The following is a 48,012-nucleotide window of genomic DNA, read 5'->3' on the forward strand; positions in this document are numbered from 1 at the left end:
TAAAATTTGTAAAGATGACTTGATTAAATTTATAAATTCCTTTTTATTCAAAAGAGAGACAATGGGGCTTGAATTACGAGGCCATCCTCTTGTTTTTCTTTTTAAATCTGCTAAATCACTCACGTTCAAGGTGCATTCAATGGCGCTAAAGCACTGCATACGTTTCAAATACTCTGATAAATTTTTAGCTATTTATGCTTTGCTTCATGCTCTAAAAGCCAGATTTTAGTTGGCAAGCCATCTCCACCTGAGTAGCCGCCAAGCCCACTGCTAGCTAGCACTCTGTGACAAGGAACGATGATAGGCACTGGATTTTTAGCATTGGCTGATCCTGCTGCTCGGTAGGCATTTTTGTGACCTACGGCAAGTGCAAGGGCTGCGTATGTGGTCGTTTCCCCGTATGGTACTTTTTGTAAAGCCTCGTAAATTTTTGCTCTAAAATTAGTTGTTTTTATATCAAGCTTCACGCTAAATTTTTTAAGCTTGCCATTAAAATAAGCCTCTAGCTCATCCAAACAAAGCTTTAAATTTTCATCTTTTACTGCAATTTTTTCAAATTTATCTACAAAATTTATCTCACAAATTCCATTTTCACTAGCGATGATCTCCAAAATTCCGATAGGCGATTTTAGGTAAGCTTTTGACACATTTGCTCCTTGAAATTTGAAATTTTAGGCAAATTTTACTTTAGTTTGTTTTGCTTTTTGATAAAATGCAAGCAAAACTAGCGATTTTAGACTAAAAATAACGAGCAAAAACCACAAAGGAATTTCATGAGCTTTTTTACCGACTACGAAAAACACGTAAGTGAGCGAGAAAAAGAGGGCGTGCCACCGCTTGCGCTAAATGCCAAGCAAACAAGTGAAGTTTGCGAGCTAATAAAACTTGCCAGCAAATCTAGTAGCGACGAAAAGGCACAAAGCGAGCTAAAATTTCTTATAAATTTGCTTGAAACTCGTATCAATCCTGGCGTTGATGACGCAGCGAAGATAAAGGCAGAATTTCTTGGTGAAGTGATTGATGGGCTTGCTGTTAACGGTCTTGACGCGATGCGTGCCATTAAAATTTTAGGCAAGATGCTTGGCGGATACAATGTAGAAATTTTAGTGCGAGCTCTAAAAAATAGTGATGAAAATATTGCGCGTGCCGCGGCAAATGAGCTAAAAAATATCATCCTAGTGCATGAATATTTTGACGAGATCGCAAAGCTAAGTAGCAACAATAAATTTGCAAAAGAGGTGCTTGCTTCTTGGGCGAACGCAGAGTGGTTTACGCATAAAAAGCCAATCGAAACCTGTATAAACGCAGGCGTTTTTAAAGTACCTGGTGAGACAAATACTGACGACCTAAGTCCAGCGAGTGAGGCCTATACAAGGGCCGACATACCACTTCACGCAAAAGCAATGCTTGTTAAAAAGATGCCTGAGGGTCTAGAAATTTTAAAAGAACTTAAAACTCGTGGTAAAAAAGTTGCGTATGTTGGCGATGTGGTCGGTACTGGCAGCAGCAGAAAGAGTGGCATAAACTCTATCCAGTGGCACCTTGGCGATGAGATAGAGGGCGTGCCAAACAAAAAAACGGGCGGCATCGTGATAGGCACTACTATAGCTCCGATATTTTTTAACACCGCGGAAGATAGCGGTGCAATGCCAATAGTTGCAAACGTAAACGAGCTTGAGATGGGCGATGAGATAGAAATTTATCCATTTAAAGGCGAAATTTATAAGCTTATTGGCACTGAGAAAAAGCTCGTGGCAAATTTTAAACTTAGCCCAAACACCCTAAGTGACGAGATAAGAGCAGGTGGCAGGATACCACTTATGATAGGACGCCAAGTTACCAAAAAGGCCAGAGAGGCTCTAGGGCTTGGCGAGGAGCAAATTTTTATAAAGCCGGATCAGCCAAAAGAGCAGAGTGGTGGCTATACGCTGGCTCAAAAGATGGTTGGCAAGGCTTGTGGTGTAGCTGGCGTTAGAGCCGGGGCTTATGTGGAGCCAGAAATTTTAACTGTTGGCTCGCAAGATACGACTGGGCCGATGACTAGAGATGAGATAAAAGAGCTTGCAAGCCTTAGTTTTGGCGCGGATTTTGTTTTGCAAAGCTTTTGCCATACGGCCGCTTACCCAAAGCCAAGTGATCTTGTGATGCATGAGAGCTTGCCAAAATTTATAAATTTACGTGGCGGTGTGAGTCTAAAGCCAGGCGATGGCGTCATCCACTCGTGGCTAAACCGCATGGTACTACCTGATACGGTGGGTACTGGCGGCGATAGTCATACAAGATTTCCTATCGGTATCAGCTTTCCAGCGGGAAGTGGTCTAGTGGCTTTTGCAGCGGTACTTGGCATGATGCCGCTAAATATGCCAGAGTCGGTTTTGATCAAATTTAAAGGCGAGCTAAAAGAGGGCGTGACACTTCGCGATCTTGTAAATGCGATACCATATTTTGCAATCAAAAAAAGGCTTTTAAGTGTTGAAAAAAAAGATAAAAAGAATATTTTTGCGGGTAAAATTTTAGAGATAGAAGGGCTAGAGAGCCTAAAAGTGGAGCAGGCGTTTGAACTAAGTGACGCTTCGGCTGAACGCTCAGCGGCTGCTTGCGTGGTAAATTTAAGCGTTGATAGTGTCGTGGAGTATGTTCGCTCAAATGTTGCGCTGATTGATGCGATGATAAAAGCTGGTTATGAGAGCCGTGAAACGCTTGCTAGACGAAAAGAAAAAATGCAAAAATGGCTTGAAAATCCAACGCTTTTAAGAGCCGATAAAGATGCAAAATACGCTGAAATTTTGGAGATCGATCTGGCTCAGATAGATGAGCCGATTTTGGCGTGTCCAAATGACCCAGACGATGTGGCAACGCTAAGTGAAATTTTAGCTGATGACAAAAGAGTGCATAAAATCGATGAAGTTTTTGTGGGAAGCTGTATGACAAATATCGGCCATTACAGGGCGCTTGCTAGAATTTTGGAGCATGAGAGCAAGCTTACAACTAGGCTTTGGATCGCACCACCAACAAAGATGGATAAAAGCACACTTGAAAATGAAGGCGTTTATGAAATTTTTAAAAGATTAAACGCAAGGATGGAGGTGCCAGGCTGCTCGCTTTGTATGGGTAATCAAGCAAGAGTTAATGACAATGCCGTTGTTTTTTCTACATCAACCAGAAATTTTGATAACAGAATGGGCATGGGCGCAAAGGTCTATCTAGGAAGTGCCGAGCTAGCCGCTGTATGTGCGCTGCTAGGGCGTTTGCCAAGCGTTAGTGAGTATAAAAAAATAGTAAGAGATAGCCTTAGTTTAAACAAAGATCAAATTTATAAATACCTAAATTTTAATGAAATAAGCGAGTTTAGTATATAAATTTGTTACAATATCGCGAAATTTTAAGGAGCTTTGATGAAAAAAGTAGTTTTTTTTCTCTTTTTTAGCGTTTGTTTTTTGATAAATTTACACGCTTTAGAGTGCAGTGATCTTGCCGAAAAAGAGAGCTTTAAAACTACTCCAAACGAGCTTGCTTACGCGAATGAGGGGCTATTTTACTGTGATGGCTCGCTTTTAAATTTAAAAGAGGTAAAAGAGCTTTTTGATGCGAGTGTAGCTGTGAGAAGTGAGTCTCAAAGTTGCGTTGGTGATAGAGTTTATAAAGAAAATTTAAACAAGCTTAGATGGCTTTTGCTAAAAGCGTCATTCGCACCTGAGCTTTATCAAAAAGAACTTGCAAAGCCAGAGGTTGCTGAGAGCGAAAAAGATGCCAGAATGGAGTATCTTAGATACTGGGCAAACGAGAGCTTATTTAATTTTTTAAAATATAAAAAATTTATTGAAGCTTACAAAAATGCTCAAACTCCGCTTGTAAAATTTTATGAAAGCCTTGGACTTGATACGGCAAGTGCTGCTTACTACGCAACTAGCGTGGTAAATGAGTTTTTGACTTTTGGTGTCGGTAAAAGTGTAAATAAAGCTAAAATTTTAACACCTGAGCAAAATATAATGGCTCAAAGGATAAATTCCGATGAGCTGGCAAATTTGCTCTACTCGAAAAATTTCAGTACCGCTGAGCTTACAAATTTGCTTAATATCGCACTTTTAAACGAAAAAAGTAGCGATATGATAAAAGAGATAATAAGACGTGGGGCCGATGTGAATTTGGGCGATGAGACGCCTCTATTTTTTGCTTTAAAAAATATAGAAAATGTAAAAATTTTACTTGCAAATAAAGCCGATGTAAATCACAAAAATTTCTTTGGAAAAAGTGTGCTTTTTTATGCTGTGCAGTTTAGCGATAAGCCACTTTGTGAGCTTTTGCTAAAAAATGGCGCCAATGCAAACGAGAGCTACATAGACGAAAATGCCAAGATGAATATGATAAATTTGGGTATGACGCAAATTGAAGATACATGCGGTCTAGAGCATACAAACAGAAGCGTTTTTATGCATGCAGCAGCTCATGCAACGCCAGAAATTTTAAATCTTTTGATGGATAATGGCGCTGATATCAATGCCACTGATGACGCTGGATTTAACGCGCTTGACTATGCCATGAAAGAACAAAACGAAAAGACGATCAAATTTTTAGAAAATTTGGGTTTAAAACCAAATTTCAATTAGGAAAAATAATGAAAAAGACAGCTTTTGTAACTGGTGCAACATCTGGATTTGGCGAGGCGATCGCCAGAAGACTCTCAAAAGAGGGCTACAAGATAGTCGCTCTTGCAAGGCGAGAAGATAGGCTAAAAAAGCTTGCAAGTGAGCTTGGTGATACGCATATCATCTTAGCTGACATACGTGATAAAGAAGCTGTTTTTAAGGCGGCTGAGAGCCTGCCTGATAAATTTAAGGATATCGAAGTGCTTGTAAACAACGCTGGCATGGCACTTGGACTTGAAAAGACGATAGATGCTAAGGTAGAGGATTTTGAGGCGATGATAGACACCAACGTCAAGGGCCTTATCTACTCGACAAAGGCGGTTTTGCCGCTACTTTACAAACAAGAAAAGGGCTATATCTTTAACATAGGCTCGACAGCTGGCTCGTGGCCATATCCTGGTAGCAACGTTTATGGTGCTACAAAGGCCTTTGTGAAGCAGTTTAGTTTAAATTTAAGAAATGATCTAGTTGGCACAAATATCAGAGTGACAAACATCGAGCCAGGGCTTTGCAAGACTGAATTTAGCGAGGTTAGATTTAGGGGAGATAAGGCAAAGGCGGATAGTTTTTATGAAAATACAAATTTTATCACATCTGAGGATATCGCGACGATTTTGGTAAATTGTCTAAATATGCCTGGAAGTGTCAACATAAACAGGGTCGAAGTCATGGCAAATACGCAGACTTGGGCTGGGCTTGCGATAGAAAAATTTTAAGGAGTTCTTGTGAGACAAATTTTATTATTACTTTTTTTTAGCGTTGCGCTTTTTGGTGTCGATCCAGAAGTGGCAAAGAGAAACGCTGAAATTTATGGCGTATTTACGCTTATACCACCTGTTGTGGCAATAGCACTTGCTTTTATCACAAAAGACGTTATATTGTCGCTGTTTATAGGTGTTTTTAGCGGAACGTTTCTCATAAACATCATCAATGAAAACATCTTTATGGGTATCGTAAAAGGCTTTACCGGCATCGTTTCAAGGGTCGTTGAATCAATGGCTGATAAGACTGATTCAGGTATTTTGCTTCAAGTGCTTTGTATTGGTGGTGTGGTCGCACTCATCACAAAGATGGGTGGCACAAAGGCGGTTGCTCTTTGGCTTAGCAAAAAGGCAAAAAGCGGTATTTCAGCTCAAATTTCAACATGGCTCATGGGTATCTTTGTATTTTTCGATGACTACGCAAATGCCCTAATAGTAGGTCCAATCATGAGACCAATAAGCGATAAATTTAAAATAAGCCGCGAAAAGCTAGCTTTTATCATCGATGCTACTGCAGCACCGATTGCTGGTATTGCTATCATCTCGACATGGGTTGGGCTTGAAGTTTCACTCATTGAAAAGGGCTATGAACTAGTTGGAGAGACTGGTATTAACGCTTATTCTATATTTATCGAGACAATTCCATATAGATTTTACAACCTCTTCATCTTATTTTTTATAGTCTGTACGGCCTTGATGCAACGTGAATATGGCCCAATGCTATTAGCTGAAAGACGTGCTAGAAGAGGCGAACTTCACTCAGGTAAAACTCAAATCCAAGATCTTGAAGATAAAACACTTGAGCCAAAAGAGGGTGTAAAACTAAGTGCTGCAAATGCTGTTGTGCCACTTCTTGTGCTGGTCATTGGTGCATTTACTAGTTTTTATTTTAGTGGTCTTGCTGCACTTGAGGGTGATACTCTTAAAAATGCACTCGCTAATCCGCTTGCTTTTTCTACTTTTAAAGATACTTTTGGCGCGGCAGACTCGGCTACATCGCTATTTCAAGCAGCACTACTTGCTAGTATCGTAGCTATCACAATGGGTGTTTGGCGTAAAATTTTTGACGTAAAAGAGGCTATCAGCACATGGGTAAAGGGCTGGAAGACTATGATAATTACGGTTGTCATTTTGCTTCTTGCGTGGAGCCTTAGTGCTGTTATCAAAGAGCTTGGCACGTCAAGATATTTGGTTGATTTATTAAGCTCTTCTACACCTAAATTTATCCTGCCAGTTGCTGTTTTTATCCTTGGTTCGTTTATTAGCTTCTCAACTGGAACAAGCTACGGCACTATGGGTATTTTAATGCCTCTAGCTATCCCACTAGCTTATGCTGTCGGCAAAAACTACGGCCTAGAGGGTGATGCGATGCATGCATATATGATTGTAAATATTTCAGGCGTACTTACAGGCGCGATCTTTGGTGATCACTGCTCACCGATCTCGGATACTACGATCCTTTCATCAATGGGCGCAGGATGTAACCATATTGATCACGTATCGACTCAAATGGTCTATGCACTTAGCGTTTGTGCAGTTTGTGTGCTAGTTGGTTACTTGCCAGTTGCACTTGGTCTTAGCGTTTGGATTGCACTTCCTTGCGGATTTTTAGCGATTTGGGCACTAGTTAGATTTGTTGGAAAGAAAGTAGAAGCATAAATTTGGATTGCAATTATTTAAAAGAGTGTGGCTCTTGCACTCTTTTTACTCCTTACGATGAGCAAATTTTATTTAAAACTGACCTTGTAAAACAAAATTTTTCAGAGCTTTATGATGGTGAGTTTGATGTTTTTAGCTCAACACCAAAACACTACCGCACGAGAGCTGAGTTTGGCATCTGGCACGAAGGCAGCAAGCTTTGCTATACGATGCATGCAAGCGAAAAGGGCAAAAAGGTCTTTATAGATGATTGTCCAAAAGTTTGCGAGCAAATTTCTACTCTCATGCCAAGCTTGCTTTGCAGCTTACAAGAGAGTGAAATACTGCGTGCAAAGCTTTTTGGAGTGGAATTTATCTCTTGCAAAAACGGTATTTTGGTTACACTTCTTTATCATAAAAGGCTTGATGGCGAGTTTGAAACGGCTATGAAAATTCTAGCCAGTAAGCTTAATGTCACCATACTTGCTAGATCTCGTGGGCAAAAGCTGCTAAGTGGTGAGCTAAATTTGATAGACGAGCTAAATATTGGAGGTCAAATTTATAAATTTAGCCTAAGTGAAAATGCCTTTATCCAGCCAAATAGAGCCGTAAATGAAAAGATGATAGCTTGGGCAAAAGAGTGCGTGCAAGGCGGTGCTGACCTTCTTGAGCTCTACTGTGGACATGGAAATTTTACTATTCCGCTTTCGTTTAAATTTAAAAACGTTCTTGCCACTGAAATTTCAAAGAGCTCGATCGCAAATGCCCTTAAAAACTGCGAGCTAAATAAGGCTAAAAACATCAAATTTTTACGAATGGATGCTGATGAGCTTATGAGTGCATTTGCTGGCGTTAGGGAATTTAATAGACTAAAGGATATAAATTTAAGCGATTTTAACTTCTCGCATGTCCTTGTCGATCCTCCTCGTGCAGGACTTAGTGAAAGTGTCGTAAATTTCATCAAAAATTTCAAAAATATCATCTACATCTCGTGCAACCCAGAGACTCTAAAAGAAAATTTAAATGAGCTTTGTAAAAGCCATAAAGTGATAAAATTTGCCATTTTTGATCAGTTTGCAAACACTCATCACATCGAGTGTGGCGTGCTACTAAGGGCAAAAGAATAATTTTAAAAAGGAAAATTTGAAAAAATGGTTTCACTAAATAAAATCATCCAAGCAAAGATCACGATCGGTCATTTTGTGACTAAGACTCCATTTGCGCTAAGTGCAAAGCTTAGTAAAATTTTAGGCGCAAGTGTTTACCTGAAAGAAGAAAATTTACAAAGAACCGGCGCATATAAGATAAGAGGCGCATACAATAAAATAGCTAGCCTAAGTGATGAGGAGAGAAAACGTGGCGTCGTGGCTGCAAGCGCTGGCAACCACGCTCAAGGTGTTGCTATAAGTGCAAAAGAATTTGGCGTGCATGCTTGCATCATCATGCCAGAATCAACCCCACTCCTAAAGGTTGCTGGCACAAAGGACCTTGGCGCAGAGGTCATTTTAAAGGGTGATAACTTTGACGAGGCGTACGCTTTTGCGGTGAACTATGCTAAAGAAAAGGGTATGACCTTTGTTCATCCATTTAACGACGAGTACGTCATGGCAGGGCAGGGCACTGTGGGGCTTGAGATGCTTGATGAGATAAGTGATCTTGATATGGTCATCGTTCCAGTTGGCGGCGGCGGATTAGCTAGCGGTGTGGCAAGCTGTATAAAACAAGTTAATCCAAAGACAAAAGTGGTCTGCGTTGGTGCAAAGGGTGCTCCAGCTATGTTTAATAGCTATGGCGCTAAAAAAAGCATAAACTCAAAATCAGTCCGCACGATCGCAGATGGCATCGCTGTGCGTGACGCGAGCGAGATCACGTTAGCAAATATTATTGAGTGCGTTGATGAGTTTGTGCAGGTCGATGACGAGGAGATAGCAACTGCGATTTTATTTTTGCTAGAGACGCAAAAGATTGTTGTAGAAGGAGCTGGCGCAGCTGGTGTGGCAGCACTTATGCATGATAAGATCAAATTTAAAAAAGGTGCGAAGATAGGCGTGGTGCTAAGTGGTGGAAATATCGACGTACAGGTACTTTCTATCATCATTGAAAAGGGTCTTATCAAGTCTCACCGAAAGATGACACTACAAATAACGCTTGTGGATAAGCCAGGAGCGCTCATGAGTCTAACAGATAGCCTCAAATCAGCAAACGCAAACATCGTAAAGATCGATTACGATCGCTTCTCAACAAGGCTTGATTATGGCGATGCAAGTATTACGATCACGCTTGAGACAAAGGGTCTTGAGCATCAAGAAAAGATCAAAGAAGTGCTTGAAAAAAGTGGTTTTTCATTTTCTCAATTGTTTTAAAAATTTTTTGCTATTTTGTGGATTTCAAGATAGCAAAAAAACAAGCTAAAATTCCTTTTGCTTTACAAAATTAAGCTAAAATAGCAAGCTTTAAAGGAGAAAGAATGAGTGAATATATAAATTTGATATTAGCTCTCTTGCTAGCAGTCCTTGCATTTGCATTTTATAGGGCGAGCAGGGCTTTAAAAAAGGCTAAAGATGAGAGTCAAAATGTATCTGTCAGCACGGAAATTTCGCAGCTAAAAAGTATAGGCGAGCTATCTGTCTTTCAAGTATATAGCAAAGAGATCGTCACTAAGACAGATCATGCGTTTGGAAATTTTGGCAAAGAGTATCTAAGGTGGCTGGTAAGCGAAAAGAAGCTTTCGATGATATTTGAGTTTGAGATAAATTTCATCTACGATCTAACTAGCCCAAAACTTGAGATCATGCAGATCGCAAACTCTAGCTATAAGATAAAAATGCCACCATGCAAGTATAAATTTTCAATCGCCGATATGAAATTTTATGACGAGAAAAATGGCAAATTTATACCATTTTTACTGCCTGATTCGCTAAATGGTTTTTTTGGAAGCACATTTACAGAAGAGGACAAAAACAGACTTATAGAAGAGGCTAGAAGTGAAGTGAAAAAGATGAGTGTTCGTCTTATCTCACAGCTTCAAAGCAAGATACATAAATCGGCTCGCGACACGCTTGAAGCGATCGCAAAGAGCTTTGGGGCAAACAAGGTCGAATTTGTTTTTGATGATAACGATGAGCAGATAAATTCACAGCTAAATTTAGAAAATATCGCATAAATTTAAAGGAGAAAAAATGAGTTTTAATTCACAAGAGGTTACACAAACTCCAGGAAATAACACCGTCTTTCAAACTTGGGTTTTAAAAGATGATAAAAAGGCGTACAAAGAGGGTTTTGCTAGGCTTTGTGCTTTGGTTATAAATTTAAACAAAACTGCAAAGGTTAGATTTGGTGCGAGCGAAAATGTAAACTGCGTCCTTGGCGTCGGACACGATGCATGGAAAAAGCTGGCCATCACAAAAACCTTGCCAAAAGAGCTTGTAAATTTTAAAGCGATTAAGGGCGACAAACACGAGGCTGTTAGCACAAAAGGTGATTTGCACATTCATATCCGTGCGTTAAATGCGGCTGACTGCTTTGATATGGCGCAAAGTGTAAAGGGTGTGCTATATAAATTTGCTGATCTTGTAGACGAGGTGCAAGGCTTTAAATACCACGACGGCAGGGCGATCATAGGCTTTGTTGATGGCACTGAAAATCCTGAGGGCGAGGATAGAGACCACTTTGCAAAAGTTGGCGACGAGGATGCTAAATTTAAGGGTGGAAGCTACGTTTTTGTGCAAAAATACTTTCATAAAATGCAAGAGTGGAACGCCACAAGTGTGAGCGAGCAAGAAAAGGTGATAGGCCGCTCAAAGCAGCTTGATATCGAGATGAGCGAGGATGAAAAACCTAGTAACTCACACTCAGCTGCAGCAAATGTCGGAGACGATAAAAAGGTCGTGCGCGGCAATATGCCATTTACTGAAGGCAGCAAGAGCGGCACCTACTTTATCGCCTATGCGAGCACATTTTCGACCGTTGAGGAGATGCTAAAAAAGATGTTCATAGGCGAGCCAAAGGGTAATTCAGATAGACTACTTGACTTTAGCACTCCAGTAACTGGTGCACTCTTTTTTGCGCCGACTATCGATATGCTAAGCGAGTACGAGGGTTAAATTTATAGTGGGGCGAAGCAAATTTGCCCCTTTAAATTTATAAGGAAAAAAGATGCCAGAGTGGTTTATCTACGCAGCTCTTTCAGCTATATTTGCTGCACTTACTGCGCTCTTTGCCAAACTTGGCGTAAAAGATATTGACAGCGATTTTGCAACATTTATAAGAACGATCGTTGTCGTTTTTATGCTTGTTTTACTTCTAAGCGTGACCAAAAAATGGCAGCCACTAAGCTCTCTAAGCCCAAAAAACTGGCTCTTTCTCATACTTAGTGGCATAGCTACTGGACTATCTTGGCTCATGTATTTTAAAGCGATGCAAGTTGGCAAGGTTTATCAAGTGGCTTTGGTTGATAAATTTAGCGTTGTGCTTGCTATCATTTTAGCTGTCATCTTTCTTGGTGAGAGGCTAAATTTAAAAGAAATTTTAGCCGTCTGTCTTATCGTGTCTGGCGTATTTTTACTCATTTTTAAATAAAATTTTCTACATTATTCTTAAAATATATCTTTAATTTTAATTTATAATTAATCAAAAAGCTCCTAAAATTTGAACGATTTCATTTTGAAGGGAGAAATATGAAAAAAATCATTTTTTCAGCCATCGTGGCTTGTGCGGCATTTGGTGCTAGTGTAAACTACACAGATGTTGTAAAAGATGTTTACGGTGATGCTAGCTCAACAAAAAGTATAGGCAGACTGCTACCAACCAACGCAGTTGAAATTTTACAAACAAGCGGTGACAGAGTACAAATTAAAGTAAAAGGCTATCAAAACCCAGCTGTTAGCAACGTAGTTTATTTTGCTGATGGCGCGAGGATTATCTCGGTGGCATTTGCAAAAACTGCACCTTTTGATATTAAAGTGATCAAAGAGGGCAAAAACGGCAAATGGAACGAGGTAGAAACAACAGTTTTTGTTCAAAAAGATGGCTTTAGCACTGACGTAAACGCGATGTTTGCAAAAGCTGATAAGATGTATAAAGAGAGCTGTGGCGTTTGCCATGCGTTGCCTCAAACCACACATTTCAACGCAAACCAATGGCCGTCACTTCTAAAATCAATGATCGGCAGAACCGCAATAGAGAAAAAAGACGAGTGGTTGGTTGTTGAATACCTTCAAAAACACTCATCTGACGTAAACCTAGGTAAATAAGCAAAACTTTTGTAGCGGCGAGTAAAAACAAATATTAAAGTTTAGCTTATTCAAAAGAAAACTTAAAAATGAAAGGGAGATAAGATGAACGAGAACAGACGAGAATTTCTAAAAAAAGGTGCTACAGCAATTGCAGCGACACCTTTGCTTTCAAGCGTAACAGCATCAAATTTATTTGCTGATGGCGTAAAAAAGAGTGTTTTAAGAGATAGCGAGGTCATCACAGCTGCCCACTGGGGTATGTTAAAAGTGACAACCAAAAACGGCGTTGCAGTAAAGTCAGAGCCTATCCAAAAAACAAGTGAAATTTACAACCCACTTCAGCACTACACACCAGATATGATCTACAAATGTCGTATCAAGCGCCCAGCAGTAAGAAAGAGCTACCTTGAAAATCCAGATAGTCCAAAGCCAGAGCTTCGCGGCAAGGATGAGTGGGTTGAGGTGCCTTACGAAGAGGCGATCAAGCTAGTTGCAAGAGAGCTGAAAAAAACAAGAGCACAAAAAGGCTTACAAAGTGTATTTGCGGGCAGCTATGGCTGGAAATCAAGCGGTAACGTACATAACTCAAGAATTTTACTTCATAGATTTATGAACCTTAGTGGTGGCTTTGTTGGCTCACTAGGAGATTACTCAACAGGTGCTAGCCAAATTATCATGCCTCACGTCGTGGGTAGTATCGAGGTCTATGAGCAGCAAACCAGCTGGCCAGTCGTACTTGAGAACTCAAAAGTCGTAGTCATCTGGGGTGCAAACCCACTTGCGACACTTCGCATAGCTTGGACTAGCACCGACGAGCAGGGCTTTAAATACTTTGAAGAGCTCAAAAATAAAAAAGATATCAAAGTGATCATCATCGATCCTATCAAGAGTGACACAGCGCAATACTTTGATAATGCTCAGTGGATCGCTCCGGTGCCAAACACCGACACAGCTATGATGCTTGGTATGATGCACTACCTATATGAGAGCGGCAAGTATGATAAAAATTTCATTGAAACCTACACAACTGGCTTTGATAAATTCCTCCCATATCTACTTGGCAAAACAGACAACACACCTAAAAATTTAGAGTGGGCGAGCAAAATTTGTGGCATCGATAAAGATACTTTAAAAGAGCTAGCTGATACATTTATCGCAAACCGCACTATGATAATGAGCGGCTGGGGCATGCAGCGCGCTCACCACGGCGAGCAACCACACTGGGCGATGGTGACTTTGGCGGCGATGCTAGGACAGATCGGCCTTCCTGGTGGGGGATTTGGCCTTAGCTATCACTACTCAAACGGCGGCGCTCCGACTTGCAAGGGTGCAGTCATCGGCGGCATAAATAGCGCAAGTGTGGGTAAATTTAACGAAAAAGGTGAGTTTATCGGCACAGACACAGGCGAGTTTGATAAACGAGGTCGCTTCGTCGCAAAGGCAGCTGCAGCAGCAGGCACAGGCCAAAGTTGGCTACAAAAAGCAACCAACTATGCCTTCCCGGTCGCAAGGATTGCAGATGCATTGCTACATCCTGGTAAAGTGATCGACCACGACGGCAAAAAGATCACCTATCCAGATATCGACTTTATCTACTGGGTCGGCGGTAACCCACTTGTGCACCACCAAGATACAAATACAAATTTAAAAGCGTGGAGAAAGCCAAGAACGGTTGTCGTACATGAATCATACTGGACACCAACAGCAAAAATGGCTGATATTGTCTTCCCAGTCACTACAGAGTATGAGAGAAACGATATCACCATGACTGGTGACTACTCAAATATGAACATCGTGCCAATGAAGCAAGTCGTTGAAAAATACCACGAGGCAAGAGACGACTACCAAATTTTCATCGATCTTTGCAAGGCTTATGCTAAAAATTTGGTCATTGCCTACACAGATAACGGCAAGGATGAGTTTGACTGGATCAAAGAGTACTATGACGCAGCCTACGCTCAGGTCAAGGCTGTGCCAGAGCTAACTACTGATATGAAGCCATTTGAAGAGTTTTGGAATGAAAATAAGCCAGTTACATTTGCCTCATCTCAAGATAGCGATAGCTGGGTGAGATTTGGCGAATTTAGAGAAGATCCTGTACTAAATGCTCTTGGAACCCCAAGCGGTCTTATAGAAATTTACTCAGAGACTATCGAGAAAATGGGCTATGACGACTGCAAGGCGCACCCAATGTGGTTTGAGCCGATCGAGTGGCTAGGCATGAAAGATAAGCCAGCTAAATTCCACATGATAAGTGCTCACCCAACTGACCGCTTGCACTCACAACTAAGTCAAACTTCACTTCGTGACAAATACGCTATCGCAAATCGCGAGCCTATCTGGATCAACGAAAAAGACGCAAAAGAGCTTGGCGTACAAAGTGGCGACTTGGTGCGTGTATTTAATGCACGTGGTGAGGTTTTAGCAGGTGCTCACGTGACTAAAAACATCAAAGAGGGCGTTGTAAAACTAGCTGAGGGCGCTTGGTATGACGGCTTTGATAGTGGAATTTGCAAAAACGGCGGTGCAAACGTGCTAACCATAGATATCCCAACAAGTAAGCTAGCAAACGGCAACATCAGCCACACAGCTCTTGTAAATATCGAAAAATATAAAGGCGACGAGGCATTAAAGCTTACAGCTTTTGCTGAGCCAAAAATTTCTAAATAACATTAAAAGCAGGGGAGTCTTCTCCTGCTTTTGAACTTAAAGTTTAAAATAAATCTACTACTCACAAAAAGCTTAAATTTATATTAAAGCCTATAGCTTTATAAATTTTTTATTTTGCAATTATATTTGTAAAACTTGACGTAAAGGATATCACCACTGTGTTATTTTGTCCTGTGTGTTTTAAAGAGATACAAACAGGCAAGGTCTATCAAGTGGCGCTGGTTGATAAATTTAGCGTTGTGCTGGCTATCATTTTGGCTGTCATCTTTCTTGGTGAGAGGTTAAATTTAAAAGAAATTTTAGCCATTTGCCTTATTATTTCAGGCGCTATTTTATTGATTTTCAAGTAAAAATTTATACTCTATATCTGGCTAAAGACCAAAAAGCAAAACTAGCTTATTTAATGATATTTTGTGATCTAAAATTTATTCAAAAATTTTTAATTGTCAAGATATCTTTATTAATTTTTAAAAAGCATTAAATAGAGGGTAAATTTAATACTAGTTTTAATTCTTTTTCGATAAATTAAAGCGATTTTAACTTTTTAAAGGAGGAAAGATGAAGTCCATAACTTCAAAGATAGCGATGATTATCATCTCATTGCTAGTTATTTCGTTTGCTGCTATTTCAGCAGTCAGCTACTATACAGCGGAAAGTAAGGTAGTAGAGTTGGTCAGCCAGACCCAGGATCAGATTCTAAGTGATATCAAAGCAACCACGGATTCTTTTTTTGAAGATTATTTAGAAGTTGCCAAAAAGTCTGCTTCAGATATAGCACAAATACCAAATAATGATGACTCGTACATGGAAAAAACAAAAATGCAAAAAGAAAGCGTTAGTCATCTAGTTACTGATATTTTTTATGGTCGCGAGAGTGATGGACATTTTTTCCAGTCTGACGGCACTAGAACAACTCCAGCCGATAACTACGATCCTAGAACTAGAGGCTGGTATAAAGCAGCAAAGAGTGCAAATGGTGCTATATATACCGAACCTTACAAAGCTGCCTTGTCTAATGCTTTAGTAATTAGCTTTGCCGCTCCAGTAAATAAAAATGGAAATTTTGATGGTGTTTTGGGGCTTGATTTAAATATAGATGCTTTAAGTAAAAAAATCCTTGAAATGGGTAAAACAAAATACGGCTATGTTTATCTAATGAATAAAGACGGCCTAATACTAATGCATAACGACCCAAACAACGTCGGTAAAACCGTTCCCGCAAGCAAATATCTAGCCGAGGCGTTTGCAGCTAAAAAATTTGACGAAAACGGGCTAATCCCTTACACCAACTATAAGGGCGAAAACGTAACAGCAAAAGTAATGGCCATAAACGATCAAGGCTGGCTAGCCGTAGCCGCTATCGGAGCAGATACTTTTTCGTCTAATACATTGCCTTTATTAAAAGCTCAAATAATCCTAGCCGTAGCTTTTATAGTCATACTTTCGGCTATCGTATTTGTTCTTCTTAAAAAATCTCTTAGTCCTATTAGAACTATTCAAACTAAGCTTGAAGACGCGTTTAAATTCATCACCTACGAAACCCCTAACGCTCCGGAAAAGCTAGTAGTAACTACGCAGGACGAATTCGGCAGAATGAGCGAATCTATTAACGAAAATATAGAAAAAGTCCTTAACGGCGTTAAAAAAGACAGCGCCTTAATAGAGGAGATGAACGGTATAGCAAATCTCATGATAAAAGGACACATGGGGGCTAAGATTAACTCCGTCCCTAATAATCCGGCTTTAGTTCAGTTAAAAGATCTACTAAATAAATTCTTCGCTTCTATTTCTGAAAATTTAAAAGGAATAGCCGTAGTTTTAGCTTCTTACAACAAAAACGACTACACTCCTAGACTAGAGTTAAAACCCGAGCTTGAAAGCGATCTAAAAGATATGATAGTAGGCCTTCAAAGCGCGGGCGACGCAGTAAGCAATATGCTAAGGGAAAATTTAAAAGAAGCTCAGGTCCTAGAAGAAAAAGCTAAAATCCTAGCAGAATCTATGAGAACTCTAACCGACGGAGCTCATAAGCAAGCCGACTCCATCCAAGAAAGCGCGGCTGCTATAGAAGAGATGAGCAGTTCTATGAACGCCATTAGCCAAAAAGCTAGCGACGTAACAAGACAAAGCGAAGAGATTAAAAATATCATCGTTATTATTAGAGATATAGCTGATCAAACCAACCTACTTGCTCTAAATGCGGCTATCGAGGCAGCACGTGCTGGTGAACACGGCAGAGGATTTGCCGTAGTCGCCGACGAGGTTAGAAAACTAGCAGAGCGAACTCAAAAATCACTTGGCGAGATCGAAGCTAACGCAAATGTTTTAGCTCAAAGCATTAATGAGATGAGTGAAAGCATCAGAGAGCAAAGCGAAGGCATAAATATGATAAATCAAAGCGTAAGTCAGATCGACAGTATTACAAAACAAAATATTAATATTGTTGGTACAACAAATGAAATTACTGACCAAATAGATGAAATGGCTAAGACGATAGTAGCCGACGTTAGAAAGAATAAATTTTAATCTTAGAGCCGAATTTATGGGTTTGCCTCCCCTAAATTCTAATTTTATTTAGCTGATTTTAACTACCTAAAATGAAAAAATAATTCAAAATTATTATTTAATGTATACATCACTATTTTGTAATTAATATTATTTAAGACTATTTAATATAAAAAAATATAAAATCGTATCTTAATTTTTTGTAAAAGGAAAGTAAATGCGCTCGATTGCAAACAAAATATCTTTAATGCTCATACTGGCATTATTCATATCATTCTCACTAATATCTTTAGCCAGCTACAATACAGCTCATGATAAAGCCATTGAGTTAGTAATACAAACTCAAAAGCAAATTTTAAAAGATGTGAAAATCACACTAAATAGCTTTTTTACCAATAATCAGTATGCTATAGAGAAAATGGCTGAGACTCTTAGTAAGATAAGCGAGAAAAGTGATGGCTCGATGAATGCTGATGGTATAAATTTAGCTTTATCTCAAGCAAAAGCTATATCTGGAAAAGAGATCACTCTTGTTTATGCTGGATATGAGGATGGGGCTATGTTTAGATCAAATGGGCAAAATAAAGCTGGATATGATCCAAGAGTTAGAGTATGGTATAAACAAGCTAAAGCCGAGAATAAACCAATATATACTGATCCATATATGGCAGCTTCATTAAATGCGATGGTTATAACTTTTGCTGCACCTATTAAAAATATTGGAGTTACGGGTATAGATGCGTCTATTGAGGAGTTGAGCAATAATATATCGCAAATTAGTAAAACTGAATACAGCTATGCTTTTGTTACAGATCAAAATGGCAACGTTATAATGCACCCAAATAAAGAATTAGTTGGCAAACCTCATGAGATCGCAAAGAGTCTAATAAAACAATATAATGAAAAGAAATTTGATGAAAATGGATTAATAGCATATAAAAATACAAAAGGCGAAGATGTCTATGCTTATATGTTAGAGATAAATGACAAAGGTTGGTTGGCAATAACAGCAATGGATCAAAATATCTTTAGCTCGCATACTTTGCCTATTTTAAAAGTTCAGATTATTTTAGCCTTTATATTTATAGTTGTTTTATCTTTGATCGTATATTTCTTGCTAAAAAGATCGCTTAATCCTATTAAAACTATTACAGATGCTTTGGTTAGTTTCTTTAGATTTTTAAATTTTGAGATAAAAGAGCCAGTTGTTTCAAAGGTAGCAACAAAAGATGAATTTGGCGTAATGAGCAAACTAATAAATGATAATATTGCTAAAATTTTTGACAATGCCGATCAAGACTCTAGGGTGGTATCTCAATCTGTTGAGACTGCAAAGGCGATAGAAAATGGAAATCTAAAAGCAAGGATAGTAGATGTTCCGGCTAATCCAAAACTAATCGAATTAAAAGATGTCTTAAATAAAATGCTAGATGTTTTGGAGAAAAGAGTCGGTAGCGATTTAAATATGATCCAAAAAACTTTTAATGATTTTAGAAATTCTGATTTTACTTCAAGAATTTTGGATGCCAAAGGCAATGTCGAACTAGTAACAAATGAGCTTGGCGAAGAGATAGCTAATATGCTTGCGTTTAACTTAAAACAAGCACAATTCTTAGAAGAAAAAGCTAAAAATTTAGATGCATCAATGAAGCAAGTAACTCAAGGTGCTAGCACACAGGCAAATTCTCTCCAAGAAAGTGCTGCTGCGATTGAGCAAATGAGTAGCTCAATGAGCGCAATTAGCCAAAAGACTGTAGATGTTATAAAACAATCTGAAGAGATTAAAAACATCATCGTTATTATTAGAGATATAGCCGATCAAACAAATTTACTTGCTCTAAACGCTGCTATTGAGGCAGCACGTGCTGGTGAGCATGGACGAGGCTTTGCCGTAGTTGCAGATGAAGTTAGAAAACTAGCTGAACGAACTCAAAAATCACTTGGTGAGATCGAAACTAATGCAAATATACTTACTCAAAGCATTAACGAGATGAGTGAGAGCATCAGAGAGCAAAGCGAAGGCATAAATATGATAAATCAAAGCGTAAGCCAGATAGATAGCATTACAAAGCAAAATGTTGATATCGTGAGCTCAACGAATGAAATCACCGCCCAAATCGATGAAATGGCTAAGACAATAGTAGCTGATGTTAAAAAGAATAAATTTTAACCTTATAGCTTAACACCTAAAATTTTATTAATATTTCATCCTCAAAATTTGAGGATGAAAATAACTCCTTTTTATCTATAATCTTAAAATTATTTTTTGTTTTTTAAATATAATAAAATTTTTAAAAATTATCTAATTTTTATAGCTTTATAGTGATATTGCTAGTTAAATTTTTATAGATTATGTTTGCCGTAAAGTAATGAAAATTATTAGAATTTATTCTTGCAATTATTGATATTTCAGTAAGGAGATAAAATTTTTAATAATACTTTATGTTACTTTTTTACTCAAGTGTTTAAAAACAATTTTACTTTGTTTTCTTTAGCTTTTTGATAACTACTCTAAAATTTTTAAATTTTATTAAATAGGATTTTCTTTTAAAATCGTGCTTTGTGACAAAATTAATATTTTTATGTAGAAAAATATTTACATTTTTAGCTTAAGTTTTTTGAAATTTTTGTAAATATAAATCAGTTGTAAATAAGTTTTGCAAGGTTAATATCAATTAAATTTGTTTTAAATCTTTAAAGGAGAAAGAATGAATCGACGAGAATTCATAAAAAGTGCTGCGGCTAGTGCTGCTTGCGCAAGTGCTGGTATAGCTGTGCCAAGCTCGCTAAGTGCAGCAAGCGAAGCCGAAAAAGGCTGGCGCTGGGATAAGGCCGCTTGTAGGTTTTGTGGAACAGGCTGTGGCATCATGGTCGCTACAAAAGAGGGCAAGATAGTAGCTGTAAAAGGAGATCCAGAAGCACCAGTAAATCGTGGTCTAAACTGCATTAAAGGCTATTTTAATGCTAAGATCATGTACGGCGAGGATAGGATCACTCATCCGCTTTTGCGTGTAAATGAAAAAGGCGAATTCGATAAAAAAGGAAAATTTAAGCAAGTAAGCTGGAAGCAAGCATTTGATGTTATGGAGGCTCAGTTTAGAAAAGCATATGATGAACTAGGCCCTCACGGCATCGGAGTTCTAGGCTCTGGTCAATATACTATTCCAGAAGGTTACGCTGCTGTTAAGCTTATAAAAGGTGGCTTTAGAAGCAATAGCATCGATCCAAACGCAAGACACTGCATGGCAAGCGCGGTTGTTGGCTTTATGCAAGTTTTTGGTATAGACGAGCCATCAGGCTGTTTTGATGATATCGAACTAACTGATACTATCGTGGCATGGGGCGCAAATATGGCTGAGATGCACCCGATACTTTGGGCACGCGTAAGCGATAGAAAGCTTAGCGATCCTGATAGGGTAAAGGTTGTAAATTTAAGCACTTACTCAACTAGAACATCAAATTTAGCTGACATCGAGATCATCTTTGCTCCGTCATCTGACCTAGCTATTTGGAACTACATCGCTCGTGAGATAGTTTATAACCACCCAGAGATGATCGATGAAGAATTTGTTAAAAAACACTGTGTATTTACAACTGGTCCAGCCGATATCGGATATGGTCTTCGTCCAGACATTAATCATAAAAAATATGCTCCAAGCGAGCTAGACACTGCTGCTACTGAGAAGTCAAAGGTGCTAAGCGAGGCTGAGGGTGTTACGCTTGCATATCTTGGACTAAAAGCTGGCGATACGCTAGAAAATAAAAATGCTGCAAAATCTGGCGCACATTGGCAAATAACATTTGAAGAGTTTAAAAAAGCTCTTGCACCTTACACACTTGACTTTACAGCAAAGGTGGCAAAGGGCGATCCAAATGAAGATATAGAAGAATTTAAGAAAAAACTAAAGGCACTTGCTGATCTTTACATCGAGAAAAACCGCAAAGTTGTTAGTTTCTGGACGATGGGCTTTAACCAACACCAACGTGGTACATGGGTAAATGAGCAAGCTTATATGGTGCATTTCTTACTTGGTAAGCAAGCACTTCCAGGCTCAGGAGCATTTTCTTTAACTGGTCAACCAAGTGCATGTGGTACTGCAAGAGAGGTTGGAACATTTGTTCACCGCTTGCCAGCTGATATGGTTATTGAGAATCCAAAACATAGAGAGATAACTGAAAAAATTTGGAAACTTCCTGCTGGAACACTAAGTGGCGTACTCGCTTCTCACTACGTAAAAATGATGCGTGACGTTGAGGATGGCAAGGTTAAATTTATCTGGGTTCAGGTAAATAACCCATGGCAAAATACTGCAAATGCAAACCACTGGATCAAAGCAGCTCGCGAGATGGATAACTTCATCGTCGTAAGTGATCCTTATCCAGGAATTTCTGCAAAAGTAGCTGACCTTATTCTTCCAACTGCGATGATCTATGAAAAATGGGGTGCTTACGGTAATGCTGAGAGAAGAACGCAACACTGGAGACAGCAAGTACTTCCTGTTGGTGAAGCGATGCCTGATATTTGGCAAATGATGGAGTTTAGTAAGCGCTTTAAGCTAAAAGATGTTTGGGGTGAGAAAAAAGTAAATGACAAAGTTACACTTCCAAATGTACTAGATGCTGCAAAAGCTATGGGATACAGCGAAGAAGATACGCTATTTGACGTACTTTTTGCAAACGAAGAGGCTAAGAAATTTAGCGCAAACGATCCGATCATAGAAAACTACGACAATACAGAAGTATTTGGCGATAGCAGAAAGGTGATCGGCTCAGATGGTAAAGAATTTAAAGGATATGGATTTTTCGTCCATAAATATCTTTGGGAAGAGTATAGAAAATTTGGCGTTGGACACGGTCACGACCTAGCTGACTTTGACACTTACCACAGAGTAAGAGGTCTTAGATGGCCAGTAGTTGATGGCAAAGAGACTCAGTGGAGATTTAATACTAAATTTGATCCATACGCTAAAAAAGCTGCTCCAAATGAGAAATTTGCATTCTATGGCAACAAAAATGCAGCACTTCCAACAGGAGATCTAAAAGGCGTTACAAATAAAGATAAAACATCTCTTGCAAACAAAGCAAAAATTTTCTTCCGCCCTTACATGGATCCATGCGAGATGCCAAGCAAAGATTATCCATTCTGGCTATGTACTGGCCGTGTCCTAGAGCACTGGCATACAGGCACGATGACTATGCGTGTTCCTGAGCTTTATAGAGCCGTCCCAGAGGCACTTTGCTACATGCATGAAGATGACGCTAAAAAACTTGGCGTGCTTCAAAATGAGATCGTTTGGGTCGAGTCACGCCGCGGCAAGGTAAAAGCAAGAGTAGATCTAAAAGGTAGAAATAAGCCGCCAGTAGGTCTTGTTTATGTGCCTTTCTTTGACGAAAACGTATTTATAAATAAAGTCTGCCTTGATGCTACTTGCCCGATCTCAAAAGAGACAGACTATAAAAAGTGTGCGGTTAAAATTTACAAAGCATAGGTGAGCGATATGGGATTTTCAAGTAGGCGAGAGGCTTTAAAATTTGGGGCAAAAGTAGCGCTTTTGGCTCTTGGCGGAGGCTTTGTTTGGTCACTTAGTGCCAAGGCTTCGCCACTTATGCTTCTTAGGCCTCCTGGTGCAAAAGAAGAGAAGCAATTTTTACAAAGCTGCATTAGGTGTGGGCTTTGCGTAGAGGCTTGTCCATTTGATACGCTAAAGCTCTCATCGCTAGAAGATGGCATAAGCATTGGAACGCCTTATTTCGAGCCTAGAAAAATTCCTTGCTATATGTGTGAAAATATCCCTTGTGTGCCAGCCTGTCCGACTGGAGCTTTGGACGTAAATTTAGTAAGCACAAAAGGTAAGCTTGACATAAATAAGGCCAAAATGGGCGTTGCGGTGGTTGATATGAAAAACTGCGTGGCACACTGGGGTATACAGTGCGATGCTTGCTACAGGGCTTGTCCTCTTTTGGATAAAGCCTTATATCTTGAGTATCGCCGTAACGAAAGGACACAAAAGCATGCCTTTTTGCTTCCAGTGGTTGATAGCGACATCTGCACCGGATGTGGTCTATGTGAGCGAGCCTGTATCACTAAGAAAGCAGCCATTACCGTATTAAACCGCGATGCGGTGCTTGGCAAAGTAGGCGATAACTACGTCAAAGGCTGGATAAAAGAAGATGAAAGACGTATAGATGATGCAGACAGCAAAATAAAGCTTGACATTAAAAAAGCGACTGATTATCTAAATGGTGGTGAGCTATGAAATTTTTAATCTTAAGACGAATAACTCAAATTTCCATCCTAGCACTATTTGTCCTAGGAAATTTTTATGGAGTTAAGATACTTAGCGGAAATTTAAGCTCATCTTTGCTTTTTGGAAAAATTCCACTAAGTGATCCATTTGCTTTGGTTCAAATTTTACTTGCAAGCTTTAGTGCCGGCATAAATGCAATTATTGGAGCTGGCATTATCTTTGCATTTTACGCACTAGTTGCTCCAAGAGTGTTTTGTTCGTGGATATGCCCAATAAATTTACTAACCGATATCGCTTTTAAACTAAGAGAAAAATTTGGCTTTAAGGGTGAAAAAGTCTTAAATGTGAGTAAAAATTTACGTTATTACTTGCTGGCTCTTGCTCTTATATTAAGCCTTGCTTTGTCTTATCCGGTATTTGAGAGCGTTAGCTATATTGGCATTATTCAGCGTGGCGTTATTTACGGCTCAGCTAGTGCTTTAGGCATAGCGGTTGCGATCATTGCTTTTGATATGTTTGTGTTAAAGCGTGGTATTTGCTCGCACGTTTGTCCACTTGGTGCCTTTTATGCCATCATCTCAAAATTTGCCCTAATTAGAGTAAAACATGATGCCCAGGCTTGTACAAAATGTATGAAATGCAAGCTTATTTGCCCAGAGATGCAAGTGCTTGACATGATCGGTAAAGAGAGCCGCTCGGTAAGCTCAAGCGAGTGCATAAGCTGTGGCAGGTGCATTGATGTCTGTGGAGATGGGGCTTTGAAATTTAGTATTAGAAATTTAAGGAGAGAAAAATGAAAATAAAAATAATGATGCTTGGAGGATTGTGTGCTGCGTTTTTTGCGGCATGTACTTTTAATAATCCAAGTATTAGTGATTCGCAAATCGGCCTTAGAAATATCGATTTGCTAGACGATAAAGACGTTGTATTAAAAGATGTGAACTACACAAAAGAGCCAGCTGGTATGTCAAAGAAATTTGATAGGTCTTTTGAAAATGCACCGCCATTTATCCCACACGATACTGAGGGTTTAGTGCCTATCACAAAAGATATGAATATGTGTGTAACCTGCCATATGCCAGAGTTTGCAAAAGATAGTGGAGCAACACCGATACCATCATCTCACTTTTATGATATTAGAAACAAAAAAGATCTTGCAGGCAAGCTTGATGATGAAAGATATAACTGCACAACATGCCACGTTGAGCAACAAACTGGCTTAACTCAGCTAGTTGGTAATAAATTTAAGCCTGATTTTAGAGATAAAAACGGTTCACATAAGTCAAACTTGCTAGATGTTTTAAACGATGGTGTTAAATAATGCAAAGCAGGCGAGAGCTTTTTAGTAAAATTTTGGGGGCAAAATCTGCTCCCAAATTTATAACTCCGCCTTTTTTTAGCGGAGAGTTTGACTGCGATAGATGCGATGCTATCTGCGTAAATGCTTGTGAAAAAGAGCTTCTTAGCTTTGAAAATGAAAGAGTAATTTTTAAAGTTAAAAAGCTGGGCTGTGACTTTTGCGAAGAGTGCGCAAAGGCTTGTGAGAGTCTTGGTAAGAAGACATTAAGCCTAAGCTCACCAAAGAGTATAAATGCAAAAGTTAGCATCGATGTTTCTAGCTGTCTAGCGTGGAACGATACGATCTGCTACAACTGCCTTGATGCTTGCAAATTTAAAGCAGTCGAATTTCTTGGCGTTTTTCGTCCTATTGTTAATCAAAACTGCGTAAGTTGCGGCGAGTGCTTTGATGTTTGCTTTAAAAATTCACTTCAAATGGAGGCCTTATGAGAGCTTTGTTTTTTATTTTTTGTCTATTAAATTTTATCTTTGCAAGCGAGATCACCACTCCATATAAGCAAATAGAGGCTAGTGCAAATGTGCTAAGCACAACGCTAATAAATGGCAAACTCTTTATCGCGACTGATGGAGGGACGGTTGAAATTTATGATCCTAAAGAGTCTAAATTTGAAGAGATCATCAAAATGGATGATATAAAAACCTACGTTAGTGATCACGAAAGACCAAAAATTTTAAGTATTGATGAAATTGATGGCAAAACTCTTATACTTAGCGAAGGTGATTACGCTACAAAGGTACTTCATCTAAGAGAAAATGGACAGATGAGAAGCATAAAAATGGATAATCAAGCGATAAAAAAGGCATTGTTTTTAGATAATGAGCATGTTGCGCTTGCTTCAATTAGCAATGAAATTTACTTTTTAAACCTAAAAAATGGCGAAATTTATGATAGCTTTAAAATTTCAATCGCGATGCTTTCAGATATGGAGATAAATGAAGACAGAAGCAGGCTAGCTATCGCTTGCGAGAGTGGGAAGGTCTACTTTTATAATATAAAAGCTAAAAAAATGGATCAAATTTTAGACATTCATACAGACAATATCTATGACATCTCATATAAAAATGGTGTCATGATCAGTGGAGGTACCGACAGGATCGTGGGGATATTCTCAGCTGGAAGCCTAAAAAAGATAAATACCGGCTTTTTGGTCTATGGCGTCGGCCTTAGCGATGATGGTAGAGTAGCGGCCTATATGAGTGATGAGATGAGTGATGTAAATTTAGTTGATAGCAAAAGCTTAGAAAATATTGCAATGCTAAAAACCAGGCAAAGTACGATAAATAGCATAGTTTTTATAAGCGACAATGAAGTCGTAACTTCAGCCTATGAGAATAAAATTTTGTTTTGGAGAATTAAATGAATATTTCAAGTTTAATAGTTTATACGGACAATAAAAATGAAAGTGTAAAAAATGAGATAAAAAAGCTAAAAGAGTGTGAAATAATAACCGACGCAGACGATAGAATAGTAGTGGTAGTTAGCTCAGATAGTATTGAAGATGAGATAAAAAATTTTAAAAGGATAGAAGCTATCAGTGGAGTAGTGAGTGTTGCGATGGTTTATAGCTATCAAGAAGATGCTGAAGAAAATAGGAAAAAGCTAGAAGAAAATGGCAAGATAAGTGAAATTTTGACAAGTGATGAGGTAAAAGCTGAGGATATTACTTATGGCGGCAGCGTGCATCATAGAGTGAAATAGTAAAACTAAATTTCTGGCTTTTGCATCATAATTAAAAATTTATAGTACAAAAGCCTATCCTTCATATAGACCTTCTTAATAAATTCGTTGCTAGTACTACTTATATTTAATCAACTTTGTTTGGCTTGTAGATTAAATTTATGTTCAAGAGTTAATAGATTTCGGGTGGAAAATTACCCAGCAAGCATTAAAATCAAAATTATAGCAAGTGAATTAAATTTTAGCTTAGAATATCTTGAGATGATGCTTATATAAAGAATTTTAGCAGGCCAGTTTTGGCTTAATAAATTTATAGCCTAAGGTCTATCTTTGATCAAATTTAATAAATTTTCTCCAATGTTTTCATTTGTTAGATTTGAAATTTCTTTATAAAAATTTCCTTTTTTGTCTATTAAATATATTGAAGAGCTGTGAGCAACAGAGTAGCCCATGGCTGAGTTTTCAAGACGGACTTTTTGAAATTTTACACCATAGGTTTTTGCCACTTCTTTTAAGGCATTTAGTTTTAATCCATCAGCATCTTTGTAGAAATTTTTTGCCATTAGAGTTAAATTTTCAGGAGTATCGCGTTCAGGATCAAGCGTAATAAAAAGTAGCTCAAAGTCATCTCTTTTTAGTTTATTTAGCTCATCGCCAATCAAAGAGAGCGCAGTAGGGCAGACATCGGGGCAAAAAAGATAACCAAAATATATAACTTTGTACTTTCCGTCATAATTTTTAAGACTTACTTCACCATTTTGTGAAAGTGCCTTAAAATCATATTTGTTTGGCTTTATTAGCAAAAGTGCAACACCTATACAAATTAAGATTATTATTAAGCCCCAAAATGCCTTTTTCATCGTTACCCTCTATAATTTTAGATCAAGATCTACAAAAAAACCAGTTTCTTTTTCGTCATCAAGCACTTTAAATCGATATCTCATAAGCTCGACAACGCAAGCACTTAGCACTACTTGAGCAGTTAAGTTATCGCCTCTTGGCTCAAGTCTTGCTTTGATTGATCCCATATTCATATTTATGCCGTCTATTTCAAGACTTGGATTTTTTAGCCCTAAATTTTTACCATTAATGATTTTAAAGCTAAAAGGCCTCATAGCATAAATAGGTCTTGGCGAGATATCTATTTTTAGCTTTACGCCTTTAAATTCCATCTCGCAAGATTTATTGTTTAGATCACATTTTAAAGGATCTAGCGATGTGTTTACATCGGCAAATTCAGGTGGATCTTCTTTGCTCGTTGTCATAAGCTTATAGCCTATCGAAAAAGCACCTAAAACAATAAAGATAAATGAAAAAATAATTATGATTTTTTTCATTATTTAAAGTTTTTAGTTACTCCGATATTATCAAGCTTTATGCTCTCGCCATTGCTAAATTTTAGCTCTAAATCAACTTTATCACCATCTTTTAATGGTTTATTTAGATCCATAAGCATAATGTGTAGACCACCAGGAGCTAGTTTTGTTTCGCCATTTTTTGGGATCACTGCATCTTCGATTTGAACCATAGCCATCATGCCATCATTCATTTTGTGTGTATGAATTTCTGTACTTTTGCAAACGCTTGAATGAGCACCGATGAGCTTTACATCAGAATTTGAAGCATTTTTTATATCCATAAAAATTGCACTGTTGTTTGTGCCAGGTTTTGTATCTCTAGCTCTAACATTTTCTAGGCTGATATCAGCCGCCATAAGAGCAGAAGCTGCAAGCATCGCACCAAAAACGATTTTTTTCATATTTTTCCTTTGTGATAAAATTAATAATGGTTTTCACATTATACATTTAGAACTACTTAATTTACCTTTAAAATCTAAAAATATAAATTTTTTAGGATATAATTACGGACTAAATTTTACTTTTTGGGATATTTCACTTGAAAAAAATTATATTTTTCTTCATCGCGTTATCGCCTTGTCTTTTTGCCCAAAATTACGAAGAAATTTACTTAAAAAGTGGCTCAGCTGCTGTTATTGATGCCATCGAAAAAAATATTTTAAGTAAGGATTACTGGCTAAAAAAGCTTGAGGGCAAGGATGTAAGATATGGATATTATGACAATGAGATACTTCTAAGTGTAGTTGATAAAACTAAAAAGAAGCTTGAAGTGATCTCTTATGATGGCGGTATTACAAAAAAGCTTTTTAGCTCAAGCGTTATAGTTGGCAAAAATGGTGATAAGCTTCTTGAAGGCGATCTAAAAACACCGGTTGGAGTGTATCAGCTTACACGTAGATTTACGCCAAATGATAGATATCTTGGTCCACTTGCATTTTCGCTTTCATATCCAAATTTGCTTGATAAGCTTGCAAAGCGAAATGGTGGTGGCATTTGGATACACGGCTATCCGCTTGATGGTCAAAGGACAGATGAGCTAAAGACCAAAGGCTGCGTGGCTATGCAAAACGATACTTTGATGAAATTTGATGATGTTGTGGATCACAAAAAAACACTTGCATTTATCTACGAAGATAAGCGTCCAGAAGCTAGTGCAAAAGATATTGCAGTGATCATTTCTGGACTTTTGGGCTGGAAAAAAACCTGGAGTGAGAGCGACATTGAAAACTATCTTAAATTTTACGATAAAAACTTTGAGCGATACGATGGTATGAGCTTGGAAAAATTTAAAAGTATGAAGCGGGCTATTTTTTCTAAAAAAGAGAAAAAACGCATTAGTTTTTCAAATTTTCTCATCACGCCTTATCCAAATCTTAAAAACGATAGGCTTTTTCGTGTGAGTTTTTATGAGGATTATGTTTCAGATACACATAAATTTGCTGGTCAAAAGACGCTTTATGTGAAGCTTTATAACGATGATATGAAAATTTTTATAGAGGAGTAAAAGTGGAAAAATCTCAAGAAGTAAAAGAAAAAATCGAAAAAATTTTAGAGGCAAGAGCTGCTTTTTTTGCTGAGCTTGACCGCCAAGTTCCAAAGAAAGATGGTACTGATGTTTTTGATTTTAGCAAAGTAAAAGAGGCTGATCTGAAAGAAATTTACGCTAAATTTTATGCATTTGATTACAACGTAAGAAAACTTTTACCGGATGTTTATACTGCTTTTAATGTGAATTTTAATGTCTGAAATACGTCTGAATAAAGCTTCATATATTCATAACCTCACTCAAATTTGTGCTAAAGCTGGTGGCAAAGAGAAAGTAATAGTTGTATTAAAAGACAATGCTTATGGCCATGGCGCAAGGCTTATTGCAAATGAAGCTAAAAAATTTGGCATAGAAATTTGTGCTGTAAAAAGTGAGTTTGAAGCAGATGAAATTTCTGACATATTTGAAAATATTCTCATTCTCTCACATATCCCAACCGGAAATGAAAGTAGTAAATTTATCTATGCGATAAATGATATAGAGGCACTTCTAAAGATAAAAGATGGCTCAAAAATCAACCTTGCAATTGACACTGGTATGCATAGAAATGGGCTTGATATAAGCGAGCTTGATTATGCGTTTGAAATTTTAACAAGAAGGAATTTAGAGCTTCTTGGAGCTTATACGCATTTTCGTGCAAGTGATGAGCTAAATGCTGATTATTTTGTGCAAAGGGAAAATTTTAGGGCTGCAAAAGAGAAAATTTTGGCTCTTTGCGATGAGTTTGGTATAAAAAAACCGATCTTTCACTCTCACAACTCAGCTGCGCTTGAAAGAGCAAGCAAAATCGATGATGATATGGTGCGTGTTGGCATCGCTCAGTATGGATACGCTCAGTTTGGTGATAGTTTGGACTTAAAGCCAGTACTTTCACTATGGGCAAGAAGAGTTAGCAAGCGTATTTTAAAAAGTGGTCAAAGTGTTGGATATGGTGCTAAATTTAGTGCAAAAGAAGATATAAGTGTAGCCACTTATGATCTTGGATATGGTGATGGATTGCTAAGATACAATGGCTGTGGTGAGCTAAGACTTGCCAATAACGAGCCAATACTGGGCAAAATTTCTATGGATAGCTTTAGTTGTAAAGATAGCGGCGAGTGGGTCTGTGTCTTTGAGGATGCAAATATTTGGGCAAAATTTTTTGATACGATAAGTTATGATATTTTAGTAAAGCTCTCGCCAAATATCACTAGGAAATTTATATAAAGGCAATATATGAAAAAGATTGTTTTATTAGCTCTTGCTAGTCTTGCTTTTGGCGTACAAGAGAGCGAGTTTAAGATTTATGAGCAGATACTAAATCAGCTTGATACTAAGCAGATCCCAGCTTTTGTCGTCCAAACTGCAAAGCCAAATTTACCAAGCAGAGTCGATGAGATGATTACGCTAAAAGATGTGAGTAGCAGCGGGCTAAACATACATGGCGAGTTTGTCTTAAACGAGACTAAGACAAAGAAGCTAAAAGGCTACAACAAGGCTCAAATTTTAGCTTTAAAAGATGAGTTTTATAAAAATGGAAAAGATGTGCTTTGTAACTCAGGTATGGCTAGAGCTGTGCTAAATCGTGGCATCACACTAAGTGGTAGTTACGGCTTTGAAGGTAGGCATTTTTTTGATATAAATTTGGATAAAAGCAGTTGCGAGTAGTCCTTTTTTTACTATTTTTTTACTCGCTTGCCCTGGCTCTTACACCAGATATAGCAGCGAAAAATCACGCAACTTACTACAAAAAAAAGCTCCCATTCATCTGCACGCCAACACTGACACTTAATGATATCTTAAATGTCGGCGATACGCTCGTTTATAGATATGCCATCAAACACGCAAGAAAGCAAGAGATCAGAAGGCTTGAGGAGAAAGAGCTTTTAGAATTTATCGAAGCTATCAAAAAAGAGAATTTGCGAACTGCTTGCAAAGATAAAGAGATCTTAAATATGCTAAGCATCGGTGTCACCTTGGATGAGCTTTTTTATTCAGAAAATGGTGAGCTGATCTTTGAGTACACTATAGAAGATCGTGACTGCAAGAAATTGCAGTGAAATTTGGAGTTAAATTTCGGTTTTTTGGTTGTAAATTTGATATTTTTGTAAATTTTAAAATTTTATTTACTTGCAAGAATCGACTACTAAAATTTGATTTTGCCCACCGCTTGGCTCAAATTTTAGATCCGAAACTGCTCGCTCATAAAATTTAAAATTTCTTGCAAATGTCTATATTTAAAGCCAAAAAAATATAGCAGAAAGAAGAAATTTAGCCCAAATTTTAATAAGGGCTAAATTTCTTACATGCCTCTTTTTATCTCTTGTTCAAGTTTTTCAAGCTCAGCAATCCTATCGCTAGTGCTTGGATGCGTTCTAAAAAGTACGCCAAGCTTGTTAGTTAGTGAGCCAAATGGATTTACGATAAACATATGAGCACTTTGTTCGCTTGCATTTTGCATAATGTAAGAATTTGAGTAGCTCTCAAGCTTTCTTAAAGCACTTGCAAGCCACTCTGGATGTCCTGTTAGGTAGGCTGCGCCCTTGTCCGCCTTATACTCGCGCTCTCTTGAGATCGCCATTTGTATGATTGTGGCAGCTATTGGCATGAGTATAGCAAGTGCTAGCATAACGATGGCATTACTGCCACCTCTTCTTGAACCGCTGCTTTGCCCAGCAATACCACCAACCTTAGCAAAATTTGCAAGCATTGCGATAGCACCAGCTAGTATGGCAGCGATTGAGCCAGTTAGGATGTCGTAGTGTCTTACGTGGCTTAGCTCGTGAGCTAGCACGCCCTCGATCTCGTTTTCATTTAAAATTTTTAAAAGCCCCTCGGTTACCGCGACAGCTGCGTGGCTTGGGTTGCGGCCTGTGGCAAAGGCATTTGGCACTTCTTCAGGGATGATGTAAATTTTTGGCATAGGCAAATTTGCCTTTTGTGTGAGACGAGACACGATCTCGTAAAGCCCGTGAGCGCTACTCTCATCAACTAGGATAGCGTTATATCTTTTAAGCACCAGAGTATCACTAAAAAAATATGAAAAGATATTTGTGCCAGCCGCTATCAAAAAGGCGATCATCATGCCATGCTCGCCTCCAATATATCCGCCAACAGCGATAAAAATTAGCATTAAAGTAACCATTAAAAAAGCAGTTTTAAAAATTTCCATTTTTGTCCTTATTCTTTTATAGCGTTTGGCAAGATCGCGGCGTCAATGTTAAATTTTGCAAGCTGTGTTAGCTCGCTTTCATCTTTTACCAAAACAGCTATAAGTGCATCAAATAAATAGCTCTCAGCTATCTTTGCTAGATCTTTTGCAATGTCAATATCTGCAATAATAAATTTTGCTCCAGCCGCGTTTGCGATAATGGCTTCATTTACATTCGTCACAAAAATGCTAAAGCTTGCCTCAGCTTCTAGCGCCCTTTTTATGAAATTTCTATCAAATTTAAAGAGATTTTGCCTGCCGTTTGAAATTTCATATTCACTTTTGCAAAGAAATAGTGGCTCAAATTTAATCAGCTCATCACCTAAAATTTTCATCTCTCATCCTTTATGCACTCTTTACAGATGTATTTTCCGTCCCTTAGCACCATTTGATCGATGTCGCTAAAGACACCGCATTTGCTGCACTCTTCGAAGTTGCTGGTGCTTATCTTGTCGCTATTTTTTCTATTTTTAAAAAATATAATGTAAATCGCAACCAAAATCGCTACAAAAAGCAAGTATTTCAACGTATCTCCCCTTGGTTTTTGAGATTAAAATATATGTAGTTTCTATTTTTTTCATTATAAATTTGCGCGTCTATGCCTGAAATTTCATCCATGACACTAGAGCCTTTATAGATGAGAAATTTGGTGTTTTCATCATAAAAACCATCGCAAATTTTTATAAGCTCTTTTGTCTTGCTAAGTGCCCTTGAGGTGACGAGATCAGCCGTAAATTTATCTGCAAGCTCGATCTTTTGGCTATGAACTTCTAAATTTTGCAAGCCAAGCTCGATCTTAGCGTAGCTTAGAAATGATGACTTTTTGGCTATCGGCTCAAAAAGGTGCCACTTTGTTTGCGGCATCGCAAGTGCTAAAAATATCGCCGGAAAGCCAGCTCCGCTACCTACATCGATCGCAGTTTTGGCACTTAGGTCAAAAATTTCAAGCGGCCTAATGCTATCAAGCACCTGCTCGCTTATGTCTTTATAGTTGCTTAAGCTATGAACCTTGTTAAATTTAGCAAAAATTTGAGCGTAAGCCTTTACCTTTTCACTAAATTCAGCTGGCAAGCAAAGTTCATTTTTCATCTAATATGTGTCCCATTTGCTCTTTTTTGACCTTCAAGTAGCCTTCGTTAAATTTGTTTGGTTTGATGACGATAGGCACGCGTTTTACGATCTTTACTGAGCTTAGTCCGTGAAGTTTTAATGGGTTATTTGTGAGTAAATTTACCTCTTTTATGCCGTAGTGATTTAGGATAAAATCAACCACTTCATAAGTCCTCTCATCAGCCTTAAAACCCAGCTGGTGATTAGCCTCAATGGTGTCAAAGCCCTTGTCTTGGAGGTTGTAGGCATTTATCTTGTTTAAAAGCCCGATATTTCTGCCCTCTTGACGCAGGTAGATGACCATGCCGCCATTTTCTTCGATATATTTTAGGCTTGCTTCGAGCTGGTCGCGGCAGTCGCACTTTAGGCTACCGATCGCATCGCCAGTTAGGCACTCGGAGTGAATTCTAAGATTTATCACTTCACTTAGAGGCTCTTTGTAGATCACGAGGTGCTCTTTTGCCCCTTCTTTGAAGGCTTGAACCTTATAAGTGCCAAATCTTGAGGGTAGATTTGCGGCGTTTGAAATTTCTATTTTCATTTTAAATTTACTCCAACTGTGCTAAACTAGCTAAAAATCACGCATTTTAACAAAGAAAAGGCAAAAATATGTTTAAACGTTTTAGAAGATTAAGAATAAATCCAGCTTTAAGAGACATGGTAAGAGAGACTAGCCTTAGCGTAAATGACTTCATCTATCCGCTCTTTGTAGTTGAGGGCAAGGGCGTTAAAAACGAGATCGCCTCGATGCCAGGCGTCTATCAAATGAGTATCGATGAAATTTTAAAAGAGTGCGAAGAGATAGTAAATTTAGGCATAAAATCGATCATTTTATTTGGCATACCAAGCCTAAAAGATAGCGTTGGTAGCGATGCACTAAGTAACAACGGCATCATCGCAACCGCGCTTAGAGCCATAAAAGATAAATTCCCAAATTTAGTAGTCGTTACTGATCTTTGTTTTTGCGAATACACAGACCACGGCCACTGCGGCATAATCGATCACGTACATAACACCATCGACAACGACACAACGCTTGAAATTTCAGCTAAACAAGCTTTGATACACGCTCAAAATGGCTCTGATATGATCGCGCCAAGCGGTATGATGGACGGCATCATTGCAACGCTAAGAGAGACACTTGATATCAATGGCTTTGAAAATTTACCAGTGATGGCTTACTCGACTAAATTTGCCTCAGCATACTACGGGCCATTTCGTGACGTAGCGCAAAGCGCACCAAGCTTTGGCGATAGAAAGAGTTACCAAATGGACAGCGCAAACCGCCTAGAGGCGATCAACGAGAGCTTGCAGGACGAGGCGCAAGGCGCTGATATCTTGATGGTAAAGCCAGCGCTCGCCTATCTTGACGTCGTTAGAGAGCTTAGAAATTTAACACTTCTGCCACTTTGCGTCTATAACGTAAGCGGCGAGTATGCACTACTAAAAGCTGGCGCAAAAGCTGGCATCATCGACTACGAGCGCGTCATGATGGAGACTTTGATCGGCTTTAAAAGAGCAGGGGCAAATTTGATCATCACCTATCACGCAAAAGAAGCAGCCAAAATTTTAAGGGGCTAAGATGAGACATTTTTTGACGCTAAATGACTTTAGCAAAGATGAAATCGAGCAGATGATAAATTTAGCCCGCAAGATCAAAAAAGAGGCGAAGGCTAGAGAATTTAAGCCATATCTTAAAGACCAAAAGCTTGCGATGATATTTGAAAAAAGCTCAACTAGAACTAGAGTGAGCTTTGATGTGGGTATGCATGAGCTTGGCGGATATGCGCTATTTTTAAGTAAAAATGATATACAAATAGGTCGCGGCGAGCCAATCCGTGACACCGCTAGAGTGATAAGCAGGATGTGTGACATGGCTATGCTAAGGGTTGATAAGCATGAAACGCTAGAAGAATTTGCTAAATTTTCAAGCGTGCCAGTGATAAATGGCTTAAGTGATAAATTTCACCCAGTGCAGCTCATGGCGGATTATCTTACGATGCTTGAATTTAGCGCAGGCGAGAAGGTCGCATACGTAGGGGACGGCAATAATATGACTCACTCGTGGCTCATGCTAGCAAGCAAGCTAGGTCTTGAGCTAAGAGTCGCCACACCAAAAGGCTACGAGGTGGACGCTGAAATTTTAAAGATAGCTAATGAAAACGCAAAAATTTCAGGTGCGAAAATTTTTATCACAAATGATATAAAAGAAGCGGTAAATGGTGCCGATGTAGTGACTACGGATACTTGGGTATCGATGGGGCAAGAAGCCGAGAAAGAGAAGAGACTAAAAGACTTTGCTGGATACTGCGTGGATGAAAATTTGATGAGTTTAGCTAAAAAAGATGCGATATTTTTGCACTGCCTACCAGCTTATAGAGGCTATGAGGTGAGCGAGACAGTTTTTGAGAAGCACGCAGATGAAATTTTTAGCGAGGCTGAAAACAGACTTCATGCCCAAAAAGGCGTGATGGTCTGGCTTGATGAGAGAAGAAGATGAGCAAAGAGAAAAATATATATGATGAGATAGATGAGATTGGCAATAACCTTGGGCTGAGTAGCCCTGAAAAAACGATCTTTGAGATAGTTTCAACCAAAAATCCAAATGAGCATATTTTAAATTTAAAAAGTGGCTCTTGGGACTCAAAAGAGCCGTGGTTTGGTATTGATGAAAATCAAAATTTACACACGGTAATCTCTGTAAAATCGCTTTCGGCTTTAATCGAGGCCTTAAAAGAGTCGCAAAAAGAAAATTTTGATCTAAGGCTTGAAAAGACGATCTGGCAAAATATACCGGTTGATTTTAGTGATGTTTGGGTAGTTGCTATGGATGAGATAAAAAAGATCGCAAGCGATAAAAAAAGTAGGCAATTTAATATTGATCTTGACAAACTAGTAAAAAATATCAAAAAAGAGCATCCAAATTTATTTGTAGACATAAAAGAGGTGATTCAAATGGCAAGGAGTAGGGTAGATGATTGATTTTAGTGCTTATGTAAAGTATTCAAGGCCAGGTCCAAGATATACTAGCTATCCGACAGCACCAGAGTTTAGTGATAAATTTAGCTATGAGGCTTACGTAAAAGAGCTTGAAAATCGCGATAAAAAAAGACCGCTTTCGCTTTATTTGCACCTGCCATTTTGCAGGAGCGCTTGTTATTTTTGTGGCTGTAATGTCATTTACACGAGCAAAGAGGACCGCAAAGAAAAATATATAAGATATATAGAAAAAGAGCTTGAAATTTTAACTCACCACCTGGACACTAGCGCCGAGGTCTTACAGATGCACTTTGGTGGCGGTACTCCGACATTTTATAACGCCGCGCAGCTTGATGAGATCATCAAACTTATCAAAGCTAAATTTAAAAATTTCTCAAAAGAGGCTGAGATAAGTTGTGAGATAGATCCGAGATTTTTGACAAATGAGCAGCTTGACGTGCTCATATCTCATGGCTTTAACCGCATAAGCTACGGCGTGCAAGACTTTGATGAAAAGGTGCAAAAAGAAATTCATAGAATTCAGCCCTATGAGATCACTCAAAATGCCGTAAAAATGGCTAGGCAAAAGGGCATAAAATCAATCAATATGGACCTGATCTATGGCCTGCCGTATCAAAGCCTAGAGAGTTTTAAAAAGACGCTTGAGCTAGCCCTCACACTTGATCCTGATAGGCTTGCGGTATTTAACTACGCTCATGTGCCATGGATAAAAAAATCAATGCGTAAATTTGATGAGACAACTTTGCCAAATCCAGAAGTGAAGCTTGAAATTTTAAAATTTACAGCTGAGTTTTTAACCAAAAATGGCTATAAAATGATAGGAATGGATCACTTTGCAAAGCCAAATGATGAGCTTTTTGGTGCTCTGGCAAATGGTACTTTGCATAGAAATTTTCAGGGTTATACGACAAAGGGTGGCGCTGATCTTATTGGTATAGGCGTGACAAGTATCGGTGAGTGCAAAAGGCACTACGCACAAAATCATAAAGATATGGACGAGTATGAAAAGGCGATCGATAGTGGAAAGTTGCCATATGCAAAGGGAATTTATCTAAGTGATGAAGATTTGCTTAGAAAAAGTGTGATTATGAACTTAATGAGTAATTTTGGGCTTGATATCAAAGCTATCGAGAATGAATTTCATATAAATTTCTTTGAACACTTTAAGGATGAGCTTGAGGAGCTTAAAAATTTAAGCGAATTTGTCAATGTTACAGCAGATAAAATCAGCGTAAATGAAACTGGAACACTGATAATACGAAATATTGCAATGTGTTTTGATGAATATCTAAAGAAAATTCCCGAGAATTTAAGACGTTTTTCTAAAACTATATAAAAATTATTTTTTTGTCATAATATATTTAAAATACATTTAATATTTCTTGATGTATAATTCGTGTCAAAATTTAAGTAAAGACTTAGTAATAAAATAAGGTAATAAGATAAAAGGATCTCAGTTATGAAAAAGATATTGGCAATTAGTGCTTTGGCAGCAACTGTACTGTCAGCTCAAGATGTTCCTTATAGGATTTTTCTAGCTTCATTTGCACAAAGCGACAGCCAAGCTAGAATCGATAGTGCTATTAATAAAGTTAATAGTAAAATTTCTGACAGCAGGCTGACTACAGGTATCTATGAGGTTGATGGACGAAAATTTTTATATGTCGACACGGCTCCAGTCTCTGAGGATGAAGCTAATAGTCTATTAGTTAAAGTTCAAAACGAATCAGGCTATAAGGATGCTTTAATGAGAGCAAAAGCACCTGTAGCTGATGCTCAAGTAACAAAAAAATCTAATATAGAACAAGCTATATCAACTGAAGTAAAACCAGTAGCACAAGTTGATGATGGAGTTTTGACTTTAGATCAAGTTATAAAGACTATTTTAAATGAAAATCCAAGTTTAAAAGCTACAGAATTTAACTATCTACAAGTTGGCAAAGATCTAAAAATAGCAAAAAATGCCTATTATCCAACACTTGACGCTGCTGCTAGAGTGGGATATGAGAAAAAACGCCTTGATGATGGAGTTTCTACAAGAAGAGGAGATGGAAGAATTTCTGGTACATCTCTAACCTTGGTTGAAAATTTATACAATGGTGGTGCTGATAAAAATAGAATAAATTCTCAAAGTGCAAGGCTTGATTCAGCTGCTTATTCAGTAGCACAAGCTGCAGACAGACTTACATTAAATGCTGCAAATGCTTACTTGCAAGTTCTTCAAACTAAGAGAATTTTAGACATTGAAGAAGAAAACGTAAAGAGTCATGAGGAAATTTATAGCCAAATTAAAGATAGAGCAAGATCAGGTTATGGTGTAGCTTCTGAAGAGAGACAAGCTGGATCACGCTATACTCTAGCTCAATCAAACTATACAGCTGCTAAAAATAACTATGAAGATGCACTTTCTACATTTGAGAAATTATATGGAAAAAAAGTTGCAGCTAAAAATTTAGTAATGCCTGAGTTTAGCCTTCTTTTGCCTAGCACGAAAGAAGCTGTTTACAACAAAGCTATTCTTTGCAATCCGTCACTTTTGGTTCAAAAATCAAATATTGCTATGGCAGAGTCAGTTGTGAAAGAGAAAAATGCGCCATTCTTGCCAAAACTAGATATTGTTGTATCTGGTGCGTATGATCATTCAAATGTTTTATATGACAATTATGAAGAACAAACATTTGACGCACTTTTAAGACTAAACTATAACCTTTACAATAAAGGTAATGATAAACTAGATAAAGAAAAAAGCCAACTTGCCGTTCAACAAGAGCAACAAACTTTGGATAATCTTGTAAGAGAGCTTAAAGAATCTTTGGAATTTTCATGGCAAAATTATGTTCTTAACCAAGAAAAAATGGGATATCTAAATCAACACGTTGAATATGCTAAAGCTACACTTGATGCTTATCAGGATGAATTTAGAATTGGTCGTCGTGATCTTATAAACTTGCTTGATGCTGAAAATGAATATAACTCTGCATTAAAAGAGATCGCTACAACTGAGACGGCACTATCTTATGCAAAATACAGACTGTTAGATAATATGGGAATGATCTCAGATAGCTTTGAACCAGGTTTTGCAAAGAGATACATTCAAGGTGCTTGCAGCATTCAAAACGATTTAAGATAAAAATGTAAAAAGTAATGACCATGAGGGTCAAGACAAATTTTTGGACGCTTATAGTAAGCGTCCTTTTTTTATTATTAGCAAGTGCTATTGGAGATTTTATAAAATCAACAACTATAGCAAAGGTAGCTAAAATTTATGGAGAAGATGCAAGAAGAAGGGCTTCTGCTCTAAATTCTTTAATGACTTCATTGCAAGATGCAACCGAACAAGAGAAATTAATAAAAGTAAATGACTTTTTTAACTCTTTTAGATGGGTTGATGATATGCAGCTTTGGCACAAAAAGGATTATTGGGCTACTAGAATGGAATTTATAGGAAAAGGTGCTGGCGACTGCGAAGACTACGTTATTGCAAAATATTTTACACTAAAGCAGCTAGGAATTCCAACTCAAAAATTATACTTCACATATGTTAAAGCCTTAAGATACAATCAAGCTCATATGGTTTTAGCATACTACGATACACCAAAATCTATTCCATTAATTTTAGATAACATAAATGGTAAAATAAAAATCGCAACTCAAAGAACAGACCTTGTTCCAGTTTATAGCTTTAATGGTGATTCGCTATACTTGGCAAAACAAGAAGGTCTTGGTCAAGCAATACCAGGTGGAAATAAAAAACAAAATCCTAAGTGGATGGAACTAATAGATAGGATAGGAAAAGAGGATTTATGACGCTATTTAAACAAATTATGATCGCCGTGATAACTTTTGGTATCATGATTTTTATGGCTGTTGGCTACTTAAATTTTAAGAGCCTAAATGGATATATTAATGACCAGCTTGGTGAAAACGCAAGACATACAGCAAATTCGCTTGGACTTGCTTTAAAGCCTATTATCGATCCAGATGACATGTCCTTGGCTCAAACAATGATAAATTCTATGTTTGACAGCGGTAGATACAAGCTTATCAAGCTTGAAGATGTTGATGGCAAGGTTCTTATTGAAAATTCTCAACAAACTGTTGTTAAAGATATTCCTGAATGGTTTTACAAAATAGCCAAGTTCGAAGCGCCAATAGCAGATAGCGAGATTATGACTGGCTGGGCAAAATTTGGCACGCTTTATGTTCAAGGTAGCACCGCACTTGCCTACAATGAGCTTTATACTAACTCAAAAAATATTTTTAATTTTCTTCTTCTAATGATAATTGTCACTCTCGTGGTGGCATATTTCGCTCTAAAAGCTATTTTTAGGCCGCTTATGAAGGTTCAAGATCAGGCTGAGGCCATACTTGATAATAAATTTATTATTCAGAAAAGAATTCCATTTACAGCCGATCTTAAAAAAATGGTTCTGGCTATGAACTCTATGGTTAGCAAGGTAAAAGACATTTTTGAGAGAGAGGCAGCCACACTCAGTAAATATCAAGAGCTTTTATATAAAGATACAATGAGTGGCGCTAATAATAGAAGATTTTTTCAAACTAAATTTAGTGAGTATCTAGCTAGTGAAGAATATTCAAGTGGAGTTACTTTGCTTGTTAGTTTTAAAGATCTAATAAATTTAAAAAGTACGCTTGGCTTTGAGAAATGGCAAAGCGTTGTAATGAAAATAGCTCAAATTTTACAAGAAAAATCAATTCATAATGATAAAAATGCGATTGTTGCAAGGCTCAACGATAATGATTTCATCGTACTTTCGTATGGTAGAAATTCATCAAATTTCTTGGCTCTATGTGATGAAATTATGAACGAGTTTAAAAAGCTTTATGCAAATTTTGCACTAAATGATAGCGAGTATCCAGTAAATGCTGCGATAGTAGAGTATTCACCAAATACTGATATCAAGACACTTCTTACTTCAGCTGACGTTACATTGGCTAGCTCAAGACTTGCTGGTAGCTTTACATATAAGGTATTTAATGAAAATCAAAATACTTTAGTGATTGGTAAAGAGAAGTATAAAGAACTTATTTTTGACTCAATAAAAGAAGATGAATTTAAATTTGCAGCTCAAAAAGTGATTGATCTTAATTCAAATTTTGAGCAGTATGAGCTTTATTTGAGGCTTGTTGATAAAGATGGCGTATGGCGTATGGCCTCATATTTCATGCCGATGGTAAATGAGCTAAATTTAGGTGCAATGCTTGATCTTCATATCTTAAATAGGGTAGCTAGAATTTTACCGGAAAATATCTTACCAAGTGGCAATTTAGCTATAAATTTGGGAAAAGAGATATTAAATTCAGATGAAAATTTTTCAAAACTTGAAGCTACACTTAAAAAGATAAGTCAAATTTCGAAATATAAAAACTATATAGAAATTCCAAATAAAGACGATATTAGCATAGAAAGTATAGTTAAGCTTACTAAAAAATTAAAAGAACTTGGCTTTGGCTTTGGATTTGACCACTTTGAGCTTAACGCAAAAGGTATCGAGAAACTAAAAGAATTTAACCCTGATTATGTAAAAATTCAGTCAAATGTTTTGATTGACTTCTTAAGTGATAAGTCAGGAGTAAATACAAAACAATCACTTGATGTTGTCTTGAGTTCAAAAGATATTATTTTGATCGCAATCGGTGTTGAAGGCGAAGAGCAGAAGAAAAAGTTAATCGATCTTGGCATTAAAAATATGCAAGGAATTTATATAGATGAAATCAAGAACATTGGATGATAGATGCATAGTGATAAGATAAAAGATGAGCTGCTTCAATGTTTGGTTATTTTTACCAAGCTTCATAATAATCCATACAGTGCCGATGCTTTAACTATTGGCTTGCCAGTAAAAGATGGCGATGAGATTGAGCTTTTTTCACTTAAAAGCTCAAGGTCTTTATTTTCTCGTGCTGCTTCTCGTGCCGGCTTTGCTTCTACCCTTGTAAGAAAAGATCTTGAACAAATCTCTCCTTTAGTTTTACCTTGCATTTTAATGCTTAGAGGCAAAAAAGCTTGCATCTTGCAATCTTTTAGTAAAGATAAAAAGACAGCAAATATCATAACACCAGAACTTTCAACTGGTACTAGCGCGATAGAAATAAGTAAATTAAAAGAAGAATATTTGGGCTATGCGTACTATTTAAAGCGCGAGTTTGTTCCAGAGGATACTAGCTCAACAAAGCTAATTGATGCGGGCAATGATCATTGGTTTTGGGGAACTCTAAAACGTTCAAAAAAGATTTATTTTGATGTTGTTCTTGCAAGTTTTATTATAAATTTATTTGTTCTTGCTAGTCCGCTTTTTACGATGAACGTATATGACCGTGTTGTGCCAAATAATGCGGTTGAGACGCTTTGGGTCTTAGCACTTGGCGTAAGTGTAGTTTATGGCATAGATCTTTTTTTAAAATTTGTAAGATCATATTTTCTTGAGATTGCTGGCAAAAAGAGCGATATCATAATGAGCTCTATTTTATTTGAGCGCGTTATGGATATGAAATTTAGCAATAAACCAAAATCTGTTGGCTCATTTGCTAGTAATCTAAAAGAGTTTGATACGGTTAGAAATTTCTTCTCATCAGCCTCATTGGCAGCTATTGTCGATCTTCCATTTGCGATCATTTTCTTGATAGTTACTTATTTTATAGGAAGCTATATCGTACTCGTGCCAATTGTTATCATGATAGCTATTTTATGCTATACATTTTTTATAAAAGATCCACTTCAAAATGCTATTAAAAGTACATTTGAGGCTTCGGCTATAAAAAATGGAATTTTAATAGAGAGCCTTAGTAGTCTTGAGACTATCAAAACTCTTGGTGCTAGTGGCCATATACAATGGAACTGGGAAGAGGCAACTGGTGAGATAGCAAATAGAAGCATTAAATCAAAAATTATTACAACTTCGATAACGACTGTTACATCTTTTTTAGTGCAATTAAATACTATTGCCATCATCGTTCTTGGCGTTTATATGATACAAGATACGCATCTTACAATGGGTGGTCTTATCGCTGCGGTTATGCTTAGCTCTCGTGCTATCGCTCCTATGGGGCAGGTAGCTTCACTAGCTGCAAATTTTGAGCAGACAAAAACAGCCTATCAAAGTCTTAGTAAGATTATGCAAATGCCTGTTGAAAGGCCAGAAGGTAAAAAATTTGTTAGAAGAAATTCTTTTGATGGAAAGATCGAGTTTAAAAATGTAAGCTTTACTTATCCAGATACCACAAAAGGTTCGCTTGATAGGATAAATTTTGTTATTCAGTCAGGTGAAAAAGTTGGCATTATAGGCAAAAATGGCTCTGGAAAAACTACTTTACAAAAGCTCATTTTGGGACTTTACTCACCAACTGAAGGCTCAGTGCTAATCGATGGTATTGATATTAATCAAATCGATCCAGCCGATCTTAGGCGAAACATTGGCTATGTTCCGCAAGATGTTGTCCTTTTTAAAGGAACGGTTAGAGAAAATATTGTTCAAAAAGCACCATATGTTGATGATATTCAGATTATAAAAGCAGCTAAAGTAAGCGGAGTTGATGAATATGTAAATGCTCATCCGCTTGGATTTGATATGCCAGTTTTTGAAAGAGGCGATGGCATAAGTGGTGGGCAGCGTCAAAGCATAGCTGTGGCTAGGGCATTTTTGCTAGATAGTCCTATTATTTTGCTTGATGAGCCAACAAATTCTCTTGATAATACAGTTGAAAATAAGTTAAAAATAAATTTAAAGACAAATACAGCAAATAAAACGATGCTGCTTGTTACACATAGGACGTCGATGCTAGATCTTGTTGATAGACTTATAGTTATGGACAATGGCAAAATTTTATTGGACGGACCAAGAGATGAAGTTTTAGCAAGACTTAGTGGGAAGTGATCATGCAAGAAGATATCAAGAATAAACAAAATGAAAATCCAAAAACTGAAAAAAGATTAATTTCTGAAAATAACATAAAAGAACAAGAAGAAGCTAGTAATAAAATTTTAAATAGCGTAGATGATATAAAGTCTAATCTTAAAATAAAAAATTATGATGCTTATGATTTGAAATTTATGTCAAGCCTTTCTGAGGCTGTTTTGGCTAAAGCTCCATCAACATCAAAAAAGATACTTTATACGGTTGCTATAACTATGTTTTGGCTTCTTGTTTGGGCTTCCTGGGCACAAATAGATGAGATCACAAGAGGTAGTGGTAAGATCATCCCGTCTGGAAAAAACCAAGCGATACAAAATCTCGAAGGCGGTATAGTCGATCAAATTTTTGTAAAAGAGGGTGATGAAGTCAAGAAAGATCAAATTCTAATAAGGCTAGATAATAAAAATTTTACGAGTAGTTATGGTGAGTCAAAACTAAGACTTGATGAACTTCAAGCAAAATTTATGAGACTTGATGCTGAGGCGAATGATAAGAAATTTGACTACGATGAAGCTAGAGATGCGAACAATAGCAAAGCCATAAGATATGAACTAAGTCTGCATAATTCAAATATTGATCACTTAAATGAACAGATAGGAATTTTAACAGAGCAAATTCATCAACGCCAGAGTGAATTAGTCGAACTAAAAAATAAAATTTCTCAAACTCAAAATAGCTATAATCTTGTTCTAAAAGAAAAGGCCATTATGGAGCCAATCTTTAAAAAAGGTCTTGTTAGTGAGGTTGAATACATCCAACTTCAAAGACGCGTAAATGATCTAAGAGGCGAGCTCGATGCTGCTGTTCTTGCCGTACCAAGAGTTGAATCAACTATAAAAGAAGCGAAAAATAAGATCGAAGAAGCAAAACTTGCTTTTAAAAACAATGCAAAAAAAGAGCTAAATGAAGTTTCAGCAGAGATCGCAAGGATAAATGAATCACAAATCAGTCTAAGTGATAGAGTAGAAAGAACATATGTAAGATCTCCAGTAAATGGTATTGTCAGCAAAATGATGGTTCATACAGTATCAGGAGTTATTAAGCCTGGTGAAAATATTGCCGAGATCGTTCCTCTTGAGGATAAATTGGTTGCTGAAGTAAAAGTAAAACCAGCTGATGTTGCATTTTTGAGGCCTGGACTTGATACGATGGTTAAATTTACGGCTTATGATTTTAGTATTTACGGTGGTTTAAAAGGCAAAGTAACGCAGATTAGTGCCGATACAGAAACTAATGAAAAAACTGGCGAGAGCTATTATTTAGTCAGGATAGAAACTGAGAAAAATTATCTTGGTAGCGAAGAAAAACCGCTTAGAATAAAAGTTGGTATGATAGTCTCAGCTGATATCATCACTGGCAAAAAGACAATACTTGATTATTTATTAAAGCCTATTTTAAAGGCAAAACAAAATGCCTTAACGGAGAGGTAATGGGCAAGATCGCTTTTTATGATAAGAAATTTGGTGAATATGAGATTGAAAAATTTCAAAATTTACAAAATTTCTATCTCATAAAAGATGATTATTGCTGCGATATAGTTAATGATGAAATTGAACGATTTAAATTTAGTGATTGTGAAATGGATTTTTTACAATTAGTAGATGTTGCTAGTAGATATAAAAAACTATTTGAAAATATAAAAATTCAAGATGATATAGTAAGAAGTATTAAAATTTTAATAAAAGGCTATGACCAGAGCTTGGATAAATTTGATTTTGATCCTGGAATTTTAAATTTAAATACTCCTTATAAATATGCTATATCACAAGATTTTTTTGAAATGACCATTTTTTTAGAAGAAAAACCTTCTGTGGTTACTAAATTTTTATCATCGATAGATTACAAGATACATAAAAATGGCGAAAGTCGTCACGTAGAATTTTTTATAAATAATAAAAAAATTTATGAAAGAATTATATAAATAATCCAAGGAAAGGTAATGCAAGTTATTTTATTTACACAAAATAGTGCATTAAACAATATTTGGAGAAGCTATTTTACTGGCAATAGCGATGTGAAATTTATACATAATAGAAAAGAGTTTTTTTCTCATATAAATGATGATGTTGATATTGTAGGCATTGATATTGATGTTTTTAAAGATAATATCGATGATGTTATAAAAAATATAATTGAAAATTCCCCAAATATAAAAATACTCATACTCTCAAATAGGCCAACGATAAACGAAGGCAAGCACCTGCTTACACTTGGAATCAAGGGCTATGCAAATTCTCACATGAGAAAGACACACTTTGAAGATGCTTTTGAAACCATTTTTAATGGAAATATATGGCTTTACCAAGAATTTGTTCAGGCAATGATTAGTGAGCTAACCGGCTCATATATTAATAGCGAAAGTGAGAAGGTAGACAAAAAGACCGACCTCTCTGAGCTTAGTTCAAGGGAAAGAGAAATTGCAGATTTAATCTATCAGGGTCTAACAAATAATGAAATTTCAGAAAAAACAGGCATTACACTAAGAACAGTCAAAGCACATACAAGCTCGATTTATAGTAAGTTAAATGTAAAGGATAGAATAGGGCTTGTGCTTTTGATGAAGCAGCTTGACGCATAAAGTCTTGACTTATTTTTTTGAAAAAATTAAGACTCTTCTTTAAAAAATATAAATTTTTATACATGCGCCCATAAGAAATACATACATAACTTTTACTAGCTGAAGAATACAATAAATATAAAATTTGAAATAAAAAATGATTTGCTAAAATCTTAAATAAAAAATTCTAGCAAATTTATTAATAGTCGAGATAAGAAATCAGAAACTTTAGTCTTCCAAATCGATATCTACTTTTTCAACATTTGTTATGATGTCTTTTGTATTTTTTTCGATATCGTGTTTATTTTTTTCAATAAGTGATCTATTTTGTCCAATCAAATCCCTATTTTCTTTAATGCCATCGCTATTTTGTTCAATTAATTTGCTAAGAGTTGATATTCTTTTCTCATAACGTATCATTAGAAAATAAATTACATAAATTAGCAATAAAATTATCGCCCAAGGTAAAAATTGCATATTAAATCCTTATATATTTTTTGTAATTATAGAAATTTTAGCTTTTAAAAAAAATAAAACCATAAAAATTATACATATTTTATAAATACTTAATGATGCAT

General features: G+C 37.2%; 47 protein-coding genes and 2 pseudogenes. 39 read left to right on the forward strand and 10 right to left on the reverse strand.

Annotation, left to right across the window (positions count from 1 at the left end; all coding sequences use genetic code 11):
- Positions 1 to 188 precede the first annotated feature (188 nt).
- Positions 189 to 647, reverse strand: a complete 459-nt coding sequence (locus tag CYP51_RS05455; protein WP_103624680.1) for a methylated-DNA--[protein]-cysteine S-methyltransferase — start codon at positions 645 to 647, stop codon at positions 189 to 191.
- Positions 648 to 773: 126 nt separating this feature from the next.
- Between CYP51_RS05455 and CYP51_RS05460 the strand changes: the two genes are divergently transcribed.
- The 23 genes and pseudogenes from CYP51_RS05460 (at position 774) to CYP51_RS05560 (ending at position 26,760) form a co-directional block, all read left to right on the forward strand.
- Positions 774 to 3,359 carry a bifunctional aconitate hydratase 2/2-methylisocitrate dehydratase gene (locus CYP51_RS05460; RefSeq protein WP_103624681.1) on the forward strand — a complete coding sequence of 862 codons (2,586 nt, stop codon included), beginning with the start codon at positions 774 to 776 and terminating at the stop codon, positions 3,357 to 3,359.
- A 36-nt stretch (positions 3,360 to 3,395) separates the two neighbouring features.
- Positions 3,396 to 4,607 (forward strand): ankyrin repeat domain-containing protein, encoded by a 1,212-nt coding sequence (locus CYP51_RS05465; RefSeq protein WP_103624682.1) that lies wholly within the window; start codon positions 3,396 to 3,398, stop codon positions 4,605 to 4,607.
- Positions 4,608 to 4,615: 8 nt separating this feature from the next.
- A complete protein-coding gene (locus CYP51_RS05470; protein WP_103624683.1) occupies positions 4,616 to 5,362 on the forward strand; it encodes an SDR family NAD(P)-dependent oxidoreductase in 747 nt (248 codons plus the stop codon).
- Between the two features lie 9 nt (positions 5,363 to 5,371).
- Positions 5,372 to 7,066 carry a Na+/H+ antiporter NhaC family protein gene (locus CYP51_RS05475; protein ID WP_103624684.1) on the forward strand — a complete coding sequence of 565 codons (1,695 nt, stop codon included), beginning with the start codon at positions 5,372 to 5,374 and terminating at the stop codon, positions 7,064 to 7,066.
- 2 nt (positions 7,067 to 7,068) lie between these two features.
- On the forward strand, positions 7,069 to 8,172 hold the full coding sequence (gene trmA, locus CYP51_RS05480) for a tRNA (uridine(54)-C5)-methyltransferase TrmA (RefSeq protein ID WP_103624685.1): 1,104 nt from the start codon (positions 7,069 to 7,071) through the stop codon (positions 8,170 to 8,172).
- Positions 8,173 to 8,196: 24 nt separating this feature from the next.
- Positions 8,197 to 9,408 (forward strand): threonine ammonia-lyase, encoded by a 1,212-nt coding sequence (gene ilvA / locus CYP51_RS05485; RefSeq protein WP_103624686.1) that lies wholly within the window; start codon positions 8,197 to 8,199, stop codon positions 9,406 to 9,408.
- 104 nt (positions 9,409 to 9,512) lie between these two features.
- Complete coding sequence (locus CYP51_RS05490; RefSeq protein WP_103624687.1) at positions 9,513 to 10,208, forward strand: DUF4230 domain-containing protein; 696 nt, start codon at positions 9,513 to 9,515, stop codon at positions 10,206 to 10,208.
- A gap of 16 nt (positions 10,209 to 10,224) precedes the next feature.
- Complete coding sequence (locus tag CYP51_RS05495) at positions 10,225 to 11,148, forward strand: Dyp-type peroxidase (protein WP_103624688.1); 924 nt, start codon at positions 10,225 to 10,227, stop codon at positions 11,146 to 11,148.
- Positions 11,149 to 11,200: 52 nt separating this feature from the next.
- Positions 11,201 to 11,623: an EamA family transporter gene (locus CYP51_RS05500; RefSeq protein ID WP_103624689.1), complete on the forward strand. Its 423-nt coding sequence runs from the start codon at positions 11,201 to 11,203 to the stop codon at positions 11,621 to 11,623.
- Between the two features lie 98 nt (positions 11,624 to 11,721).
- Positions 11,722 to 12,297 (forward strand): cytochrome C, encoded by a 576-nt coding sequence (locus CYP51_RS05505; protein ID WP_103624690.1) that lies wholly within the window; start codon positions 11,722 to 11,724, stop codon positions 12,295 to 12,297.
- An 84-nt stretch (positions 12,298 to 12,381) separates the two neighbouring features.
- On the forward strand, positions 12,382 to 14,949 hold the full coding sequence (locus CYP51_RS05510; protein ID WP_103624691.1) for a molybdopterin-dependent oxidoreductase: 2,568 nt from the start codon (positions 12,382 to 12,384) through the stop codon (positions 14,947 to 14,949).
- A gap of 158 nt (positions 14,950 to 15,107) precedes the next feature.
- A complete protein-coding gene (locus CYP51_RS05515; protein WP_258032800.1) occupies positions 15,108 to 15,299 on the forward strand; it encodes an EamA family transporter in 192 nt (63 codons plus the stop codon).
- 235 nt (positions 15,300 to 15,534) lie between these two features.
- Positions 15,535 to 16,239: pseudogene (locus tag CYP51_RS10255) on the forward strand (cache domain-containing protein); the annotation flags it as partial.
- 795 nt (positions 16,240 to 17,034) lie between these two features.
- Positions 17,035 to 17,475, forward strand: coding sequence for a methyl-accepting chemotaxis protein (locus tag CYP51_RS10260; RefSeq protein WP_374188056.1), 441 nt, complete (start codon positions 17,035 to 17,037; stop codon positions 17,473 to 17,475).
- Positions 17,476 to 17,701: 226 nt separating this feature from the next.
- Positions 17,702 to 18,442: pseudogene (locus CYP51_RS10265) on the forward strand (cache domain-containing protein); the annotation flags it as partial.
- A gap of 657 nt (positions 18,443 to 19,099) precedes the next feature.
- Positions 19,100 to 19,624, forward strand: a complete 525-nt coding sequence (locus CYP51_RS10270) for a methyl-accepting chemotaxis protein (protein WP_159070040.1) — start codon at positions 19,100 to 19,102, stop codon at positions 19,622 to 19,624.
- 538 nt (positions 19,625 to 20,162) lie between these two features.
- On the forward strand, positions 20,163 to 22,943 hold the full coding sequence (napA, locus tag CYP51_RS05530; protein ID WP_103624694.1) for a nitrate reductase catalytic subunit NapA: 2,781 nt from the start codon (positions 20,163 to 20,165) through the stop codon (positions 22,941 to 22,943).
- Positions 22,944 to 22,952: 9 nt separating this feature from the next.
- Positions 22,953 to 23,711: a ferredoxin-type protein NapG gene (gene napG, locus CYP51_RS05535; RefSeq protein ID WP_087577164.1), complete on the forward strand. Its 759-nt coding sequence runs from the start codon at positions 22,953 to 22,955 to the stop codon at positions 23,709 to 23,711.
- Positions 23,708 to 24,499 (forward strand): quinol dehydrogenase ferredoxin subunit NapH, encoded by a 792-nt coding sequence (napH, locus tag CYP51_RS05540; protein WP_103624695.1) that lies wholly within the window; start codon positions 23,708 to 23,710, stop codon positions 24,497 to 24,499. Before napG ends, napH begins: the two co-directional genes overlap by 4 nt.
- On the forward strand, positions 24,496 to 25,023 hold the full coding sequence (locus CYP51_RS05545) for a nitrate reductase cytochrome c-type subunit (protein WP_103624696.1): 528 nt from the start codon (positions 24,496 to 24,498) through the stop codon (positions 25,021 to 25,023). The genes napH and CYP51_RS05545 overlap by 4 nt, the downstream gene beginning before the upstream one ends.
- Complete coding sequence (locus tag CYP51_RS05550) at positions 25,023 to 25,490, forward strand: hypothetical protein (protein WP_021090640.1); 468 nt, start codon at positions 25,023 to 25,025, stop codon at positions 25,488 to 25,490. The genes CYP51_RS05545 and CYP51_RS05550 overlap by 1 nt, the downstream gene beginning before the upstream one ends.
- Complete coding sequence (locus CYP51_RS05555; protein WP_103624697.1) at positions 25,487 to 26,422, forward strand: WD40 repeat domain-containing protein; 936 nt, start codon at positions 25,487 to 25,489, stop codon at positions 26,420 to 26,422. The genes CYP51_RS05550 and CYP51_RS05555 overlap by 4 nt, the downstream gene beginning before the upstream one ends.
- The gene (locus CYP51_RS05560; RefSeq protein WP_103624698.1) at positions 26,419 to 26,760 is read left to right on the forward strand and encodes a chaperone NapD; all 342 of its coding nucleotides are present in this window, start codon (positions 26,419 to 26,421) and stop codon (positions 26,758 to 26,760) included. The genes CYP51_RS05555 and CYP51_RS05560 overlap by 4 nt, the downstream gene beginning before the upstream one ends.
- A gap of 296 nt (positions 26,761 to 27,056) precedes the next feature.
- Here CYP51_RS05560 and CYP51_RS05565 read toward each other — a convergent pair whose 3' ends face one another.
- The 3 genes from CYP51_RS05565 to CYP51_RS05575 all read right to left on the reverse strand — a co-directional run bounded on the left by CYP51_RS05565 (position 27,057) and on the right by CYP51_RS05575 (position 28,498).
- On the reverse strand, positions 27,057 to 27,599 hold the full coding sequence (locus CYP51_RS05565) for an SCO family protein (RefSeq protein WP_054196383.1): 543 nt from the start codon (positions 27,597 to 27,599) through the stop codon (positions 27,057 to 27,059).
- A gap of 9 nt (positions 27,600 to 27,608) precedes the next feature.
- Positions 27,609 to 28,004, reverse strand: a complete 396-nt coding sequence (locus tag CYP51_RS05570; RefSeq protein WP_021090968.1) for a hypothetical protein — start codon at positions 28,002 to 28,004, stop codon at positions 27,609 to 27,611.
- A 71-nt stretch (positions 28,005 to 28,075) separates the two neighbouring features.
- Positions 28,076 to 28,498, reverse strand: coding sequence for a copper chaperone PCu(A)C (locus CYP51_RS05575; protein WP_072594846.1), 423 nt, complete (start codon positions 28,496 to 28,498; stop codon positions 28,076 to 28,078).
- A 137-nt stretch (positions 28,499 to 28,635) separates the two neighbouring features.
- On the opposite strand from CYP51_RS05575, the gene CYP51_RS05580 reads away from it, so the two are divergent.
- Genes CYP51_RS05580 through CYP51_RS05600 form a run of 5 tightly spaced genes read left to right on the forward strand, consistent with a single transcriptional unit; the run spans position 28,636 to position 31,682 of the window.
- Entirely contained in the window at positions 28,636 to 29,601 is a 966-nt protein-coding gene (locus CYP51_RS05580; protein ID WP_087578586.1) for a L,D-transpeptidase family protein, read from the forward strand.
- A gap of 2 nt (positions 29,602 to 29,603) precedes the next feature.
- Positions 29,604 to 29,843: a CmeU family protein gene (cmeU, locus tag CYP51_RS05585; RefSeq protein ID WP_021091016.1), complete on the forward strand. Its 240-nt coding sequence runs from the start codon at positions 29,604 to 29,606 to the stop codon at positions 29,841 to 29,843.
- Positions 29,836 to 30,849 (forward strand): alanine racemase, encoded by a 1,014-nt coding sequence (locus CYP51_RS05590; RefSeq protein ID WP_103624699.1) that lies wholly within the window; start codon positions 29,836 to 29,838, stop codon positions 30,847 to 30,849. Before cmeU ends, CYP51_RS05590 begins: the two co-directional genes overlap by 8 nt.
- A 9-nt stretch (positions 30,850 to 30,858) precedes the next feature.
- Positions 30,859 to 31,290, forward strand: coding sequence for a peptide deformylase (locus CYP51_RS05595; protein WP_103624700.1), 432 nt, complete (start codon positions 30,859 to 30,861; stop codon positions 31,288 to 31,290).
- Positions 31,281 to 31,682 (forward strand): flagellar protein FlaH, encoded by a 402-nt coding sequence (locus tag CYP51_RS05600; RefSeq protein ID WP_103624701.1) that lies wholly within the window; start codon positions 31,281 to 31,283, stop codon positions 31,680 to 31,682. Before CYP51_RS05595 ends, CYP51_RS05600 begins: the two co-directional genes overlap by 10 nt.
- A gap of 242 nt (positions 31,683 to 31,924) precedes the next feature.
- Here CYP51_RS05600 and htpX read toward each other — a convergent pair whose 3' ends face one another.
- Genes htpX through ribA form a run of 5 tightly spaced genes read right to left on the reverse strand, consistent with a single transcriptional unit; the run spans position 31,925 to position 34,484 of the window.
- The gene (gene htpX / locus CYP51_RS05605) at positions 31,925 to 32,794 is read right to left on the reverse strand and encodes a zinc metalloprotease HtpX (protein ID WP_103624702.1); all 870 of its coding nucleotides are present in this window, start codon (positions 32,792 to 32,794) and stop codon (positions 31,925 to 31,927) included.
- Positions 32,795 to 32,802: 8 nt separating this feature from the next.
- Positions 32,803 to 33,168, reverse strand: coding sequence for a hypothetical protein (locus CYP51_RS05610; RefSeq protein ID WP_103624703.1), 366 nt, complete (start codon positions 33,166 to 33,168; stop codon positions 32,803 to 32,805).
- Positions 33,165 to 33,359: a hypothetical protein gene (locus tag CYP51_RS05615; protein WP_103624704.1), complete on the reverse strand. Its 195-nt coding sequence runs from the start codon at positions 33,357 to 33,359 to the stop codon at positions 33,165 to 33,167. Before CYP51_RS05615 ends, CYP51_RS05610 begins: the two co-directional genes overlap by 4 nt.
- Positions 33,356 to 33,922, reverse strand: a complete 567-nt coding sequence (gene rsmG, locus CYP51_RS05620; RefSeq protein WP_103624705.1) for a 16S rRNA (guanine(527)-N(7))-methyltransferase RsmG — start codon at positions 33,920 to 33,922, stop codon at positions 33,356 to 33,358. Before rsmG ends, CYP51_RS05615 begins: the two co-directional genes overlap by 4 nt.
- Positions 33,912 to 34,484, reverse strand: a complete 573-nt coding sequence (gene ribA, locus CYP51_RS05625; RefSeq protein ID WP_103624706.1) for a GTP cyclohydrolase II — start codon at positions 34,482 to 34,484, stop codon at positions 33,912 to 33,914. Before ribA ends, rsmG begins: the two co-directional genes overlap by 11 nt.
- Before the next feature lie 68 nt (positions 34,485 to 34,552).
- On the opposite strand from ribA, the gene hemB reads away from it, so the two are divergent.
- From hemB to CYP51_RS05680, 11 genes are all read left to right on the forward strand, one after another.
- Positions 34,553 to 35,524, forward strand: coding sequence for a porphobilinogen synthase (gene hemB, locus CYP51_RS05630; RefSeq protein ID WP_103624707.1), 972 nt, complete (start codon positions 34,553 to 34,555; stop codon positions 35,522 to 35,524).
- A 1-nt stretch (position 35,525) separates the two neighbouring features.
- Entirely contained in the window at positions 35,526 to 36,443 is a 918-nt protein-coding gene (gene argF / locus CYP51_RS05635) for an ornithine carbamoyltransferase (protein ID WP_103624708.1), read from the forward strand.
- Positions 36,440 to 36,925: a DUF2603 domain-containing protein gene (locus CYP51_RS05640; RefSeq protein WP_103624709.1), complete on the forward strand. Its 486-nt coding sequence runs from the start codon at positions 36,440 to 36,442 to the stop codon at positions 36,923 to 36,925. Before argF ends, CYP51_RS05640 begins: the two co-directional genes overlap by 4 nt.
- Positions 36,918 to 38,279 (forward strand): oxygen-independent coproporphyrinogen III oxidase, encoded by a 1,362-nt coding sequence (gene hemN, locus CYP51_RS05645; protein ID WP_103624710.1) that lies wholly within the window; start codon positions 36,918 to 36,920, stop codon positions 38,277 to 38,279. The genes CYP51_RS05640 and hemN overlap by 8 nt, the downstream gene beginning before the upstream one ends.
- 123 nt (positions 38,280 to 38,402) lie before the next feature.
- Positions 38,403 to 40,073 carry a TolC family protein gene (locus tag CYP51_RS05650; protein ID WP_103624711.1) on the forward strand — a complete coding sequence of 557 codons (1,671 nt, stop codon included), beginning with the start codon at positions 38,403 to 38,405 and terminating at the stop codon, positions 40,071 to 40,073.
- A gap of 20 nt (positions 40,074 to 40,093) precedes the next feature.
- Complete coding sequence (locus tag CYP51_RS05655) at positions 40,094 to 40,750, forward strand: transglutaminase-like cysteine peptidase (protein ID WP_054196396.1); 657 nt, start codon at positions 40,094 to 40,096, stop codon at positions 40,748 to 40,750.
- Entirely contained in the window at positions 40,747 to 42,696 is a 1,950-nt protein-coding gene (locus CYP51_RS05660) for a bifunctional diguanylate cyclase/phosphodiesterase (protein WP_087585682.1), read from the forward strand. The genes CYP51_RS05655 and CYP51_RS05660 overlap by 4 nt, the downstream gene beginning before the upstream one ends.
- A gap of 3 nt (positions 42,697 to 42,699) precedes the next feature.
- Positions 42,700 to 44,838, forward strand: coding sequence for a type I secretion system permease/ATPase (locus CYP51_RS05665; RefSeq protein ID WP_103577131.1), 2,139 nt, complete (start codon positions 42,700 to 42,702; stop codon positions 44,836 to 44,838).
- Between the two features lie 2 nt (positions 44,839 to 44,840).
- Positions 44,841 to 46,307, forward strand: a complete 1,467-nt coding sequence (locus CYP51_RS05670; protein ID WP_103624712.1) for an HlyD family type I secretion periplasmic adaptor subunit — start codon at positions 44,841 to 44,843, stop codon at positions 46,305 to 46,307.
- Positions 46,307 to 46,798 (forward strand): DUF5416 family protein, encoded by a 492-nt coding sequence (locus tag CYP51_RS05675; protein ID WP_103624713.1) that lies wholly within the window; start codon positions 46,307 to 46,309, stop codon positions 46,796 to 46,798. Before CYP51_RS05670 ends, CYP51_RS05675 begins: the two co-directional genes overlap by 1 nt.
- Before the next feature lie 18 nt (positions 46,799 to 46,816).
- The gene (locus tag CYP51_RS05680; protein WP_103624714.1) at positions 46,817 to 47,455 is read left to right on the forward strand and encodes a response regulator transcription factor; all 639 of its coding nucleotides are present in this window, start codon (positions 46,817 to 46,819) and stop codon (positions 47,453 to 47,455) included.
- A 207-nt stretch (positions 47,456 to 47,662) separates the two neighbouring features.
- Here CYP51_RS05680 and CYP51_RS05685 read toward each other — a convergent pair whose 3' ends face one another.
- Positions 47,663 to 47,911 (reverse strand): hypothetical protein, encoded by a 249-nt coding sequence (locus CYP51_RS05685; RefSeq protein ID WP_021090800.1) that lies wholly within the window; start codon positions 47,909 to 47,911, stop codon positions 47,663 to 47,665.
- Between the last annotated feature and the right edge of the window lie 101 nt (positions 47,912 to 48,012).

The organism is Campylobacter concisus (assembly GCF_002912895.1).
Classification (GTDB): Bacteria; Campylobacterota; Campylobacteria; order Campylobacterales; family Campylobacteraceae; genus Campylobacter_A; species Campylobacter_A concisus_G.

What these genes read in the sequence shown, in the direction of transcription:
- CYP51_RS10270 (WP_159070040.1), top strand. Translation starts at nt 19,100, where the DNA reads ATGAAGCAAGTAACTCAAGGTGCTAGCACACAGGCAAATTCTCTCCAA.
- CYP51_RS05595 (WP_103624700.1), top strand. Translation starts at nt 30,859, where the DNA reads ATGAAAAAGATTGTTTTATTAGCTCTTGCTAGTCTTGCTTTTGGCGTA.
- CYP51_RS05560 (WP_103624698.1), top strand. Translation starts at nt 26,419, where the DNA reads ATGAATATTTCAAGTTTAATAGTTTATACGGACAATAAAAATGAAAGT.
- rsmG (WP_103624705.1), bottom strand. Translation starts at nt 33,922, where the DNA reads ATGAAAAATGAACTTTGCTTGCCAGCTGAATTTAGTGAAAAGGTAAAG.
- CYP51_RS05505 (WP_103624690.1), top strand. Translation starts at nt 11,722, where the DNA reads ATGAAAAAAATCATTTTTTCAGCCATCGTGGCTTGTGCGGCATTTGGT.
- htpX (WP_103624702.1), bottom strand. Translation starts at nt 32,794, where the DNA reads ATGGAAATTTTTAAAACTGCTTTTTTAATGGTTACTTTAATGCTAATT.
- CYP51_RS05545 (WP_103624696.1), top strand. Translation starts at nt 24,496, where the DNA reads ATGAAAATAAAAATAATGATGCTTGGAGGATTGTGTGCTGCGTTTTTT.
- CYP51_RS05490 (WP_103624687.1), top strand. Translation starts at nt 9,513, where the DNA reads ATGAGTGAATATATAAATTTGATATTAGCTCTCTTGCTAGCAGTCCTT.
- CYP51_RS05575 (WP_072594846.1), bottom strand. Translation starts at nt 28,498, where the DNA reads ATGAAAAAAATCGTTTTTGGTGCGATGCTTGCAGCTTCTGCTCTTATG.
- hemB (WP_103624707.1), top strand. Translation starts at nt 34,553, where the DNA reads ATGTTTAAACGTTTTAGAAGATTAAGAATAAATCCAGCTTTAAGAGAC.
- CYP51_RS05685 (WP_021090800.1), bottom strand. Translation starts at nt 47,911, where the DNA reads ATGCAATTTTTACCTTGGGCGATAATTTTATTGCTAATTTATGTAATT.
- hemN (WP_103624710.1), top strand. Translation starts at nt 36,918, where the DNA reads ATGATTGATTTTAGTGCTTATGTAAAGTATTCAAGGCCAGGTCCAAGA.
- CYP51_RS05550 (WP_021090640.1), top strand. Translation starts at nt 25,023, where the DNA reads ATGCAAAGCAGGCGAGAGCTTTTTAGTAAAATTTTGGGGGCAAAATCT.
- CYP51_RS05665 (WP_103577131.1), top strand. Translation starts at nt 42,700, where the DNA reads ATGCATAGTGATAAGATAAAAGATGAGCTGCTTCAATGTTTGGTTATT.
- CYP51_RS05650 (WP_103624711.1), top strand. Translation starts at nt 38,403, where the DNA reads ATGAAAAAGATATTGGCAATTAGTGCTTTGGCAGCAACTGTACTGTCA.
- CYP51_RS05565 (WP_054196383.1), bottom strand. Translation starts at nt 27,599, where the DNA reads ATGAAAAAGGCATTTTGGGGCTTAATAATAATCTTAATTTGTATAGGT.
- CYP51_RS05495 (WP_103624688.1), top strand. Translation starts at nt 10,225, where the DNA reads ATGAGTTTTAATTCACAAGAGGTTACACAAACTCCAGGAAATAACACC.
- napA (WP_103624694.1), top strand. Translation starts at nt 20,163, where the DNA reads ATGAATCGACGAGAATTCATAAAAAGTGCTGCGGCTAGTGCTGCTTGC.
- CYP51_RS05640 (WP_103624709.1), top strand. Translation starts at nt 36,440, where the DNA reads ATGAGCAAAGAGAAAAATATATATGATGAGATAGATGAGATTGGCAAT.
- CYP51_RS05675 (WP_103624713.1), top strand. Translation starts at nt 46,307, where the DNA reads ATGGGCAAGATCGCTTTTTATGATAAGAAATTTGGTGAATATGAGATT.
- CYP51_RS05590 (WP_103624699.1), top strand. Translation starts at nt 29,836, where the DNA reads ATGTCTGAAATACGTCTGAATAAAGCTTCATATATTCATAACCTCACT.
- CYP51_RS05660 (WP_087585682.1), top strand. Translation starts at nt 40,747, where the DNA reads ATGACGCTATTTAAACAAATTATGATCGCCGTGATAACTTTTGGTATC.
- CYP51_RS05465 (WP_103624682.1), top strand. Translation starts at nt 3,396, where the DNA reads ATGAAAAAAGTAGTTTTTTTTCTCTTTTTTAGCGTTTGTTTTTTGATA.
- CYP51_RS05670 (WP_103624712.1), top strand. Translation starts at nt 44,841, where the DNA reads ATGCAAGAAGATATCAAGAATAAACAAAATGAAAATCCAAAAACTGAA.
- CYP51_RS05500 (WP_103624689.1), top strand. Translation starts at nt 11,201, where the DNA reads ATGCCAGAGTGGTTTATCTACGCAGCTCTTTCAGCTATATTTGCTGCA.
- ribA (WP_103624706.1), bottom strand. Translation starts at nt 34,484, where the DNA reads ATGAAAATAGAAATTTCAAACGCCGCAAATCTACCCTCAAGATTTGGC.
- CYP51_RS05510 (WP_103624691.1), top strand. Translation starts at nt 12,382, where the DNA reads ATGAACGAGAACAGACGAGAATTTCTAAAAAAAGGTGCTACAGCAATT.
- napH (WP_103624695.1), top strand. Translation starts at nt 23,708, where the DNA reads ATGAAATTTTTAATCTTAAGACGAATAACTCAAATTTCCATCCTAGCA.
- napG (WP_087577164.1), top strand. Translation starts at nt 22,953, where the DNA reads ATGGGATTTTCAAGTAGGCGAGAGGCTTTAAAATTTGGGGCAAAAGTA.
- CYP51_RS05680 (WP_103624714.1), top strand. Translation starts at nt 46,817, where the DNA reads ATGCAAGTTATTTTATTTACACAAAATAGTGCATTAAACAATATTTGG.
- argF (WP_103624708.1), top strand. Translation starts at nt 35,526, where the DNA reads ATGAGACATTTTTTGACGCTAAATGACTTTAGCAAAGATGAAATCGAG.
- CYP51_RS05460 (WP_103624681.1), top strand. Translation starts at nt 774, where the DNA reads ATGAGCTTTTTTACCGACTACGAAAAACACGTAAGTGAGCGAGAAAAA.
- CYP51_RS05555 (WP_103624697.1), top strand. Translation starts at nt 25,487, where the DNA reads ATGAGAGCTTTGTTTTTTATTTTTTGTCTATTAAATTTTATCTTTGCA.
- CYP51_RS10260 (WP_374188056.1), top strand. Translation starts at nt 17,035, where the DNA reads ATGAACGCCATTAGCCAAAAAGCTAGCGACGTAACAAGACAAAGCGAA.
- ilvA (WP_103624686.1), top strand. Translation starts at nt 8,197, where the DNA reads ATGGTTTCACTAAATAAAATCATCCAAGCAAAGATCACGATCGGTCAT.
- CYP51_RS05610 (WP_103624703.1), bottom strand. Translation starts at nt 33,168, where the DNA reads ATGAAAATTTTAGGTGATGAGCTGATTAAATTTGAGCCACTATTTCTT.
- CYP51_RS05470 (WP_103624683.1), top strand. Translation starts at nt 4,616, where the DNA reads ATGAAAAAGACAGCTTTTGTAACTGGTGCAACATCTGGATTTGGCGAG.
- CYP51_RS05570 (WP_021090968.1), bottom strand. Translation starts at nt 28,004, where the DNA reads ATGACAACGAGCAAAGAAGATCCACCTGAATTTGCCGATGTAAACACA.
- CYP51_RS05655 (WP_054196396.1), top strand. Translation starts at nt 40,094, where the DNA reads ATGAGGGTCAAGACAAATTTTTGGACGCTTATAGTAAGCGTCCTTTTT.